The 57,671-nt window shown below is 68.2% G+C and carries 50 protein-coding genes, 1 tRNA gene and 2 pseudogenes (2 of these 53 running past the window's edge); 20 read left to right on the forward strand and 33 right to left on the reverse strand.

The genetic code is table 11. The features are described 5' to 3' along the window. From AB0269_RS07470 to AB0269_RS07485, 4 genes are all read right to left on the reverse strand, one after another. Positions 1–636, reverse strand: partial view of an alcohol dehydrogenase catalytic domain-containing protein gene (locus AB0269_RS07470; protein WP_366210620.1) — the 5' portion only. 453 nt of this gene lie to the left of the window's left edge; 636 of the gene's 1,089 nt are visible here — the first part of the coding sequence; its start codon is at positions 634–636; the stop codon falls past the left edge of the window. Position 637: 1 nt separating this feature from the next. Next, on the reverse strand, positions 638–1,345 hold the full coding sequence (locus AB0269_RS07475) for an HAD family hydrolase (RefSeq protein ID WP_366210621.1): 708 nt from the start codon (positions 1,343–1,345) through the stop codon (positions 638–640). Then, on the reverse strand, positions 1,342–2,496 hold the full coding sequence (locus AB0269_RS07480; protein WP_366210622.1) for a TIGR03364 family FAD-dependent oxidoreductase: 1,155 nt from the start codon (positions 2,494–2,496) through the stop codon (positions 1,342–1,344). The genes AB0269_RS07475 and AB0269_RS07480 overlap by 4 nt, the downstream gene beginning before the upstream one ends. 346 nt (positions 2,497–2,842) lie before the next feature. Further along, positions 2,843–3,982 carry a histidine kinase gene (locus tag AB0269_RS07485; protein WP_366210623.1) on the reverse strand — a complete coding sequence of 380 codons (1,140 nt, stop codon included), beginning with the start codon at positions 3,980–3,982 and terminating at the stop codon, positions 2,843–2,845. 231 nt (positions 3,983–4,213) lie between these two features. Here AB0269_RS07485 and AB0269_RS07490 point away from each other — a divergent pair, with 231 nt between their 5' ends. Beyond that, positions 4,214–4,870, forward strand: coding sequence for a response regulator transcription factor (locus AB0269_RS07490; RefSeq protein ID WP_175985076.1), 657 nt, complete (start codon positions 4,214–4,216; stop codon positions 4,868–4,870). A gap of 18 nt (positions 4,871–4,888) precedes the next feature. Here the strand turns inward: AB0269_RS07490 and AB0269_RS07495 are convergent, their stop codons facing one another. After that, positions 4,889–5,755 carry an EamA family transporter gene (locus AB0269_RS07495; protein WP_366210624.1) on the reverse strand — a complete coding sequence of 289 codons (867 nt, stop codon included), beginning with the start codon at positions 5,753–5,755 and terminating at the stop codon, positions 4,889–4,891. 207 nt (positions 5,756–5,962) lie between these two features. Between AB0269_RS07495 and AB0269_RS07500 the strand changes: the two genes are divergently transcribed. From AB0269_RS07500 to AB0269_RS07510, 3 genes are all read left to right on the forward strand, one after another. Then, entirely contained in the window at positions 5,963–7,255 is a 1,293-nt protein-coding gene (locus AB0269_RS07500) for a M18 family aminopeptidase (protein ID WP_366210625.1), read from the forward strand. A 67-nt stretch (positions 7,256–7,322) separates the two neighbouring features. Next, positions 7,323–8,771, forward strand: coding sequence for a cytosine permease (locus tag AB0269_RS07505; RefSeq protein ID WP_366210626.1), 1,449 nt, complete (start codon positions 7,323–7,325; stop codon positions 8,769–8,771). Next, on the forward strand, positions 8,768–9,337 hold the full coding sequence (locus AB0269_RS07510; RefSeq protein ID WP_366210627.1) for a cysteine hydrolase: 570 nt from the start codon (positions 8,768–8,770) through the stop codon (positions 9,335–9,337). Before AB0269_RS07505 ends, AB0269_RS07510 begins: the two co-directional genes overlap by 4 nt. 94 nt (positions 9,338–9,431) lie before the next feature. Here the strand turns inward: AB0269_RS07510 and AB0269_RS07515 are convergent, their stop codons facing one another. Then, complete coding sequence (locus AB0269_RS07515; protein WP_366210628.1) at positions 9,432–10,154, reverse strand: MBL fold metallo-hydrolase; 723 nt, start codon at positions 10,152–10,154, stop codon at positions 9,432–9,434. A gap of 77 nt (positions 10,155–10,231) precedes the next feature. Between AB0269_RS07515 and AB0269_RS07520 the strand changes: the two genes are divergently transcribed. Genes AB0269_RS07520 through AB0269_RS07535 form a run of 4 tightly spaced genes read left to right on the forward strand, consistent with a single transcriptional unit; the run spans position 10,232 to position 13,718 of the window. Beyond that, positions 10,232–10,768 (forward strand): TetR/AcrR family transcriptional regulator, encoded by a 537-nt coding sequence (locus tag AB0269_RS07520; RefSeq protein WP_366210629.1) that lies wholly within the window; start codon positions 10,232–10,234, stop codon positions 10,766–10,768. 28 nt (positions 10,769–10,796) lie between these two features. Next, positions 10,797–11,666 carry a tryptophan 2,3-dioxygenase family protein gene (locus AB0269_RS07525; RefSeq protein WP_366210630.1) on the forward strand — a complete coding sequence of 290 codons (870 nt, stop codon included), beginning with the start codon at positions 10,797–10,799 and terminating at the stop codon, positions 11,664–11,666. Continuing rightward, positions 11,666–12,502, forward strand: coding sequence for a hydrolase (locus AB0269_RS07530; RefSeq protein ID WP_366210631.1), 837 nt, complete (start codon positions 11,666–11,668; stop codon positions 12,500–12,502). The genes AB0269_RS07525 and AB0269_RS07530 overlap by 1 nt, the downstream gene beginning before the upstream one ends. 1 nt (position 12,503) lies before the next feature. Next, entirely contained in the window at positions 12,504–13,718 is a 1,215-nt protein-coding gene (locus AB0269_RS07535) for an aminotransferase class V-fold PLP-dependent enzyme (RefSeq protein WP_366210632.1), read from the forward strand. Between the two features lie 5 nt (positions 13,719–13,723). On the opposite strand, the gene AB0269_RS07540 is transcribed toward AB0269_RS07535, so the two are convergent. Beyond that, positions 13,724–14,209, reverse strand: a complete 486-nt coding sequence (locus tag AB0269_RS07540; RefSeq protein WP_366210633.1) for an FBP domain-containing protein — start codon at positions 14,207–14,209, stop codon at positions 13,724–13,726. A gap of 206 nt (positions 14,210–14,415) precedes the next feature. Next, positions 14,416–17,901, reverse strand: coding sequence for a bifunctional proline dehydrogenase/L-glutamate gamma-semialdehyde dehydrogenase (locus AB0269_RS07545; protein WP_366210634.1), 3,486 nt, complete (start codon positions 17,899–17,901; stop codon positions 14,416–14,418). Positions 17,902–18,034: 133 nt separating this feature from the next. On the opposite strand from AB0269_RS07545, the gene AB0269_RS07550 reads away from it, so the two are divergent. After that, positions 18,035–18,925, forward strand: coding sequence for a LysR family transcriptional regulator (locus AB0269_RS07550; protein ID WP_366210635.1), 891 nt, complete (start codon positions 18,035–18,037; stop codon positions 18,923–18,925). Between the two features lie 114 nt (positions 18,926–19,039). Next, the gene (locus tag AB0269_RS07555; protein WP_366210636.1) at positions 19,040–19,384 is read left to right on the forward strand and encodes a hypothetical protein; all 345 of its coding nucleotides are present in this window, start codon (positions 19,040–19,042) and stop codon (positions 19,382–19,384) included. A gap of 24 nt (positions 19,385–19,408) precedes the next feature. Here AB0269_RS07555 and AB0269_RS07560 read toward each other — a convergent pair whose 3' ends face one another. Next, the gene (locus AB0269_RS07560) at positions 19,409–19,804 is read right to left on the reverse strand and encodes a hypothetical protein (RefSeq protein WP_366210637.1); all 396 of its coding nucleotides are present in this window, start codon (positions 19,802–19,804) and stop codon (positions 19,409–19,411) included. Positions 19,805–19,926: 122 nt separating this feature from the next. Here AB0269_RS07560 and AB0269_RS07565 point away from each other — a divergent pair, with 122 nt between their 5' ends. Then, the gene (locus tag AB0269_RS07565) at positions 19,927–21,300 is read left to right on the forward strand and encodes an MFS transporter (RefSeq protein ID WP_366210638.1); all 1,374 of its coding nucleotides are present in this window, start codon (positions 19,927–19,929) and stop codon (positions 21,298–21,300) included. Between the two features lie 32 nt (positions 21,301–21,332). Here AB0269_RS07565 and AB0269_RS07570 read toward each other — a convergent pair whose 3' ends face one another. The 3 genes from AB0269_RS07570 to AB0269_RS07580 all read right to left on the reverse strand — a co-directional run bounded on the left by AB0269_RS07570 (position 21,333) and on the right by AB0269_RS07580 (position 24,040). Continuing rightward, entirely contained in the window at positions 21,333–21,806 is a 474-nt protein-coding gene (locus tag AB0269_RS07570; RefSeq protein WP_366210639.1) for a MarR family transcriptional regulator, read from the reverse strand. A 64-nt stretch (positions 21,807–21,870) separates the two neighbouring features. Then, entirely contained in the window at positions 21,871–22,326 is a 456-nt protein-coding gene (locus AB0269_RS07575; protein ID WP_366210640.1) for a MarR family transcriptional regulator, read from the reverse strand. Between the two features lies 1 nt (position 22,327). Then, a complete protein-coding gene (locus tag AB0269_RS07580; RefSeq protein WP_366210641.1) occupies positions 22,328–24,040 on the reverse strand; it encodes an MDR family MFS transporter in 1,713 nt (570 codons plus the stop codon). A gap of 145 nt (positions 24,041–24,185) precedes the next feature. Here AB0269_RS07580 and AB0269_RS07585 point away from each other — a divergent pair, with 145 nt between their 5' ends. After that, on the forward strand, positions 24,186–24,788 hold the full coding sequence (locus AB0269_RS07585; protein ID WP_366210642.1) for a dihydrofolate reductase family protein: 603 nt from the start codon (positions 24,186–24,188) through the stop codon (positions 24,786–24,788). Here AB0269_RS07585 and AB0269_RS07590 read toward each other — a convergent pair. The 13 genes from AB0269_RS07590 to AB0269_RS07650 all read right to left on the reverse strand — a co-directional run bounded on the left by AB0269_RS07590 (position 24,770) and on the right by AB0269_RS07650 (position 40,858). Further along, the gene (locus AB0269_RS07590; protein WP_366210643.1) at positions 24,770–25,558 is read right to left on the reverse strand and encodes an IclR family transcriptional regulator; all 789 of its coding nucleotides are present in this window, start codon (positions 25,556–25,558) and stop codon (positions 24,770–24,772) included. The two genes, AB0269_RS07585 and AB0269_RS07590, sit on opposite strands and share 19 nt — an antisense overlap. Then, entirely contained in the window at positions 25,555–26,454 is a 900-nt protein-coding gene (locus AB0269_RS07595) for an amidohydrolase family protein (RefSeq protein WP_366210644.1), read from the reverse strand. Before AB0269_RS07595 ends, AB0269_RS07590 begins: the two co-directional genes overlap by 4 nt. After that, positions 26,451–28,421 carry an acetoacetate--CoA ligase gene (locus AB0269_RS07600; RefSeq protein ID WP_366210645.1) on the reverse strand — a complete coding sequence of 657 codons (1,971 nt, stop codon included), beginning with the start codon at positions 28,419–28,421 and terminating at the stop codon, positions 26,451–26,453. The genes AB0269_RS07595 and AB0269_RS07600 overlap by 4 nt, the downstream gene beginning before the upstream one ends. Beyond that, complete coding sequence (locus AB0269_RS07605; RefSeq protein ID WP_366210646.1) at positions 28,414–29,508, reverse strand: PEP/pyruvate-binding domain-containing protein; 1,095 nt, start codon at positions 29,506–29,508, stop codon at positions 28,414–28,416. Before AB0269_RS07605 ends, AB0269_RS07600 begins: the two co-directional genes overlap by 8 nt. Continuing rightward, complete coding sequence (locus tag AB0269_RS07610; protein ID WP_366210647.1) at positions 29,505–31,334, reverse strand: PEP-utilizing enzyme; 1,830 nt, start codon at positions 31,332–31,334, stop codon at positions 29,505–29,507. Before AB0269_RS07610 ends, AB0269_RS07605 begins: the two co-directional genes overlap by 4 nt. Then, on the reverse strand, positions 31,331–32,182 hold the full coding sequence (locus AB0269_RS07615; RefSeq protein WP_366210648.1) for an HAD hydrolase-like protein: 852 nt from the start codon (positions 32,180–32,182) through the stop codon (positions 31,331–31,333). The genes AB0269_RS07610 and AB0269_RS07615 overlap by 4 nt, the downstream gene beginning before the upstream one ends. After that, positions 32,179–33,639 (reverse strand): pyruvate/oxaloacetate carboxyltransferase, encoded by a 1,461-nt coding sequence (locus AB0269_RS07620; protein WP_366210649.1) that lies wholly within the window; start codon positions 33,637–33,639, stop codon positions 32,179–32,181. The genes AB0269_RS07615 and AB0269_RS07620 overlap by 4 nt, the downstream gene beginning before the upstream one ends. After that, positions 33,636–34,988, reverse strand: coding sequence for a biotin carboxylase N-terminal domain-containing protein (locus AB0269_RS07625; protein WP_366210650.1), 1,353 nt, complete (start codon positions 34,986–34,988; stop codon positions 33,636–33,638). Before AB0269_RS07625 ends, AB0269_RS07620 begins: the two co-directional genes overlap by 4 nt. Next, on the reverse strand, positions 34,985–35,488 hold the full coding sequence (gene accB / locus AB0269_RS07630; RefSeq protein WP_366210651.1) for an acetyl-CoA carboxylase biotin carboxyl carrier protein: 504 nt from the start codon (positions 35,486–35,488) through the stop codon (positions 34,985–34,987). Before accB ends, AB0269_RS07625 begins: the two co-directional genes overlap by 4 nt. Positions 35,489–35,634: 146 nt before the next feature. Next, positions 35,635–37,320, reverse strand: a complete 1,686-nt coding sequence (locus tag AB0269_RS07635) for an ABC transporter ATP-binding protein (RefSeq protein WP_366210652.1) — start codon at positions 37,318–37,320, stop codon at positions 35,635–35,637. A gap of 1 nt (position 37,321) precedes the next feature. Then, on the reverse strand, positions 37,322–38,173 hold the full coding sequence (locus AB0269_RS07640; protein ID WP_366210653.1) for an ABC transporter permease: 852 nt from the start codon (positions 38,171–38,173) through the stop codon (positions 37,322–37,324). Next, positions 38,170–39,219 (reverse strand): ABC transporter permease, encoded by a 1,050-nt coding sequence (locus AB0269_RS07645; RefSeq protein ID WP_366210654.1) that lies wholly within the window; start codon positions 39,217–39,219, stop codon positions 38,170–38,172. The genes AB0269_RS07640 and AB0269_RS07645 overlap by 4 nt, the downstream gene beginning before the upstream one ends. Further along, positions 39,197–40,858: an ABC transporter substrate-binding protein gene (locus tag AB0269_RS07650; RefSeq protein WP_366210655.1), complete on the reverse strand. Its 1,662-nt coding sequence runs from the start codon at positions 40,856–40,858 to the stop codon at positions 39,197–39,199. The genes AB0269_RS07645 and AB0269_RS07650 overlap by 23 nt, the downstream gene beginning before the upstream one ends. A 214-nt stretch (positions 40,859–41,072) precedes the next feature. On the opposite strand from AB0269_RS07650, the gene AB0269_RS07655 reads away from it, so the two are divergent. The 4 genes from AB0269_RS07655 to AB0269_RS07670 all read left to right on the forward strand — a co-directional run bounded on the left by AB0269_RS07655 (position 41,073) and on the right by AB0269_RS07670 (position 45,685). After that, entirely contained in the window at positions 41,073–42,488 is a 1,416-nt protein-coding gene (locus AB0269_RS07655; protein ID WP_366210656.1) for an LLM class flavin-dependent oxidoreductase, read from the forward strand. Positions 42,489–42,577: 89 nt separating this feature from the next. Beyond that, a complete protein-coding gene (locus tag AB0269_RS07660) occupies positions 42,578–43,897 on the forward strand; it encodes a VCBS repeat domain-containing M23 family metallopeptidase (protein WP_366210657.1) in 1,320 nt (439 codons plus the stop codon). 58 nt (positions 43,898–43,955) lie between these two features. Then, positions 43,956–44,429, forward strand: a complete 474-nt coding sequence (locus AB0269_RS07665; protein ID WP_366210658.1) for a hypothetical protein — start codon at positions 43,956–43,958, stop codon at positions 44,427–44,429. 287 nt (positions 44,430–44,716) lie between these two features. Then, positions 44,717–45,685, forward strand: coding sequence for an IS481 family transposase (locus AB0269_RS07670; RefSeq protein WP_101852925.1), 969 nt, complete (start codon positions 44,717–44,719; stop codon positions 45,683–45,685). Between the two features lie 10 nt (positions 45,686–45,695). Here the strand turns inward: AB0269_RS07670 and AB0269_RS07675 are convergent. Further along, positions 45,696–46,395, reverse strand: a pseudogene (locus tag AB0269_RS07675) (IS5 family transposase); the annotation flags it as partial. 121 nt (positions 46,396–46,516) lie between these two features. Here AB0269_RS07675 and AB0269_RS07680 point away from each other — a divergent pair. Both AB0269_RS07680 and AB0269_RS07685 read left to right on the forward strand, forming a co-directional pair. Beyond that, positions 46,517–47,764 (forward strand): IS256 family transposase, encoded by a 1,248-nt coding sequence (locus AB0269_RS07680; RefSeq protein WP_366210659.1) that lies wholly within the window; start codon positions 46,517–46,519, stop codon positions 47,762–47,764. A gap of 278 nt (positions 47,765–48,042) precedes the next feature. Next, positions 48,043–48,441: a hypothetical protein gene (locus tag AB0269_RS07685; protein ID WP_366210660.1), complete on the forward strand. Its 399-nt coding sequence runs from the start codon at positions 48,043–48,045 to the stop codon at positions 48,439–48,441. A gap of 761 nt (positions 48,442–49,202) precedes the next feature. Here AB0269_RS07685 and AB0269_RS07690 read toward each other — a convergent pair. From AB0269_RS07690 to AB0269_RS07705, 4 genes are read right to left on the reverse strand one after another with little or no spacing between them, the layout of a single operon-like run. Continuing rightward, a complete protein-coding gene (locus AB0269_RS07690; RefSeq protein WP_102209975.1) occupies positions 49,203–49,493 on the reverse strand; it encodes a muconolactone Delta-isomerase in 291 nt (96 codons plus the stop codon). 8 nt (positions 49,494–49,501) lie between these two features. Beyond that, positions 49,502–50,905, reverse strand: a complete 1,404-nt coding sequence (locus AB0269_RS07695) for an amidase (RefSeq protein WP_180964653.1) — start codon at positions 50,903–50,905, stop codon at positions 49,502–49,504. Continuing rightward, positions 50,902–52,026, reverse strand: a complete 1,125-nt coding sequence (locus tag AB0269_RS07700) for an alcohol dehydrogenase catalytic domain-containing protein (RefSeq protein ID WP_366211443.1) — start codon at positions 52,024–52,026, stop codon at positions 50,902–50,904. Before AB0269_RS07700 ends, AB0269_RS07695 begins: the two co-directional genes overlap by 4 nt. 37 nt (positions 52,027–52,063) lie before the next feature. Then, positions 52,064–53,506 carry an MFS transporter gene (locus AB0269_RS07705; protein ID WP_308409693.1) on the reverse strand — a complete coding sequence of 481 codons (1,443 nt, stop codon included), beginning with the start codon at positions 53,504–53,506 and terminating at the stop codon, positions 52,064–52,066. Between the two features lie 74 nt (positions 53,507–53,580). On the opposite strand from AB0269_RS07705, the gene AB0269_RS07710 reads away from it, so the two are divergent. After that, a complete protein-coding gene (locus AB0269_RS07710) occupies positions 53,581–55,386 on the forward strand; it encodes a GAF domain-containing protein (protein WP_366210661.1) in 1,806 nt (601 codons plus the stop codon). 145 nt (positions 55,387–55,531) lie between these two features. Here AB0269_RS07710 and istB read toward each other — a convergent pair whose 3' ends face one another. Further along, on the reverse strand, positions 55,532–56,323 hold the full coding sequence (istB, locus tag AB0269_RS07715) for an IS21-like element helper ATPase IstB (RefSeq protein ID WP_366210662.1): 792 nt from the start codon (positions 56,321–56,323) through the stop codon (positions 55,532–55,534). Positions 56,324–56,373: 50 nt separating this feature from the next. Between istB and AB0269_RS07720 the strand changes: the two are divergent. Further along, positions 56,374–56,544, forward strand: a pseudogene (locus AB0269_RS07720) (tyrosine-type recombinase/integrase); the annotation flags it as partial. A 362-nt stretch (positions 56,545–56,906) separates the two neighbouring features. Here AB0269_RS07720 and AB0269_RS07725 read toward each other — a convergent pair. Then, positions 56,907–56,997, reverse strand: a tRNA-Ser gene (locus AB0269_RS07725). A gap of 57 nt (positions 56,998–57,054) precedes the next feature. Continuing rightward, positions 57,055–57,671, reverse strand: partial view of a hypothetical protein gene (locus AB0269_RS07730; RefSeq protein ID WP_366210663.1) — the 3' portion only. Its footprint extends 430 nt past the window's final position; only the last 617 of its 1,047 coding nucleotides appear in the window; its start codon lies beyond the right edge, outside the window; it ends in the stop codon at positions 57,055–57,057.

The raw sequence follows: 57,671 nt of genomic DNA on the forward strand, positions 1-57,671 counted from the left end.
CGCCGACAATCCGACCAGGCCCGCGCCGTACACGAGCACGCGCCGCCCCTCCAGATCACGACCGGCCGCGCCACGGCCGACAGCCGCCCACGCCGTCGCCGTTGCGCACGATGCCGGCGCGAGGACCGCGGACGGCAGAGCCTCGGGCACCCGGACGATGGCTGTGCCCGCTCGCAGGTGCACGTGCGTGGCGAACGCCCCGGTCAGCTCCCAGCGAGGGCCGATCCGCTCGTGCCCGTACTTGTGCAGTGAGCGGCACTTCTGCGGATGCCCCGCGCTGCACCGATCGCACGCGCCGCACGACACCGTCACCGACCACACCACGCGGTCGCCCACGCGCAGATCGGATCCGTCGACGGTCTTCACGCCGTCGTCGCCGACCGCGATGATGCGACCGACGCTCTCGTGCCCGAGCACCAGGGGCGTCGGAGCGGGGCGATGCCCGGCGACGGTGTGCACATCCGAACCGCATATCGTCGACATCTCGACGGCGACGAGAGCGTCGGCGTTCCCCAGCGCGACCCCTGGAACGGCGACCGTCTCGTGCGCCTGCCCGGCGCCGAGCCAGACCCTCGCGATCGCAGCCGGCCTCAGAGTGACGTCGTGTCGCTCCTCATGCGGAGCCAGAACACGCATGTCACGGCGTCCGTGCTGCGAGGACCGGACGCATCAGCCCGCGCTCCGCGAGCGCTGTCGGCAGGTCCACGACGCTGTCGAGCACGGCATCCGCGCTGTCGAGCGCGGCACGGTCGTGCGCCCCCGAGAGGACGCCGGCGACGAAGCCGGCGCCCGCCCTGCGGCCGGTCTCGACGTCGCTGGCGGTGTCTCCTGCCACGGCGACGGCCTGGACCGACGACGCGCCCATGCGCAGCAGCGCCGTGAGAACGAGGTCGGGGGCGGGCCGGCCGCGACCGGCATCGATCGGCGACAGCGCCAGGTCGACCAGGTCGCCCCAGCCCAGCGCGTCGATCAGCGCGTCGCGCGTGACCGGGGCGAAGCCGGTCGTGAGGACGACCGAGAGTCCGGCGTCGCGCAGGGCGCGGATCGCATCGGCTGCGCCGGGAATCTCCTCGGCGCCCTGCTCGGCGATGATCTCGGCGTAGGCGCCCTCGAAGGCCGCGGTCGCTGCGGTGGCTGCGGCGACATCGCCTGCGGCGACGTGTGTGAACACATCGATCTTCGACATGCCCATCGTGTCGCGCACGTACTGCAGCGCCTCGGGCCACGGCATCCGATCGGCGACGCCGGTGCGCTCAGCGGCGCGCTGGAATGCCTGCTCCACGACGCCGTCATCTCGGACAGTCGTCCCTGCCATGTCGAGGACGACGAGTTCGATGGCGGTCATGATGCTCCTTCTTCTGCGAGCTGCGGTGCTCGTTCGTATGCTGCGGCGATCGTGCGTTCGGCGAGTCCGAATCCGGTGGTCATGCCGATTCCCGTCGTCGCACCGATGACGTGCAGGCCGGGCTCGGGTTCTTCCATGAGGAACTCGTCGGGTCCGGATGCGTAGACGCCCTGCCAGCGCTCCACGACGCGGAGGTCGCCGAGGTCGAGCAGCGCTCGCGCCTCGTCCAGGAACGCCTCGAATGCCGACTCGGGCTGGAACGGCGAGGGATGGATGCCACGGGCATGCGAGTCGCCGAGGATGAGCGTGCCGTCGGGCAGCTGCGTGTACATCTGGTTCAGGTCGAGCGCGGCGAGGTCGGGGCGCTCCGCATGCATGCGCTCGCGCAGACGCGCAGTCTCGGGGTATGCGGTGAAGCGTCCGTAGCGCAGCAGCGACCACCCGGTCAGCAGCGGCGCCTCCAGCGGACGCGACAGGGTCGCGCTGACGCGCATCATGTCGAGAGCGCAGCGGACGACGCCGACGCGCTCGGCGACCTCCGGGAGCAGCTGGTCGACGTCGTGGTTCACGGCGACGACGACCCGTCCGGCGCTGATCGATCCGCGTGTGGTCTCGACGCGCGTGCCGGATGCCGCGGTGACGGCGGTGCGGAAGCGGAATTCGACACCGAGCTCGGCGAGATGCCGGATGATCGCGCCGGCGGCCTCGCGCGGGTTCGTCTGCAGGTCGGTGGCGATGCGGGCACCGCCGATCACGGCGTCTTCGCGGATCGGAGCGCTGCTGCGGAGCTCGTCGGCGGTGAGCAGGCTCACTCCGCCGTCTGCGGCGGCGCGCTCGAGGAGGGCGAGTTCGTCGTGGTCCCTCGCTGCGATCAGCGTCCCGGATTCGCGGAGCCAGAAGCCGGCGGCCTCGGCGAGGTGCAGCCAGATGGGGCGTGCGATGTCGGCGAGCTCGCGCGCCAGGCCAGCCTGCGCGCCGATGCAGAGATGCCCGAAGTTGCGGACGGTCGCTCCGACCGGCTTCTCGGTGCGATCGACGACGATGACGCTGAGTCCGCGACGGACGGCCGCGAACGCCGCCCCGAGCCCGACGATGCCGGCCCCGACGACCACGAGGTCAGCGGAGTCCGCAGGCGCGGATGGACGCGTCATGATGGGCCTTTCGGAGCGAGGGGAAGTGAGATCCACTGTGGCATCCGAATCTCGGCGCCCTGCGCCGAACCGGGAAGAGTTTCCCTGGCGTTTACCCGACTGTCGTCCTGGTCCTCGCGGCATGAACACGGGCTGAACCGTGCGGCTGTCGGGCGTCGGCGGCGCTCGGGACGGAGCCGTCAGGGCAGAGAAAAACCGCGAGCGCGATGCTTCAGATCGTTCGCGCCCGCGGTCAGCGCTGGGGACGCTATTTCTGGGGTACTCCGAACGTAGAACTCACCCGAGCGACTCATAAGACACGAACGTCGATTCCGCATTGGACGTTCGTCCAGAACTGAGGCGCAGCTCAGGTGACGGGGAGCCGGGCGGCGACGCGCCACTGCCCGTCGACCGCCTGCGCGCTGAACTGGCCGCTGGCTCCGATGACGCGCTCGGCCATGCGGTTCAGGCCGGTCCCGCTCGACGGCAGATCGCGTCGCGGCGTATGTGGAAGCGGACTGCTGATCGTCAGGGCTGCGGCCTCGTCATCCACGACAAGGCGGATGCCGACCTCACCGGCACCGGCGTGCTTGAGGATGTTCGTCGCCGACTCGCGTACGATGCGCCCGAGGACGATCTCGGCGATACGCGGCAGGCGCCCGTCGCGGGGGTCTCCTTCGGTGACGACCGGGTGCCCGGCGGCCTCGATCTCGGTGCGGGCCTCATCGATGGCCTCGGCGAGGTCGCCGGTCTGGACGACCGAAGCGCGAGGGCCGTCGTCGGCGAGTTCGATGACGAAGCGCAGATCGGCCATCGCCTTGCGCGCGGCGGCGCTGATCGCCTCCTGCGAGTCACGACTGATCTTGGGGTCGTCGAGCATCTGGACGTGCAGAGCCACCACCGTGAGGTGGTGCGCGATGCTGTCGTGGAGCTCGCCGGCGATCCAGCGCCGCTCGGCGAGGACGGCCTGGCGTTCCTGCTCGGCCTGGACGGCGAGCTTCTCCTCGAGGCGATGTCCGCGTGCGGAGGCGACGCGCAGCGCGAAGCCGATCGCACCCGCCACGGTCGCGATGATCAGGTAGATGCCGACGTTGACCGGGGTGCCCAGATCGCCGTAGGCCACGATCGCCGTAGCAACCAGGAAGGAACCGAGGTACGTGAATATCAGTGCGGTACTGCCCAGCCTCATCACGAGACCAGCCGCCACCGCTGCAGCGAGGATCACGGTGAACTCGGTTCCCGTCAGAAACGACAACCCGAACACGATCCCCAGTGTGGCCGTGGCAATCCACGGCGACCACAGAAAGAGGGCGAATGCAGAGGTGGTTGCGACGCTGAGAAGCAGCGCCGGTACATCCACGCCGGGCGTGAAGATGATGCCGATGACATCGCCTATGACCAGGACCCCGATGACCGCGAGCATCGTCACGCGCTCGGGGAGGCTCAGCGATTCTTCGCGTGTCAGCCGAAGGAGGCCCGGATTGTCCTTGGCTGATGTGAGGCGCATAGGTTCACTATCTCCTATTCGCCAGGTAATCTAGCGGATGATGCCAAGTGCGCGAGCAAGCTGTTCCCAAAACGACATAGTGTTCACCACCTAAATTACGTCTTTCGTCGAATGTCTGTATTCATCCTCTCGGTGGGAATCCGAGAGCACATCTGACTCTCGTTCACTCTTTGATAGCCAAACGTCTATATGGGCGCCATGGGCACAAGTACCCACCGTTAGGCTTCCTTCATGCCGCAGATCCGTGTCCTCATCGTCGACGACGATCCCCTCGTGCGCACCGCGCTTTCGCACTTCGTGTCACGCGATCCTGAGATCGACGTCATCGGCGAGGCGGAGACCGGGCTCGAGGCGATCGCGTTCGTCGAGAAGGACCGCCCCGACGTCGTGATGATGGACGTGCAGATGCCCGAGATGAACGGCATCGAGGCCACGGGCAGGATCGCCGAGCGCTGGCCCGACGTGCGCATCCTCGCCGTCACGACTCTCGACGGCAGTGACACCGTGCTGCCGATGCTGAGCGCCGGAGCATCCGGCTACATGCTCAAGGACTCCAGCGCCGACAGCATCCTCGCCGCCGTCCGCGAGGTGCACAGCGGGGCCAGCTCGCTGTCCCCGTCGATCGCGTCGCTCCTCATCAAGCACGTCCGCGATGAGGCGCCGACCGGCGCCCGCGCGGATGAGCTCGAAGCGCTCACCGAGCGCGAGACCGAGGTTCTCGAGTGCCTGTCCCAGGGCATGTCCAACGCCGAGATCGCGCGTGCGCTCATCGTCTCCGAGGGCACGGTCAAGGCGCACCTCGGGCGCATCATGTCGAAGTGGCATGTCCGCGACCGGGTGCAGATCCTCGTCACGGCCGCTCAGGCCGGGCTCGTCAGCTTCCACTGAGCGCACGGGGTCACGCAGTCAGAGCGCGAGCAGGACGATCCCGGCCACCACGATCCCGGACGCTCCCAGCCTCGCCACCGGCCTGCTCTCCTTCAGGGCGAGGACGCCGAACAGGCTCACCAGCACGACGCTGACCTCGCGCAGCGGTGCGACGAGCGCGACGGGCGCGAGCGTCACCGCGATGAGGATGAGGATGTACGACAGCGGGGACAGGAATCCGAACACGACGATCCGCCGCCACTGGAATCGGGCGAACGCCGCCGTCTCACGCCACCGCCCGCGCAGCATCACGGAGTAGATGAGGATCTCCATGACGCATGTCCCGACCATGTACGGGATGGGCGCCAGGTGCCATTCGCGGACGGCGTGGGTATCCCAGATCGTGTACGTCGCGATCGCGACGCCGGTGAGCAGACCGAACACCAGCGAGGGATCGACGCGCCGACGGGTGTCGCCGCGCGACGGGCGATCGACCAGGCCGAGCGCGACCACTCCGGCGATGATGGCCGCGACACCGACCAGGGCCCACCCCGACGGCTTCTCCCCCAGCATGACGATGGCCGCGATCACCGCCAGGAACGGACCGCTCCCCCGCGCCGTCGCGTACACCGTGGAGAGGTTGCCCACGCGGTAGCCGTGCTGGAGCACGAGCATGTAGACGACGTGCAGCACTCCCGAGACACCGACGCCGATGAGGAACCCGGTCAGATCGCTCTGCTGCATCCCGCCTGTGAACGGGATGGCGACGCCCCAGATGACGGCACCGGCGACGGCTCCGCACCACAGGAACGGGATGCCGGCACGGCTGATGCCGTGGGCGATGACGTTCCACACGGCGTGCGCGACGGCGGCGGAGAAGACGAGGACGAGAGCGAGTGCAGACATGGGAGCCTTCTGTCCGTCAGCGGGCGCGACGAACGGGCTCCTCCGGGCTTTTTTCCTGTCAGATGACGGTCGACCTGCGAAGGGCGACCGTGGTGCCGCTCGGACCAGTCGGGCGTGAGCCCCGGAACCCTAGGCACTGTCGCGCGACACCATAACACCCCGCTGTGAACAGCAGGTGGCGCGTGCGACGCGGATACGATCGAACCCATGGTCGTCACTCCCGCCGCCCTCGCTCACGCCGAGGACCTCGCCGATTTCGTCTCCGCATCGCCCTCGAGCTATCACGCCGCCGCCGAGGTGGCGCGCCGCCTGGAGGAGGTCGGATTCACCCGGCTGGACGAGTTGGAGGACTGGCCGGCTCAGCCGGGCGGGCGGTTCGTCGTCGTCCGCGACGGCGCCGTGATCGCCTGGATCGTGCCGGCGGATGCCGCACCCACGGTACCCGCGCAGATCCTCGGCGCTCACACCGACTCCCCCGGCTTCAAGCTCAAGCCGCAGCCGACGACGGGTTCGCGCGGGTGGCTGCAGGCGGGCGTCGAGGTGTACGGCGGGCCGCTGCTGAACTCATGGCTCGACCGTGAGCTGCGCCTGGCCGGGCGCCTCGCGCTCGCCGACGGCAGCGTCGTTCTCGCCGACACCGGAGCGCTGCTGCGCCTGCCGCAGCTCGCCATCCACCTCGACCGCGAGGCGAACAAGGCGCTGACCCTCGACAAGCAGATGCAGACGCAGCCGGTCTGGGGGCTCGGCGATCCGCTCGAGGAGGACCTCCTCGGCGAGCTCGCGGCATCCGCCGGCGTGAACGCCGGAGACGTCCGCGGATTCGACGCGGTCGTCGCCGACTCGGCACGCGGAGCCGTGTTCGGCAAGGACAGCGCGTTCTTCGCCAGCGGCCGCCTCGACGACCTGGCATCCGTCCACGCCGGGACCGTCGCGCTGGCCGGCGCTTCGACGGGCTCAGCGACCGGAAGCGGTTCGATCGCGGTCCTCGCTGCTTTCGACCACGAGGAGCTCGGGTCGGCGTCGCGCTCGGGCGCCGCGGGCCCCTTCCTCGAAGACGTGCTCTCGCGGGTGTACGCCGGCCTCGGAGCGGATGCGACCGAGCAGCGCCGCGCGTACGCGGCATCCTGGCACCTGTCCAGCGACGTCGGACACTCGGTGCACCCCAACTACGTGTTCAAGCACGACCCGGTCGTCCAGCCGCTGCTGGGGTCGGGTCCGATCCTGAAGATCAACGCGAACCAGCGCTATGCGACGGATGCCGTCGGCGCAGCCGCGTGGGCGTCTTGGTGCGAGAGCGCCGGGGTCGCATCGCAGGAGTTCGTGTCGAACAACAGCGTGCCGTGCGGGTCGACGATCGGCCCGATCACTGCGACGCGCCTGGGCATCCGCACGGTCGACGTCGGCATCCCGATCCTGTCGATGCACTCGGCCCGTGAGCTCGCCGGCGTCAGCGACCTGCACGACCTCACCCGCGTCGCGGAGGCGTTCTTCTCCGCCTGACGGTCGATCCCTGAGCCTGTCGAAGGGTCGCGCCCCGCGGTCACCGCCGCAGTGCCAATATGGGGGCATGTCAGAGAAGATCGCAGCAGCGCCGGCACTGATCGAGCGCGCGGGCATCGAGATCATCCCCGAGTCCGAGCGCACGGCGAAGCCGCGCGACCTGTTCTGGCCGTGGTTCGCGGCCAACGTGTCGGTGTTCGGCATGTCGTACGGGTCGTTCGTGCTCGGCTTCGGCATCTCGTTCTGGCAGGCGACGATCGTGTCGATCATCGGCATCGTCATCTCGTTCGCGCTGTGCGGACTGATCGCGATCGCCGGCAAGCGCGGCTCGGCTCCGACCATGGTGCTCTCCCGCGCCGCTTTCGGAGTGCACGGTCAGAAGGTGCCCGGCATCGTGTCGTGGCTCACCTCGATCGGGTGGGAGACGTTCCTGGCCATCATGGCGGTACTCGCCACTGCGACCGTCATCACGCAGCTCGGCGGCGACGGCGACAGCGTCGCCCTGAAGATCATCGCGACCGTCGTGGTCGCAGCGCTCATCGTCGCGGCATCCGTTCTCGGCTATCACACGATCATGAAGATGCAGTCGGTGCTCACCTGGATCACCGGTGCCGTCACGATCCTCTACGTCATCCTCACGATCCCGCACATCGACTTCGCCGCGGTCATGGCCCTGCCCGCCGGCGGCATCGGCGCCGTGATCGGCGCGCTCGTCATGGTCATGACCGGCTTCGGCCTCGGCTGGATCAACATCGCCGCCGACTGGTCGCGGTATCAGAAGCGCACGGCATCGGACGGCGCGATCGTGTTCTGGAACACGTTCGGCGGCGCGATCGCGCCCGTGCTGCTCGTCGTGTTCGGTCTGCTGCTCGCCGGGTCCGATGACGACCTGATGGCCGCCGTCGGCGCCGACCCGATCGGAGCGCTCGCGACCCTGCTGCCGATCTGGGTGCTCGTGCCGTTCCTGCTCACCGCCGTGCTCGCGCTGGTCTCGGGCGCGGTTCTCGGCATCTACTCCTCGGGGCTGACGCTGATCAGCCTCGGCATCCGCATCCCGCGACCGTCGGCCGCCGCGATCGACGGCGTCATCCTCACGCTCGGCACGATTTGGGTGGTGTTCTTCGCGACCGACTTCCTCGGGCCCTTCCAGTCGTTCCTCATCACGCTCGGCGTGCCGCTCGCGTCGTGGGCCGGCATCCTCATCGCCGACATCCTTCGACGCCGGAAGGACTACGACGAGGACGCCCTGTTCGACGCGCGCGGCCGCTACGGCGCGTGGGACTGGACCTCGATCGTCACGATGGTCGTCGCGTCGGTCATCGGCTGGGGGCTCGTCGTCAACAACTTCGCGGATGCCGCGCCGTGGAACAACTGGCAGGGCTACCTGCTGTTCGCCATCGGCGGGCGTGACGGCGAATGGGCGTACGCGAACCTCGGCGTGTTCTTCGCGCTGGTGCTGTCGTTCCTCGTGACGTGGTTCGCCCGGGCTGCGAAGATCCGGCGGCAGGAGTCATGAGCTCCTCGAGCCCTGAGCCCACCGAGGAGTGGCTGGTCGTCATCGACCCGCAGAACATCTTCGCGTCGCCCGACTCGGAATGGGGATCGCCGTTCTTCGCCGAGGCGATGCCGCGCATCCGAGCACTCGCGGACGCGTTCGGCGAGCGCGTGATCGTGACGCGATGGATGCCGACCGCCGACCGCTCGACCTCGTGGGGCGAGTACTTCGCCGCGTGGCCGTTCGCGGACCAGCCGCCGAGCGATCCACTGTTCGATCTGGTTCCGGACGCCGCCGCGCTGTCCACCCGACCGACGCTCGATCTGCCGACGTTCGGGAAGTGGGGCCCGGAGTTGGAGGCTCTGGTGGGGCACGGAGGCCGCTTCGTGCTGGCGGGCGTCTCGACGGACTGCTGCGTGCTCTCGACCGCCCTGGCTGCCGCGGATGCGGGGGCGCGCGTCACGATCGCCACCGACGCCTGCGCCGGCTCCACCGCCGAGAACCACGCCGCAGCGTTGCACGTCATGGGCCTTTATCCGCCGCAATTGACGCTCACGACGACGGCCGAGGTGCTCGCCGGCCGCTGAGCGCATCCCCGGTGGACACCTGTCGGTCCCGATCACGGATGCACGGCAGAATCCGGCAAATATCACTGACATGTGTAATTCCGACTGACAAGTGTCACCGACGGGTGTCTCCAGCCGCCCGAACCGCGGCCGCGATGTCGGCCGGGCTCCCCCGCCACGGCGCGCCGTGGCCGGGCAGCACCCAGGACGCCGGAACGGCGGCGAGCCGATCGAGGGATGCGAGCGCCTCAGCGGGCTCGTCCGTGAACGGCGCCGGCTGCGCTCCCTCGTGCCCGGTCAGCACATGCCTGGTCGTCAGAGCATCGCCGACGAACACGGCATCCGCCGCCGGGACGTGCACGGCGATGCTGCCAGGCGAGTGACCCGGCATCCCGATCACGACCGGGGATCCCGGCAGGTCCAGCACGTCGCCGTCCTGCACCTCGGTCGCCTCGTGCACGTGCCGCGTGCGCATGGCGTTCTTGCGGATGCCGTAGGCCGCGAAGCGCACCAGCGGCCCGATGCGCATGGGCCCCATCGGCGTCTTCGGCTTCTCACCTGTTCGCACGCGGTGCGCGTCGCCGGCGTGGATGAAGACCGGCACACCCGTCTCGGCGCGCAGCCGCTCGGCGAAGCCGATGTGGTCGCTGTCGCCGTGGGTGAGGACGAGACCGCGGACGTCGCTGAGCGGGCGCCCGATCGACGCGAGCTCGTGCTGCAGGTCGTTCCAGTGCCCGGGGAGGCCCGCGTCGACGAGCGTGATGCCGCCCGGCAGATCGATGAGATACGAGGCGACGACGTCGTTGCCCAGCCGGTGCAGGTGCGGTGCGAGCTTCATGGCGATTCCCTTCGCGAGGTTTGCGATGGCTACGATACGTAGCTATCATAGCTAATGTCAATAGCCATGGGGGTCGGATGCCTGCTCGAGAACGCACATCGACGAACGAGATCATCGCCGCGGGGCGCGAGCTGCTCGAGGACGGCGGTCCGGCCGGTCTCACGATGCAGGCCGTCGCCACGCGCGTCGGCGTCCGCGCCCCGTCCCTCTACAAGCGGTTCCGTGATCGCGATGCGCTGGTGAGCGCCGTCGCGGCGTCGGCCGTCGACGACCTGGGCACGCGGCTGGAATCCGCCGGCAGCGACCTCCCCCGCCTCGCCGACGCGTATCGGGCCTTCGCGCACGAGCATCCCGAGGCGTTCCGGCTGATCTTCACGGCATCCGCTCCCCTCGAGGCATTGGATCGCGCCGCGGCGCCCGTCCTCCGAGCGGCGCGCGAGCTGGTCGGCGACGATCGCGCGCTCGACGCGGCGCGCCTGTTCACGGCATGGGCGACGGGCTTCCTGCAGATGGAGCTGGCCGGCGCGTTCCGCCTCGGCGGCGACGTGGAGCGAGCCTTCGACTACGGACTCGATGCACTGGCGCGCGGGTTGGCGCCCGGGCCTGACGCCTGACCGATCGGTCAGGATATCCTCGAGGATCATGGGCACCGAAGCGGACGAGACGGCCGGAAACGAACGACGGCTCGAGGAGACGATCGTCACCGATCTGTCCGGACGCATGACCTACGGGTCCTATCTCGGCCTCGACCAGTTGCTCTCGGCGCAGCATCCGGTGAGCGCCCCCGAGCACCACGACGAGATGCTGTTCATCATCCAGCACCAGACCACCGAGCTGTGGCTGAAGCAGATGCTGCACGAGCTGTCCTCCGCCCGCACCCTGCTCGCCAGCGACGACCTGCGCGAAGCGCTCAAGCGCGTCGCGCGCGTCAAGCGCATTCAGGACGTCATGACCCAGCAGTGGTCCGTGCTCGCGACCCTCACCCCGACCGAGTACGCGCAGTTCCGCGGCGCGCTGGGCAACTCGTCCGGCTTCCAGTCGGTGCAGTACCGCGCCGTGGAGTTCGCCCTGGGCAACAAGAACGAGCGGATGCTGTCGGTCTTCCGCGACCACCCGGCCAACCTCGCCCTGCTGACGGCCGAGTTCGAGCGGCCCACGCTGTACGACGAGTTCCTGCGGTATGCGTCGCGCCGCGGCATCCCGATCCCGGCAGAGATCCTCGAGCGCGATGTGCGCGAGCCGTACCGCCCGCACCCCTCGCTCGTGCCGGCGATCCGCGAGATCTACGAGAATCCGCGCACCCACTGGGATCTGTACGAGGCGTGCGAGGACCTCGTCGACCTCGAGGACAACTTCCAGTTCTGGCGGTTCCGGCACCTGAAGACCGTGACCCGCACGATCGGGATGAAGCCGGGCACGGGAGGGTCGAGCGGGGTCGGGTTCCTGCAGAAGGCGCTCGAACTGACGTTCTTCCCCGAGCTGTACACGGTGCGCACCGAGATCGGGGCCTGATGCGCAGGGTCGCCCGCGGCTTCGTGGTCGGCGGATTCACCGATCACCACGTGCACCTGCAGCTGGTCGACGCATCGCAGCTCGCGGGCTCTGTGCTGGGGCGGGTCGTGGATCTCGGCGGGAACCCGGAGGTGATCGCTCGCCTCGAGGGCGGCCGCGGTGTCGAGATCGCATTCGCCGGGGCGTTCCTGACGCCGCCCGGCGGCTACCCGTCGGACCGGGCCTGGGCGCCGGCGGGTTCCGTGCGCGAGATCGGAGATGCGGATGCCGCGGCCGCAGCCGTCGCCGAGATGGCGGATGCCGGCGCGAGCTGCATCAAGGCCGCGAGCAACAGCACGGCGGGCCCGGTGTTCTCCGACGACCTGTTCACGGCGATCATCGAACTCGCGGCATCCCACGGGCTGCTTGTCGTCGCGCACGCCGAGGGACCCGGCGAAGCGCAGCGAGCGGCACGGCTCGGCGCCGATCTGCTCGCGCATGCCCCGTTCACCGAACGACTCTCCGATGACGAGATCGCTGAGCAGGCGGCATCCGTGCAGTGGATCTCGACCCTCGCGATCCACGCCGGCAGGGCGTACGCGACGGCCATCGACAACGCCCGCCGGTTCCATGCCGCCGGAGGCACGGTGCTGTACGGGACCGACATGGGCAACGGCGATACGCCCGCAGGTCTCAACGCGCGCGAGATCGCAGCGCTGCGCGACGTCGGCATCGACGGCGACGATCTGATCCGCTCCCTCGCACCGGTCGACGGAGGGCGGGAGCTGTTCATCCCCGGCGACCGCCCCGACCCGCTGCTCGCCCGACCGCTCACACCCGCCGACCTGGAGCCCTGACATGACCGATCTCCTCGCCGAAGGCCGCGAACTCGACGCCCGTGATCCGCTCGCCGCGTACGGCGACGCATTCGTCGACGCGCCAGGCGTCAGCGCCTACCTCGACGGGAACTCGCTCGGCAGGCCCCTGCGCGACCTGCCCTCGCGTCTGGAGCAGTTCGTGCAGCACGACTGGGGCACGCGCCTGATCCGCTCGTGGGACGAGCAGTGGATGGACCTGCCGACCCGGCTCGGCGATCGCATCGGCGCGCTCTGCCTCGGCGCTGCCGCGGGGCAGACCGTCGTCGCAGACTCGACCACGGTGCTGCTGTACAAGCTCATGCGCGCGGCGGTGGACGCCGCCGGCCCGGACCGGACCGAGATCGTGATCGAAGAGGGCAACTTCCCCACCGATCGGTTCGTCGCGGAGGGCATCGCCGCGGAACGCGGGCTGACGCTGCGCTGGATCGCGCCCGATCCGGTCACCGGGGTTCAGGTCGCCGACGTCTCAGGCGCGGTCTCGGAGCGCACAGCGCTCGTCGTGCTCAGCCACGTCGACTACCGTTCGGGCGCGCTGGCCGAGATGAGCGCGATCACGGATGCCGTGCACGCATCCGGTGCTCTGATGCTCTGGGACCTCTGCCACTCGGTCGGCGTGATCCCGACCGAACTCGACGCGTGCGGAGTCGACCTCGCGGTCGGGTGCACGTACAAGTATCTGAACGGCGGGCCGGGCTCCCCCGCCTTCGCGTATGTCAACGCCCGTCATCACGGTGTGCTGCGCCAGCCCGTTCAGGGATGGATGGGCGCCGGCGACGTGTTCGCGATGAGTTCGGCGTATGCGCCGGCGGACGGCATCCGTCAGTTCATCAGCGGCACGCCGCCGGTGCTCGGGATGCTGGCGATGCAGGGCATGCTCGACCTCATCGAGGCGGCGACCATCGAAGCCGTGCGCGAGAAGTCGAAGGCGCTGACGGATCTGGTCGTGCGAGCCTTCGACGAGGAGCTCGCACCACTCGGGGTACGGCTCCTCAGCCCGCGGGACGCCGCACTGCGCGGCGGTCACGTCACGATCGGCCACCCGGACTTCGCCGAGGTGACGAAGACGCTGTGGCAGGACGGGGTGATTCCGGACTTCCGGTTCCCCGACGGCATCCGGCTCGGGCTGTCGCCGCTGAGCACCTCGCACGAGGAGGCGCTCAGCGGCGTGCTGGCCGTCCGGGATGCGCTGGGCTGACGGTCTCAGCCGGCGACGGCTCCGACGAAGGCCCGAACGTTCTCGCCGAGCCGTTCGATGCGGGCGAGCCTTGCAGCCTCGCGGTCGAATCCCTCGTACGCGAGCGGAGGCAGCAGGCGCACGGTGTGCGAGCAGCCGAACTCCGAGCATGCGAGGGTGCCGACGGTGTCGCCGTTTCGACCGGCCGGCCCCGCCTTGCGCGCCGCGAAGAACTGCACGTCGTTGCGGAGAGTGACGTCGTCGCACCACGAGCATTGCGCGCGGGATGCGACCCGCTGCTCGGCGCGCTGCAGGAGCACTCCGGTGTGGACACCGTCGATCTCGACCACAAGGTACGCCCGGCGGGCGAACTTCGGGTCGTTCCAGCCGAGGTAGTCGAGCTTGTCGAAGTCGATCTCGGCGAAGCCGGGGGGAAGGGTGAGCGATGAGGCCTCCTTGCGGGAGGCGTTGATGAAGGATGCGCGGATGGCGCGCTCGTCGATGGGACGCATGGTGAGGCTTTCTGTTCAGGCGTGAGATGAGAGCCGGCATCGCTCAGATGGATGCCGGGTACGACGATCTGCCGGCGACGGGTTTCCGCCTCCGGCCGATGGTCAGCCTCTGCCGCCGGCGCGATGTGCGCCTGCGACCGCCTTCCGCGCCCGCCGGGCGCTCTCCGTGAACAGCACCCGGCGATTATACAACTGTCCGACCGGCGTCAGCTCGACGTCAGCGTCGCGATCTCGTAGCGCCGCGGCGTGCCGAACCGGTGCGACGAGATCGACACGGCCTGCTCGCGCAGGTAGGGCAGCAGCTCGATCCGGCCCGCGCTCACGACGGCCCCGGCGTACACGGCGACCGCGGGCGATCCCCCGGTCGCAGCCGCGACAGCGGCGAGGTCTCCGCCGACGAGACGGATCCGCCCGCCCGTCTCCGCGATCCTCCCGGCGCGGGCGGCCCACGCATCCGCGGACTCGACGACCGCCACGACACCCGCTGCCGCCAACCACGACCGCACCGCCGCAGGCAGCTCGGTCGCCGTGCTCACGCTGAGGCGCGACCCCGTGCGCAGACCGGCGGCGAGCACGCGGATCGCACGGGCTGTGTCGGCATCCTCGATCCGGATCGTCACGGGCACGGCCTGGTAGCGCAGCGCGTTCTGCTCGGTCTTCAGGCTCGTGACGTCGCGCACGACGCCGAACTCGTCGCGCCACGCCGCGACATCCGTCGCCAGAGCGCCGGCCAGCCAGCCCGTCGCGGCGGCGTCCAGATCGGATGCCGCCGCGAGCGCTGCGGCCGAGAGGGCATCGGTGGGCGCATCCGCCGCGACCGGAGCGTCGTCCCAGTCGGAGAGACCTGCGAGGTAGTTCGGGCCGCCGGCCTTGGTGCCCGCGCCGACCGCCGCCTTCTTCCAGCCGCCGAACGGCTGGCGCTGCACGATGGCGCCGGTGGTGCCGCGGTTGACGTAGACGTTTCCCGCCTGGACGGCGGCGAGCCACTGCGCGACCTCGTCCTCGTCGAGGGAGTGCAGTCCGCTCGTCAGGCCGTAGTCGATCGCGTTCACGAGATCGACGGCCTCGTCGAGGGTCTTCGCCGTCATGATGCCGAGCACCGGCCCGAAGTACTCGGTGAGGTGGAACGGGCTGCCGGCGGCGACGCCTTCGCGGATGCCGGGCTTCCACAGTTGCCCGGCATCATCGAGGCGCTCGGGCTCGATGACCCACTTCTCGCCGGGCTCGAGCGTGGTCAGGGCGTGCAGCAGCTTGCCCTCGGCCGGACCGATGAGCGGCCCGATGCGGCTCGTGCCGTCGCTGGGGTCGCCGACCTTGTAGGAGCCGACGGCGTCGATGAGCTGGCGGCGGAAGCGCTCGCTGGTCGCCACGGTGCCGACGAGGATCACGAGGGATGCCGCGGAGCACTTCTGCCCCGCATGCCCGAACGCCGAGTAGGCGACGTCCTTGGCGGCGAGGTCGAGATCGGCACTGGGGGTGACGATGATCGCGTTCTTGCCGCTCGTCTCTGCGAGCAGCGGAAGGTCGGGGCGGAAGCTGCGGAACAGCTCGGCGGTCTCGTAGCCGCCGGTGAGGATGACACGCTCGACCGCGGGGCTCGACACCAGCTGCTGCCCGAGCTCGCGGCCGTCCAACTGCACGTACTGGAGGACGTCGCGCGGGACTCCCGCCTCCCACAGCGCCTCGATCATGACAGCGCCGGATCGCCGCGCCTGGCGCGCGGGCTTGATGATGACCGGAGACCCGGCGGCGAGCGCGGCGAGCGTGGAGCCTGCGGGGATCGCGACGGGGAAGTTCCACGGCGGGGTGACGACGGTCAGGCCCACCGGCTTGTGCACGGCCCCCTCGATCGCCTCGGCGCGCTTGGCGCTCTCGGCGTAGTAGTGCGCGAAGTCGATGGCCTCGGACACCTCCGGGTCGCCCTGCTCGAGGACTTTGCCGGCTTCGGAGCCCATGACCTCGAGCAGGTCGGCACGGCGCGCCTCGAGCACGTCGCCGGCGCGGTGGAGGATCGCCGCCCGCCCCTCGGCTCCGAGTTCCCGCCAGGATGCGCCGGCGGCAACCGCTCGGGCGATGACGGCATCCAGCGCCGCAGCATCCGACAGCGTGTTCTCGCTCACGGTGGCGTCGCCGAGCGTCGAGGATTCCATACGGGCGCGGATGCCGTCGCCCCATGCGCGGTTCGCGGCCAGGCTCGGGTCGGTGTCGGGAGTGTTCGTGAAGGAGTCGGACGGCGCTTGATCGGCGGCGCGCCCGCGGTCCTGCCTGCGGTTCGGCGCAGGAACGCCCTTCGGCATCGAGGCGATCGATGCGAGGAAACGGTCGCGCTCGCGGGCGAACAGGGCGGGTTCGGCGTCGAGTTCGAAGACGGCCGACATGAAGTTGTCCGTGGATGCCCCCTCCTCGAGGCGACGGATCAGGTAGGCGATCGCGACGTCGAACTCGGCCGGGTGGACGACCGGCGTGTAGAGCAGGAGGGACCCGACCGTCCGGCGGACGACGGTCGCCTGCGCCGAGGCCATGCCGAGGAGCATCTCGAACTCGATCGGCAGGTCGTTCCTCGCGCCCGCCGATCCTGCGGCCGGCGAGGAGCCGACGATCCCCCGCCGGTTCGCGAGCAACCAGGCCAGGGCGATGTCGAAGAGGTTGTGACCGGCGACGCCGATGCGGACGTTGCGGACGTGCTCGGGGCGCAGCGCGTAGTCGAGCACGGCCTTGTACGAGGCATCCGACGCCTCCTTGCTGTGCCACGTGGCGAGGGGCCAGCCGTGAGTCTCGGCGTCGACCTGCTCCATGGGGAGGTTCGCGCCCTTCACGACGCGCACCTTGATCGGCGCTCCGCCGCCGTCGACGCGTGCGGCCGCCCACTCCTGCAGACGGATCATGGCCGACAGAGCATCGGGCAGGTAGGCCTGCAGCACGATGCCGGCCTCGAGCGCGCGGAACTCTTCGCGGTCGAGGATGCTGGTGAAGACCGCGATGGTGAGGTCGAGGTCCTTGTACTCCTCCATGTCGAGGTTGATGAACTTGTCTCTTGCGACGGCGATGCGGTAGAGCGGCAGGAGCGCGTCTGCGGCGTGCGCGACGGCGTCGTCGAACGCCCACGGACTGTGCGGCGCGACCGTGGACGACACCTTGATCGAGACGTAGTCGACATCGTCGCGTTCGAGCAGGCGGCGCGTGCCCTCCAGGCGCCGGGCTGCCTCGTCCTGACCGAGGATGGCCTCGCCGAGCAGGTTGACGTTCAGATGCACGCCTTCGTCCGAGCGGATGCGGCGGATCGCTTTGCCGAGCTTGGAGTCGGTGGCGTCCACGATGAGGTGGCGCACCATGCTCCGCAGCACGCGACGGCTGATCGGCACGACGATGCCCGGGAACGCGGGGGCGAGCGCGCCGCCGAGTCGGATGAGACCGCGCAGGGCAGCGGGAAGGAAGGCCGGAGTCAGCGGCACGAGCTCGCGGAGGTTCCGCGCGGCGACCGAGAGGTCCTCCGGGCGCACGACTCCGTCGACGAAGCCGACGGTGAAGTCAAGCCCGTGCGGGTCGCTGAGGACCCCCGCGAGGCGCGCCGCTGCCGTGTCGGCGGGGATCTCTCGGCTCTCCACGAGCCAGGTCCTGACGAGCTCGATCGCGTCGTCCGCGAGCTCTGCGATATCGGCGTTGCCGGTGCGGACATCCGTCGTCCTGGTCATGGTGCTTCCTCACTCACGGGCGCGGCGGAGCCACGCGACCTGCTCTCAGTGTGAACCCGCGGTATCATGCGTGAAAAGCGCACGTTTGCAATCAATACCATTCGGTTCTGTCGATGCTTTGAAGGGAGGGTCCGTGTTCGAGCTACGACGGCTGCGCCTGCTGCACGAACTGGCGCTGCGCGGGACGATCTCCGACGTCGCCCGCGCACTGTCGTACAGCCCGTCGACGGTGTCGCAGCAGCTCGCGCTGCTCGAGCGCGAGGCCGGCGTCGCGCTGCTCGAACCCGACGGCAGGCGACTGCGGCTCACTGCCCAGGGCCGGCTGCTCGCAGTGCACGCGGCCCGCGCGATCGAGCTCGATGAGGCTGCGCGAGCCGAGCTGTCGGCCTCGCAGCATGCGCCGGCGCGCGTGCGCATCGCCGTGATGTCGACGGCCGCGGAAGCGCTCGTCCCGGCAGCGCTGGGGCTGCTGGCCGAACGCATGCCCGGCCTGCGACTCGAGATGGTCGAGATGGCACCCGAGGAGGGATTGTTCGAGCTGCAGGCGCATGCGTTCGACCTCGTGGTCGCCGAACAGTATCCCGGGCATACCCGGGAGCTGCGGCCGGGCATCGAGCGCACGCTCCTCGGTCACGACCCCGTGCGGCTCGTCGTCCCACAGGACTCGCCCGCCGCAGGACTCGCCGACCTGCACGACGCCGCATGGGCGATGGAGCCCGAGGGCGCCGCCGTTCGCCGATGGGCCGTGCAGCAGTGCCGGGCCGCGGGGTTCGAACCGGATGTGCGGTACGAAGCGACCGATCTCACCGCGCACGCGCGACTCGCGGCGGCCGGGCACGCCGCGGCGATGCTGCCCGATCTCATCTGGACAGGCGGCCGGGATGCCGTGCGGTTGCTGGAGTTGCCGGGGAGCCCCGTGCGCGAGATCTTCGCGGCGACCCGATCGTCCTCGCGCGGCGGCGAGGCGATCGAAGCCGTCCTCACGGCGCTGCGCGATGCCCTGGCGGCGCACCGGCCGCGGTGAGCGCGGCCGCAATGTTTCCCCCGGTGACGCCGCCGTTCCGCGATGCACCGGCAGGCTCGTACTCTTGCGGGAACATCAACCGACGTGCATCGTCCCAGACCCAGGAGTCCCATCGTGTCCACCGCGCACCGCACAGCATCCGCCGTCGAGGTGAGCAGGCGTGCGGCGTGCATGTGCGACCACGGCGACGTCTGCTCCTCGTTCGCACCGGGGCACGCTCTGCATCTGATTCAGGCCCGCCTCGCGGCCGCGACGCCCAGCGAGTGGGTCGACGCGATCGCCGAGAGCACGGATGCCGCGACGGGCGTCATCGCCGTGCGCACGCTGGACGGCACGGAGTGGGCGCTGTGGAGCGCCCAGGGCGCGGCGCTGGAGGTCGAGCCGGGCACGCCGGTGGCGCTGCACACCCGGTATCACGTGCTCGCCGTCGGGCGCGTGCGCTTCAACGTCGCCGTCTGAGGCGGGGTTGCGCCTGCCGAAGCGTCAGGCGGTCTTCATCATCATGTTCTTCATGTCCATGCAGGCGTCCATGCACGCCTTGCACGACTGAGCGCACATCCTGCACACCTCGCTGTGCTCGGCGTGCTCCATGCAGGCATCCATGCAGAGCTGACACATCGCGATGCAGGCATCCAGCATCGCCATCATGACCGCCGGGGTCATGCCCTGCATCCGCATCATCGAGCGCATCATCGTATTGCACATGTCGGCGCAGTTCATGCACGCCGGGGCGCAGTCCATCAGCTGCATCGAGCAGACCGTGCAGGCCTGCTCGCAGGCCGTGCACGCATCCATGCACGCCTGCATGACGGCCATGTCCATCATCTCCATGCCGCCGCTCATCGACTTCATGTCCTGGGACATCGCACCCATCATCATCGAGTCCATCTCACACCGCTTCCTTCGTCGAGGTCCGCGGGCAGTCAGACCCGCCTGACGCCAGAGTAATCCGCGTCGGGCTTCGCGTCGACGGGTATCCGGCAGGGCGTAGTGTCATCCTCGTGCCAGCCTTCTCAGCCATGCAGCGGCTCGTGATCACGATCGCGGTGCTCGCCTCGTTCGTGACATTCCTCGACGGCACCGTCGTCACGGTCGCCCTGCCGGCGATCCGCGAAGAGCTCGGCGGCGGCATCGCGACGCAGCAGTGGGTCGTGGACGCGTATCTCATCACGTTGAGCGCGCTGATCCTGCTGGCCGGATCCCTGTCGGATGCCTACGGGCGGGTGCGGATCATGCGGATCGGACTCATCGCCTTCGGCGTGGCATCCGCCGCGGTGGCGGCCGCTCCCGAACCGCTCACCCTCATCATCGCGCGCGCCCTGCAGGGGGCTGCGGGAGCGCTGCTCGTGCCCAGCTCGCTCGCCCTGATCATGGCGACCATGCGCGGCGAGCTGCAGTCACGCGCGATCGGCGTCTGGACGGCATTCACGACCGGCGCCCAGATCGCAGGTCCCCTGCTGGGCGGGCTGTTCGTCGACCTGCTTTCGTGGCGCTGGGTGTTCGTGATCAACGTCGTCCCGATCGGCATCACGCTGTTCCTGCTCGCGCGGCTGCAGCTGCCCGACCATGCTCGCGGCGTGCGTGTGGACTGGTGGAGCGGGATTCTCTGCGCCGTAGGACTCGGCGCCGTGGTGTTCGCCCTCATCGAGCAGCCGAATCTCGGCTGGGGATCGCCGGCGATCTGGGTCCCGGGCATCGCGGGCGTCGCGATGTTCGTCGGGTTCCTCGTCCGCCAGAGGCAGTCCCCGGATCCGCTCATGCCGCTGTCACTGTTCGGCGCCCGCAACTTCGCCTGGGGCAATCTCGCGACGCTCTTCATCTATGCAGCGCTGTCGCTCAACGGCTTCGTTATCGGGGTGTACCTGCAGGAGGGCGCGGGGCTTCCGGCGACAGCGGCGGGCCTGGCGAGCCTGCCGATCACGATCCTCATGATCCTGCTGAGCTCGCAGGCGGGAACCTGGGCTGGCCGGCTCGGTCCGCGGCTGTTCATGACCGTCGGCCCTCTGCTCATGGCCGCAGGAGCCCTGCTGCTGCTCACGGTCGCACCGGAGTTCAGCTACTGGTGGCAGGTCCTGCCGTCGATGATCGTGCTGGGACTCGGCCTCTCGTTGACCGTCGCTCCGCTGACCTCGGCCGTGCTCGGCGCCATCGACGAGAACCGCTCCGGGATCGCCTCGGCGGTCAACAACGCGATCTCGCGCGTGGCCGGGCTCATCGTCGTGGCGATGCTGTCGACGATCGTCGGCGGAACCCTCGACCTCGACGGCTTCCACAGCGCGGCATGGGTGACCGCGGCGCTCATGGCCGCAGGCGGGATCGTCTCGTGGATCGGCATCCGCAAGACGGCGTTCGCCGAGCCCGCCCCGACCGAATAGTCGCCGCCGGCGGGATCAGCCTGCGATCGCGATCAGCCGCCCAACGAGTCGAGCAGCTCGACGAACCGATCGACGTCGTCGGCCGACCACGCGTGCAGCCGCTCTTTGATGCGTCCCTCGTAACCGGCCCGCGCGATGGCGATGCGCTCCTGCGCCAGATCGGTGGCGACGAGCACGCGCGCCCTGCGGTCCTCCGGGTCGGGAAGGCTCTCGACGAGACCGAGCTCCTCGAGCTGGCGCACATGGCGGCTCACCGCCGACTTGTCGGTCTGCAGGCGCTCGATGATGGCGCCCGCCGAGGTCGCCTTGCCCGTCGCGATCGATACGAGCACCTGATAGCCCAGCGGCTGCAGGTCGGGATGCACGATCGCGGCGGCATCCCGCCAGCTGACGCGGATCCGGGCGAACAGTCGGCCGAGCCCCTGTTCGACCCTGGTGACCGCCTGGTCGAGACGATCGTCCTCACCCACGGGTTCCGTGGCGGGGTCGGCGGTCACATCGGTCACACCCGCCAGTTTACGGGCGTCGCCCCGCCGTTCCGGGGACGGCGGGTCGACGCGCGTGCGGGGTTCAGAGTTCGGCGAGATGGCGGAACACCTTGGATGCGGCGCGGATCTCGTCCGCGGTGAGGCCGGCGAGCGACTCGTGCAGCCGGTCCGCATGCTCGCGGCGGATGCCGGCGAGCGTGGCGCACGCCTCGGGAGTCGCGGTGAGCACACGCTGGCGGCCGTCATTGTCGTCGGGGCGGGAATCGAGAAGACCGAGGTCCTCCAGCATCCGCACCTGACGACTGACGACCGACTTGTCCATCTCGAACCGTTCGGCGAGCAGATGGGCGCTGGTGCTGCCCTCGCGCGCGATGAATGTGAGCAGCTTGTAGCCGGAGGGCTGCAGTTCGGGGTGGATCCTGGCCGCGGACTCCTTCCACAGCGACCGCGCCCTGGCGAAGATCAGGTTCAGATGACCCTGGAACTCCGCCAGAGCGTTGTCGACGTCGGCGGGAACCGCGGTTCCGGCAGCGCTCATGTCAGCGCCCTCGCTCCTCGTCCTCGCGTTCCAGCACGGTCACGGGCCCGGTGGCCGGCGTCGCGCCCGCGGATCCGGCGATGCGGATCGCGCCGGTCGACATCGTCGCGCCCACCTCGGCCTCGCCGACCTCGAGCACCGATTCCTCGGCCTGGTCGCGCAGCTGCTCGGCAGCGTTCTTCGTCGAGAGCGGCTTGTTCTTGATGAACGCGATGGCGATGACCGAGATCACCGCGAGCGGGATGGCGAGGATGAAGGCGTCGGCGATGCCGTGGCCGTACGCGCCCTCGACGATCACGCGGATCGCGTCGGGGAGCTCGCCCACCTTCGGGACGTTGCCGGATGCCAGGTGCTGGAGCGCGTCGATCTCGTCGGGCGAGCTCGGCGTGAAGCCGGACAGGCCGTCCTTCACGTAGGTCGCGACGCTCGTCGAGAGCAGCGAGCCCATGATCGTGACGCCTATGGTTCCGGCGATCGTGCGGAAGAAGTTCACGTTCGAGGATGCCGCGCCCAGCTGCGTCGGCGACGTGTCGTTCTGGACGATCAGCGTGAGGTTCTGCATCACCATGCCGAGCCCTGCGCCGAGCACGAACATGTACGTGGCGACGAGCGGGAACGGGGTGTCATAGCGGAGCGTGGCCATGAGGCTGACGCCGATGGTCGCGAGGATCGAGCCGGTGATCATCCAGCCCTTCCACTTGCCGAAGCGGCTCACGAGCTGACCGATGATGATCGAGGCGCCCATCTGGCCGATGATCATCGGGATCGTCATGAGGCCGGACTCGGTCGGTGTGGCGCCGCGCGCGAGCTGGAAGTACTGCGCGAGGAACACCGAGGTGGCGAACATCGAGACGCCGATCGCGATCGAGGCGATGACCGACAGCGTGAAGGTGCGGTTGCGGAACAGCGACATCGGCACGATCGGTTCCTTGACGAAGAACTCGACGGTGATGAAGGCCGCGATCGCGACGCCGGCGACGACGGCGAGGACGATGCTCGTCATCGAGTCCCACTCGAACTGGCTGCCGCCCATCGAGACCCAGATGAGCAGGGTCGAGACGCCGACGGCGAGCAGCACGATGCCGAGGTAGTCGATCGACACCTTCGCGCGCTGGGGCTTGGGCAGGTGCAGCGTGAACTGCAGCAGCACGAGCGCGATGATCGCGAACGGCACGCCGACGAAGAAGTTGGAGCGCCAGCCCCACGTGTCGGTGAGGAATCCGCCGAGCAGCGGCCCGCCGATCGTGCCGAGGGCCATGATGCCGCCGACGACGCCCATGTACTTGCCGCGCTCGCGTGGCGAGATGATGAGGGCCACGGCGATCATCACGAGCGACATGAGGCCGCCGACGCCGATGCCCTGGATCACGCGGACGACGATCAGCATGTTCGTGTCGGTCGAGAAGCCGGCGATCACCGTTCCGACGGTGAAGAGGATGAGGGCGAGCTGCACGAGGATCTTGCGGTCGACGAGGTCGGCGAGCTTGCCCCAGATGGGGGTCGAGACCGCGGTCGCGAGCAGGCTCGCGGTGATGACCCAGGTGTACTGGGACTGGGTGCCGCCGAGGTCGGCGATGATGACCGGCAACGACGTCGAGACGACCGTGCCCGAGAGGACGGCCACGAACATGCCGACGATGAGGCCGGAGATCGCGGTGAACACTTCACGCGCCGAGCGCGTGGCCTCCGGTGCGGGGGAAGGTGTGGATGTCAAAAGCGGAGTTCTCCTGCGATAGAAAGTTGAACTCGGTCAACCATACTCCGTTAGTTGTGTTTGCGCAACTGTCGAGCAAGGTCAACCATTACTGCGCGGGATGCCGCTAGATTGTGTCCGACCCGCGTCGATGGAGGAATGACGGATGCCCGACACCACCTGCCACATGTCGATCTCTCTCGACGGCTTCGTCGCCGGCCCCGATCAGAGCCGGGACGACCCGCTGGGCAGGCGCGGCATCGAGCTGCACCGCTGGCACATCGGCGACGAACGCGCGAACGACGCCGATGACATCGCGGCCGGCTGGCTCATGCGACCGCGCGGTGCCTACGTGATGGGACGCAATATGTTCGGCCCCGTGCGCGGCGACTGGGACGAGGACTGGCGTGGATGGTGGGGTGAGGAGCCTCCGTACCACGCCCCCGTTTTCGTTCTGACGAACCATGCGCACGACCCGATCGAGATGGCCGGCGGCACGACCTTCCACTTCGTGACGGACGGGTTCGACGCAGCGTATGCGCAGGCTCGCGCGGTGGCCGGCGATGCGGGCGTCGACATCGCCGGCGGCGCGTCCACGGTGCGTCAGGGGCTGGATGCCGGCGTCATCGACGAGCTCACGCTCGACATCGCTCCGGTGCTGCTGGGCTCCGGCGAGCGCATCTTCAACGGAACGAAGTTCGACTTCGAACCGGTCGAGGTGCTGCACTCGCCGCTGGCGACGCACATCCGCTACCGCCGGATCGGCTGAGCCTGCGATGCGCCGTCCTCGGACTCGAGCGCGGCACGGAACTCGTCTGCCGCGTGAGAAAGCGCATCGCGCATTCCGGTGATGTGGTCGCGCGCGAAGCGCGATGCCGGCACGGCGACCGTGAACGCCGCCACCGGACGATCCAGGCGATCGCGCACGGCGACGCCCACCCCGCTCACGCCCTGCTCGGTCTCCTCGAGGTTCGCGCCGTATCCGCGCTGGCGCACCCGCGCCAGGTGCCGCTTCAGCGCAGGAAGATCGCGGTATCGAGCCGTCGGCCACTCCGGCAGACCCTGCGAATAGAGGCGCTCCAGGTCGGCCATCGGCATCGCCGCGAGGATCGCTTTTCCTCCCGCCGAGCAGTGCGCGGGCATCTCATCGCCGACGCGCACCCCGACGCGCAGCGGGAGCTCGCACTCGATGCCGTCGAGGAAGCGGATGTTCCGGCCGTGGCGGACCATGATCTGCACGGTCTCCCCCAGTTCCTCGTGCAGCCGCTCGAGCGGGGCGTGGGCGAGCGCACGGACGCCGCTGAGCGTCAGGGGCTCCGCACGTGCCGGCACCAGCGCCGGGCCCAGCCGGTATCGGCGGTCGCGGTCCTGAGCGGCATACTCCCGGTACACCAGGGATGAGAGCAGACGATGCGCCGTCGACGGCGCCACGCCGAGAAAGCCCGCGGCATCCGAGACGCTGAGCACCTCGCCCTCGCGCAGGGCCGTCAGGAGCACGAGCGCGCGGTCCACCGACTCCACCGGAGCCTCCCCGTTCATGTGCGGCCCGTCTGCAGGCCCAGCAGCTGCGCCGCGTTGCCCTTCACGATGAGCTCCCTGGCATCGTCGGGGATATCGAGCCCGGCGAAGTCGCGCATCCACCGGGTCGGATCGATGAGCGGGAAGTCCGAGCCGAACAGCACCTTGTGCTTCAGGATCGTCCCCGCCTGCCGCACGAGCTGGGCGGGGAAGTACTTCGGCGACCAGCCGGACAGGTCGATGAACACGTTCTGCTTGTGCGTCGCCATCGCGATCGACTGATCGACCCAGGGGACCGACGGGTGCGCGAGGATGATCTTCAGATCAGGGAACGCGGCCGCGACGTCGTCCACGAGCATCGGCTCGGACAGGCGCAGGCGGATGCCGCGTCCGCCCGGGAGCCCCGCTCCGATGCCGGTCTGCCCGGTGTGGAAGAGCGCGATCATGCCGCGTGACGCGAGCATCTCGTACAGCGGCCAGTGCGCCCGATCGGACGGGTCGAATCCCTGCAGGCTCGGGTGGAACTTGAAGCCGCGCACGCCGAACTCGTCGATGAGCACGCGGGCCTGGTCGATCGCGGCTCCGCCGAGATTCGGGTCGACGGATCCGAACGGTATGAGAACGTCGGCGTTCTCGGCGCACGCCTGCGCGATCTCCTCGCTGCTGAGCGCCCGCTGGTGCAGGGCGGTGCTCGCGTCGACGGTGAACACGACGGCGGCCATGTTCAGCTCCCGGTACCGCTTCGCGATCTGATCGATCGTCGGGGTGCGGTCGGTTCCGCTGCGGAAGTACGCCGCAGAGGCGTCGAGGAGCTCCTGGTCCAGGGCGAGGTGACCATGGGCGTCGGCCTCGATGTGCACGTGCGTGTCGATCGCGACCACCTCGTCGAGCCGGATCGCCGGACGGTAGCCGCTCATCGCGCTGCCGCCAGGTCCACGAACTGCTGCAAGGCGGATGCGTCGTCCACCGCATCCGGGTCGACCGCCTCGGCGAGCGGGCGGCCCAGCAGGATCCGCTTGACCGGCACCTCGAGCTTCTTGCCCGTCCTCGTGTGCGGCAAGCCCGCGACGGCGAGGACCCGGTCAGGGGTGTGCCGGGGCGACAGCTGGTCGCGGATCGCGGATCGCAGGCGCGCCACGAGGGAATCGTCGACCACGTGCCCCTCGACGGGGACCACGAACAGGAGCAGTTCGCCGTTGCCGCCGTCCGGATCGTCGAGGTGCACGACGAGGCTGTCGGCCACCTCGGCGAAGGCATCCACGACGCCGTAGAAGTCGGCCGTGCCCAGGCGCACACCCCCGCGGTTGAGGGTTGCGTCGCTGCGACCGGTGATGATGCAGCTGCCGGCCGCGCTGAAACGGATCCAGTCGCCGTGCCGCCACACCCCCGGGTACGTATCGAAGTACGCCGCGCGATAGCGGCTGCCGTCCTCATCGCCCCAGAAACCGACCGGCATCGACGGCATGGGGGCGCGGACGACGAGTTCACCGAGCTCGCCGACGACCTCGTCCCCTCTGTCATCGAACGCGCACACGTCGACGCCGAGGCTCGCGCCGGCCATCTCTCCGCGCCACACCGGCTGCCACGGTCCGCCCTGCACGAGGCCCGTGCACACGTCGGTTCCGCCGCTGCCCACGTTCAGCAGCACGTCGTCGCCGAACTGCGCATGCACCCAGTCGAACGCTGCCGTCGGCAGCGGTGAGCCGACCACACCGAGCTGACGGATGCTGCCGAGATCGAATTCCGCTGCGGGCTCGCGCTGCTCGCGCATGCCGTGCAGCAGGAACCCGGCGCTCAGCCCGACCACGGTCGGCCGCCACCTCTCGATGAGGCGCCACTGCAGATCGGGGTCGGGGCCCATCGGGTTGCCGTCGATGAGGACGATGCTCGCACGGAGCATCAGCGCCGAGACGACGGCGTTCCACACCATCCATGACGTGGTCGAGAACCACATCAGGCGATCGCCGGGCCCGAGATCCCAGTGCAGCGCGTGATTTTTGAAGTGCTCGAGGATGATCCCGCCGTGGCCGTGGACGATCGGCTTGGGCAGCCCCGTGGTGCCCGAGGTGAACAGCACCGACAGCGGGTGATCGAACGGCACGGCCTCGAACTCGAGCGCACGCCCGGTCCGCGCGCCGATGGCGACGAGTTCTGTCCACGGCAGCGCGTCGTCGACGTCCGCCGCGAGATAGCGGACGCCGATCACATGCTCGACGCCGGCGAGCCCTTCGCGGATCGCCTGCACGTCCGCGCGGCGGTCCACATCCTTCGAGCCGTAGCGGTAGCCGTCTACGGCGAACAGCACCTTCGGCTCGATCTGCCCGAGCCGGTCCAGCACGCCCTTGACTCCGAACTCCGGTGCGCATGACGCCCAGATCGCGCCCAGGCTCGCCGTGGCGAGGTAGGCGATGACCGCCTCCGGAATGTTCGGCAGATAGGCGGCCACGCGGTCGCCGCGCCCCACGCCCAGTTCCACGAGCCCAGCCGCGACATGGGCGACGCGCTCGCGAAGCTCCCCGAACGTCACGGTCTCGTCCTCGCGGGATTGCGAGAACGCGTGGATCGCGACGTCGTCGCCGATCTCTTCCGCCGCCCGCAGCGCGTGCTCGGCGAAGTTGAGCGTCGTCCCCTCGAACCAGCGCGCTCCGGGCATCACGCGCTCGGCGAGCACGGACGCCGCCGGCGCGTGCGAGATCACCTCGAAGAAGTCCCAGATGCTCTGCCAGAAATCCTCGAGATGCTCCACCGACCAGCGCTGGAGCTCTGCGAAGTCCGCGAAGCGCAGACCGCGCTCTGCCGCAAGCCACGTCAGATAGCGCGCGGTCTCCGACTCGTCGCGGGGGCGCTCGGGGGCGGGGATCAGCTGCTCGGGGCCCTCACTCATGACGGTGTCCGCCGCCGCTCTGCACCTTCGTGGGGACCGTGATGCTGGAGGTGATCCACGACATCATCTTCTCCTTCGGGTCGAAGGCGGGAGCCCGCTCGACACCGCTCCACACAGTCTCGGGGCGGCACTGCAGCAGCAGCAGGTTCTCCCCCGCCGGGAGCTCCTCGTCGACGGCGAACTCGATGTCCTGCGGGGCGCCGTGCCTCTTCTCGAGGCGCTTGCCGAGCTCGGCGATCGCCACGACCTCGGCGTCCTCGAGGCACAGCCGATCGCGGCGATCCTCTGGAACCTCCACCGAGGCGTCGCCGCGGCGGTACTCGACCCGCTTGTCGCCGAGCACCCGCGACTGCACCGACAGGCCGACCTTGCCCACCGTGAACCGGTCGGGGGTGACCTCTCCCCCGACGACGGAGAGGCCCAGCCCCCAGCTCGCCTCGAGCACGACGCGCGAGCGATCGCCGCTGATCGGGTCGAGGGTGAACATGACGCCGGCGGTGCGGGCCCGCACGGTCTTCTGGATGACGACCGCCATCTCGATGCGCGACAGGTCGATGCCGCGCTCGAGAGCGTAGCGGAGCACGCGCGGCGCGTAGACGCTCGTGTAGCACCGGTGCACGTGCGCGAGCACGTCGTCGATGCCCTGGATGTCGACCCAGGTCTCGAACTCGCCGGCGAAGCTGTCCGCGCTGGAGTCCTCGGCGGTGCCGCTCGAGCGGACGGCGACGGAGACGTCGTCCGCACCGACGAGCTCGCCGAGCGCCGCATACTCCTCGCGGATCTTGTCCGCCACGTCGGCGGGCAGACGGGATGTCGCCATGAGGGTGTCGATCCGCTCCGACGCCTGCTCGATCGCGGGGTAGTCCTCGGGGTCGAGCCCGTCGAGCTGCTGGGCGATGTCGCGGCGCAGGTTGTCCTGGTCGAGGAACCGCCGGTAGGCGCGGGCGCTGACCGCGAACCCGGGCGGCACCGGGTAGCCGGCCGCGGTCATCTCGCCGAGCCCCTTGCCCTTGCCTCCGACGAGGCGCGCGTCGGAGCATCCCTCGTCCGCGAAGCGGTACGTGTAGCTGTGCGGATCGACGATCATGACGCTTCCTCCAGGATCGTGACGACGCCGGTGTCGCCGTCGACGCGGACGCGCTGGCCGGTCTTCAGGCGGGCGGTCGCGAAGCCGGTGCCGACGACGGCGGGGATGCCGTATTCGCGGCACACGATCGAGGCGTGGCTCATCATGCCTCCGATGTCGGTGACGACGGCTGCGGCGACCGAGAAGGCGGCCGCCCAGCTCGGTGCCGTGATGGCGGCGACAAGCACTTCGCCGGGCTGGATCGTGGCGACGTCCTTCTCGGTCTTCAGCACCCGCACGGGCCCCTCGTACACGCCGGGCCCGCCGGGGATGCCGGACAGCGCGCTGCCGTCGGACTCGGCAGAGCCCAGCCAGTCCTCCACGCGCTCGGTGGTGACGCCGTAGTTCATCACGGCGAACGGGTCGGTGACCTCCACGGGCGGGACGCCGTAGGCGGGCGGGGCGCCCTGAGCCAGGAGGGCTGCGACCATGCCCTTGCGCTCCTCGATGAGGGCGGCCCAGCGCTGCTTGCCGCGAGCGGGGACGCCGATCGCCCAGGACTGCACGACGTCGGCGAGCACCTCGTCGAGCTCGAAGCGGTTCATGTAGAACATGTCGTCGCGCGCGTCGGTGAAGCCGGCGGCGACGAGGAAGTCGCCGAGCTCCTTGGCCTTCTCCCAGAACACCGAGTGCGCCCAGTGCTCGACGTAGATGTTGTGCTCCTCGATGAAGGGGAACACGGTGCGCGAGAGTCCGAGCAGCTCGTCGAACTGGGCCTGCTCCGCGGGGCTCAGCAGGTCGCGGTACTCGGAGACGAGCTGGTCGCGCTCGCTGCGCAGCCGCTCGATCGGGCGGCTGACGTCCTCGCCGTTCGCGATGCGCTGGGCGTAGCGCGAGATGCCCTGCATGGGGATGTTCGGGTCAGAGATCCAGGTCTCCTGGTCGTTCGTGAAGCCGTACTCGGCGAAGTAGTCGAACCAGGGGTTCTTCGACGTCTCGTACTCGGCCAGCCAGCGCCGCCCGGTGTCCGTCCCCTCGAGCACGGCGAACGTCTCGCCGGCATCCCGGGCATCCGACACCTCGCCGACCAGGTCGAGCTCGACGGCGAGCGCCGCGAGGCGGCGCAGCTCCTCGTCGGGCCGGAACGCGACCACGTCGACGCCGGCGACCATCCGGGCGATCTCCTGATCGCTGATCTGCGGGAACGCCTGCTTGCAGAACTGGAAGAAGACGATGTACCCGCCGTAGCCGAGGTTGAGGAACTCGAAGTGGTGCTGCCAGATGACGAAGAAGTCGTCGATGAGCCGGTGATAGTTCGCGATGATGTCCCAAGAGGTCGAGACGCCGCGCGCCTCGGTGACGACCTCGATCGGGTCGAGCTCGCCCAGCGGCGGGAATGCGATCGTGCGCATGCGCTCGACGGCGTCGGTGACCTTGGTCTTCCACTTCGCGTACAGCTCGTCCCAGTTCGCGTAGTAGTACCCGGCGCGTTCCTGGAAGAGCTCGGCACGGCGGCCGATCTCCTCGGGGTCGGTGACGGCGATCGGGCGGATGTAGACGTAGCCGTTCATGACGCGCACGTCGAGGCCGAGCGAGGTGGGGAGCACGAAGATGCGGGTGCTGTTCTGCCCGGCGCCGAGGTAGACGGCCTCGGCGCCGATGCTGTCGAAGGGGTGCACGCCGCGAGACCAGTGCATCGTGTCGGCGAACCAGAATCCGGAGTCCTCCTCCTCACGGCGCTCGGCGCCGGGCACGAGGTAGTACGGGTACATCGACTTCCAGTTCTCGGCGCCTTCGGGGGCGGGAACCTCGTGGAAGAACGGGAAGCGGCGCTCGTTCTCGGTCATTGTGATGCTCCTTGTCGGGTTTCTTGCGGTGCGAGGCGGCTGTGCAGCACCGCGACGTCGTCGACGACGATGTCGGGACGGGTGGATGGGGTGAGGGATTCGAGGTCTTCGAGCGAGGTCGCGCCCGAGAGCAGGAGGATGCCGGCGCCTCCCATGCTGCGGGCGAGCTGGATCTCGGCGAGCGCGTCGCCGACGACGGCGGTCTCGGATGCCGCCACGCCAAGCCGGCGCAGCAGGCTCTCGGCGAGCACCGCCGACGGCTTGCCGCCGACGACGGGCTCGCGGCCGGTCGCGTAGGTGATGCTGGCGGCGATCGCTGCGGACACGGCGAGCGAGCGCCCGGAGCCGCCGTGGAACCACGGCGAGTTCACGGTCGTGTAGAACGCAGCGCCGTCGGCGACCGCGAGCGCGGCGGCGTTGAGATCGGCCGTCTCGTAGCGCGGTGCGGCGCCGACGACCACGACGTCGGCGAGGGGACCGCCGGGTTCGGCGAGCTCCAATCCTCGCTCGCGCATGGGCACGGAGACACCGTCGGCGCCGACGACCAGCACGCGGGCGCCGGGGTGGTGGGCGACCACATGGTCGGCGGCCGCACTGCCCGCGGTGACGAAGGCCTCGTCGCGCACGGGCAGCCCCATCTCGCGCAGGTGCTCGGCGTAGACGGCAGGCGGCAGTTCGGAGGCGTTCGTGCAGACGATGACCTCGTGTCCGGAATCCTGCAGCTGAGTGAGGATCTCGACGGCGCCGGGGAACGGCATCCCGCCGCGTCCGCCGGCGCGCTCGGTGCGGACGAGGCATCCGTCGACGTCGAAGACCCAGCCGCGGATGCGCGCGAGGTCGACGCTCATGACGCACCCCCGGACCGCGTCAGCTCGAAGTTCACGTCGCCGTTCGAGAACGCGACGCTCAGCTTCGGCCGGCCCTCGACCGACTTCAGCAGTGACGACAGTGCGGATGCCGCGGAGGCGCCCTTCGCCGCCTTCATGGCGTCCACGTGCTCGGCGGGCATGACGGCGCGCAGCATGAGCTCCTCGTCATCGACGCCGCCGAACCGGCGCCGCATCTGCTCCAGCGTCTCGTCACTGGAGCCGTCCGACGGCGGCAGCTGGCCGCGCGCCGTGCTCATGGCACGGTCGAGCAGGTTCTGATCCACCTCGCCCGGCAGCGGCCCGAAGTCGCCGCGGAGCAGATCGACGACCTCGTCGCTGAGTTGCTTGTACCGCTCACCGGTGATGATGTTGAGCGTCGCCTGCGTCACGATGTACTGTGCGAACGGCGTCATCACGATCGGCCAGCCGAGGTCACGGCGCACAGCCACGGATTCCTCGATGACGGCGTCGAACAGGTCGGCGCGTCCGATCTCGCGCAGCTGCCGGGCGAGCGTCGACTGCACACCGCCGGGGATCGTGTGCCGGTAGTACGCCTCGTCGTACTCGCGCGGGGCGCCCACAGGCAGGCGCTTGATCTTCGCCTGGCGCTGCCAGTACGCGGACGCTCGGCCCATGGCTTCGAGGTCGACGTCGATGTGGTGACCTCGGGCCCGCAGGTTGTTGACCATCGTGGGGGCGGAGGGGTGGGACGAGCCGTTGGCGAGCGGTGGCAGCGCCGTGTGCAGCTTCGTCATGCCGAGGTCGGCCGCCTCGAGCAGGGTCAGCGGCGAGACGCCCGTCGTGGCGTGGCTGTGGATCTCGTCCAGGCGCAGCCGCTTCAGCCTCCCCTGCAGCATCGGCACCATGCCCCGCAGCCGCTCGGGCGTCATGAGCCCTGCGGGGTCCTTCAGGTAGATGCTGTCGATGGCGTCGCAGTCGTCGAGCTCGGCGATGCGGTCGGCGTAGTAGGCGTCGGTGTGCACAGGGCTGGTGGTGTAGCAGATGCCGCCGACCACGTCGGTGAATCCGGCATCCTTCGCCATCTGCGCGATCCGTCGCGTACCGGCCATGTCGTGCATCGGGTCGATCACCCAGAGCCTCGTGACGCCGTTGCGGGCGAGCAGGCGGAAGGCGAGTTCGAAGAGCACGTCCGGGGTCCGGTAGAAGGTGATGAAGCGCTTGCCCGTGGTGAGGAACCCGAGCGGCGTGTTCGGCATGAGCCGTTTCGCCGTGCGCAGCAGCTCCCACGGATCCTCTTTGTGGGTGCGTACCGCCATGGCGAGGATCGTGCTGCTGGCGAGCTCGACGGCGCGGTAGCCGACCCGGTCGAGGTCGGGGGCGGCGCCGGCGATCATGCGCGTGGTCATGCCGACGGCGCCCCACAGGCTCTGGTTGCCGTCGCGGATCGACACGTCGATGAGCTGGACGTCTGTCACGACGCTCCTCCTGTCAGGATGCTGTCGCCGAGCCAGTGCGTCGTGACGGTGTTGTCGGCGAACGCGGGGTCGGTGACGATGCGGCGCAGCAACGGCTTCGAGGTGGTGACGCCGCCGATGGCGAATCGATCGAGCGCGTGGGTCATGCGGGCGATCGCGGCGTCGCGGTCGGCACCCCAGGTGACGAGCTTGCCCATCAGGGCGTCGTAGAACGGCGGGAAGTCGTACCCCTGGTAGATGTGCGAATCGAGGCGGATGCCGCCGCCGACCGGGGGGCGCCATTCGGCGACGCGGCCGGGGGTTGGGGCGAGACCGCGCTCGGGGTCCTGCGCGGTGATGCGCACCTCGATGGCGTGGCCGTCGGGTACGGCGTCAGCCTGCGTGATCTCGATCGGCTCGCCGAGTGCCGCCAGCAGCTGCTGACGCACGAGGTCGACGCCGGTGACCTGCTCGGTGACGGGATGCTCGACCTGCAGCCGCGGGTTCACCTCGAGGAAGGCGACCTCGCCGTTGTGCACGTCGTAGAGGAACTCGACGGTGCCGAGGCCGACGTAATCGAGCTCGGCGGCGATCTTCAGGGCGCTCGTGGTCATGACCTCGCGCGTCGCGGCGTCGATCGAGGTCGACGGGGACTCCTCGACGACCTTCTGATAGCGGTACTGCACCGAGCACTCCCGCTCGCCGAGGTGGATGCGGTTGCCGTGCCGGTCGCCGAGGATCTGCACCTCGATGTGCTTGGCCGAGGTCACGTAGCGCTCGAGGAAGACGGTGCCGTCGCCGAACGCGGCCGCCGCCTCGCTGGATGCCACGCTCCACGCCTCGGCGAGGTCGGCGGCGGTGTGCACGAGCTTCATGCCTCGGCCGCCGCCTCCGTAGGCCGCCTTGACGAGAACCGGATAGCCGATCTGCTCGGCGAGGGCCGAGACGTCGTCCCAGCTCTCGGCCGTGCCGCCTGCCGAGACCGGGACGTCGAGCTTCTCGGCCAGAGCCCTGGCGCTGAGCTTGTCGCCGAGGGCGTCGAGGGCCTCCGGCGAGGGACCGACGAAGACGATGTCGTTGTCGGCACAGCCGCGGGCGAGGTCGCTCCGCTCGGACAGGAACCCGTATCCGGGGTGCAGCGCCGTGCAGCCGGTCTCGACGGCGGCGTGAAGCACGGCGTCCACCGAGAGGTAGCTGTCGCGCGACTGGGGTCCGCCGAGGACGACGACGCGTCCGGCGCGACGCGCGGCGAGCGACGCCTTGTCGGCGAGGGAGACGCCGAGCACGGTCTCGTATCCGAGACGGTCGCACGCCTCGATGATGCGGACCGCGATCTCGCCGCGGTTGGCGACGAAGACGCGCTGGGTCATGATGCGCGTCCGAGGACGAACAGCGGCTGGTCGTACTCGACGAGGTCGCCGTCACGGACGAGCACGCGGCGGACGACGCCGGTCTCGCCCGCCGGCACGGAGTTCATCAGCTTCATGACCTCGATGATGCAGAGCACGGCGTCGGAGGCTACCGTCTGCCCCTCCTGCACGAACGACGGCTCCCCCGGCTTCGGTGCGCTGTAGAAGGTGCCCAGCATGGGCGAGCGGACCACGAATTCGTCGGCGGCGAGATCGTCGGCCGCGGGCGCTTGCGCCGCCGGCGGCACCGGGGCGACGGCCGTGGTCGGAGCCGTTGCCGCAGGAGCGGGCGCCGCAGGCGTGGGCGCCGCAGGATTCGGAGCGGACGCCGACTCTCCCGCGAGGGGCTCTCCGCGGCTGACGGCGATGCGGAGCTCGCCCTTCTCGAAACGGAACTGCGTGAACTCCGTCTTGTCGAGCAGCTCGATGATCGCGGCCAGTTCTTCGAGGTCGACGTCCACGCGACAGCTCCTCACATCCTCGTGATGGTTCCGACGCACCCGAATGGTGGGCCGGTGTGATCACGATAGGAACGGATTCCGCTCCACGCAACGAATCGGCCCCACATTCCTTCAGGCGGAACGCGGGGCCGATTCATTCGAGCCGATCAGCGCGCGGCATCCAATCGCGCGAGCGAGGCGACGAGCTGCTGCGTGTACGGATGCTCGGGCGTGTGGAAGATCCGGTCCGACTCGCCCTCCTCGACGACGACTCCGTCCTTCATCACGAGCACGCGGTCGCTCATGTGATGGACGACGCCCAGGTCGTGCGAGATGAAGAGATAGCTGAGACCGTACTCGTCCTGCAGGTCGACGAGCAGATCGAGGATCTGCGCCTGCACCGACACGTCGAGCGCCGAGACGGCCTCGTCGAGGACGAGGATCTCGGGTGACGACGCCAGAGCCCTGGCGATCGCGACACGCTGCCTCTGACCGCCCGACAGCCGAAGCGGGAATCGCGCGGCCGTGGCCTCGGGCAGGGCCACCTGTGCCAGAAGGTCCCGCACGCGCTGGGTGCGCTGGGCGGCGTTCAATCCGGCATCCGCAGGGATCGCGTCGAGCAGGATGCGCTCGACGTTCCACCGCGGATCGAAGGAGCTGAGCGGATCCTGGTACACGACACCGATGCGCGGGCGCAGTGCACGCCGCCGCGGCTCCGAGACCGCCGACCACGGCTGACCGAGCAGCCGCACCTCGCCGGCATCCGCCTTCTCCAGGGCGAGCGCGATGCGCGCCGAGGTGCTCTTGCCCGAACCCGACTCCCCCACGATCCCCAGCGTCTCGCCACGATGCAGCGTGAACGACACCCGGTCGACGGCGCGGGTGAGCCGGCCGTCGGGGGTGACGAAGTTCTTCACGAGCTCGCGCGCCTCGAGCACCGGCTCTCCCCGCTCGCCGCCGGCGTCCCGAGCGAGATGCAGGTTCGGGACGGCACTCGACTGCGGAGCGAGACGCTCACCGCGGGTGTGCCCGCCGGGCACGGCATCCACGAGGCTCTGCGTGTACGGATGCTGCGGCTGCCCCAGCACCGCCGCGGCATCCCCTTGCTCGACCACTTCGCCGCCGCGCATCACGATGATCTCGTCGGCGAGGCTCGCCACGACGGACAGGTCGTGGCTGATGAGGATGATCGAGGTGCCGCGCGCCTTGGCATCGTTCAGCAGCGACAGCACCTGGGCCTGGACCGTGACGTCGAGAGCCGTGGTCGGCTCGTCGGCGATGATGACCTCGGGGTCCAGGGCGAGCGCCGACGCGATGAGCGCCCGCTGCCGCAGCCCGCCCGAGAGCTGGCCGGGCCGCTGGCTCGCGCGCAGCTCGGGGCGCGGCACGTCGACGCTGGCGAGCAGCTCGATCACCTTGCGCCGTCGGGCCGCGCGGTCGCGCCAGCCGTGCAGGCGCAGGGCTTCGCCGATCTCGGCGCCGACCGGGCGCAGCGGGTCGAGCGAGACGAGCGCGTCCTGCTGGACGAACCCGATCCGTCGTCCTCGGATGCCACGCCAGGTGCGATCCGTCTGCGCCGTCAGGTCGGCGTCGCCGAGTCGGATCTCTGTCGCCTCGACGACGGCATCCGCCCCGGTCAGTCCCACCAGCGTGCGGGCCGTCACGCTCTTGCCCGATCCGGACTCGCCGACGATCGCGACGCAACGGCCCGCATCGAGAGCGAACGAGACGCCGTGGACGACCCGTCGAGTGTCCCTCCCCTTCGCGAACCCGACCTGGAGATCGCGCACGGTCAGGCGCGGGGCGGCGTCCTGCACAGGAGTCCGCTGCGGTGCCTCTTCGACGATGGTCATCTCATTCGCCCTTCTCGAGGCTGTTCTGGATGTGCTTGCCGAGGGACGTCGCCGTCAGCGCGAGCACGAGGATCACGAGACCCGGCACGAACGTCAACCACGGCGCCTGCAGGATGTAGGCGCGGCCGGCGTCGAGCAGGGCTCCCCACTCCGACGACGGCGGAGCGACACCGAGGCCGAGGAACGCCAGCCCCGATGCCCACACGATCGACTGCCCGATGGCCATGGTGAACACCGCGACCAGCGGCCGGACGGCGTTCGGCAGCACATGACGGGTGAGGATGCGTCCACGGCCATGCCCGAGAGCCCGCGCCGCTTCGACGTACCCGGCGTTCTTCGCCGCGAGGATCTGACCGCGGACCATGCGGGCATAGCCGGGCGCGGTGCTCACGCCGACGGCGATGACCTGCGTCCACGCCGATGCGCCGAGGATCGACACGAGCAACAGCGCCAGCAGCAGGATCGGGAAAGCGAACACGACCTCGATGCCCCGGTTCACGATGGCCGACGTGAAGCGGTCGCCCAGGGCCGCGAGCGAGCCGAGCACGAGGGCAGCGACCAGGGCGATCCCGGCGGCGCCGATTCCGATCAGCAACGACTCGCGCGTGCCGTGGACGACCCGGCTGTACAGGTCGCGCCCGGACTCGTCCGTGCCGAACCAGTGCTCGAACGACGGCGGACGCAGAGCTGCCGTGAAGTCCTGCGCCGTGGGAGCCGTCGTCGCGAGGATCTGCGGCACGACAGCGGCGATCGCGAACAGCGCGGCGAACACGACGGCGACGACGAGGCCGGGCGCGATGCGGATGCGAGTGCGCCGCGGAGCCGGGGTCTTCGTTGATGCGACGGTGGTCATGACTGCTCCAGCCTCGGGTCGATGAGCGTGTACACGATGTCGACGAGCAGATTCGCCACCACGTACGCGAGCGCGACGAGGATGACGATGCCCGTGACGACGGGGAGGTCCTGCGCCCCCACCGAGGCGACCAGCGTCTTGCCGATGCCGGGGCGGGAGTAGATCTGCTCGACGATCACGGCGCCCGACACCGTCGCGCCGATCGCCCATCCGGTGAGCGTGATCGCGGGCAGCGACGCGTGTCGCAGCACGTGACGCAACCGGATCTGCAGGTCGCCCATGCCGCGCATGCGCGCACTGAGCACGAATGGCTGCTCCAGCGCCCGCTCGTACTCCGCCCGCACGGACTGCCCCATGAAGCCCGCGAGCGGGATCGCCAGGGTGAGGGCGGGCAGGACGATCCCGGAGATGCCCGTGCCGCCCATCACCGGGAACCAGCGCAGGTTCAGGGCGAACACGAGCAGCAGCAGGATGCCGAGCCAGTACGGCGGGAGCGCAGCCGCGACGGTGTCGACGGTCGACCCGAACGCGCTGACCCGGCGGCTGCGACCGGCGGTGAGCGTGACCCACGCGATCATGATCACCCAGGCGAGGGCGATCGCGACCAGGCTGAGCACGAACGTCGCCCCCAGCTGCTCGCCGATGAGGTCCCACACCGGCCGGAACTGCTGATACGAGGTCCCGAGGTCGCCCCGCACGAGACCCGCGAGGTAGTGCAGGTACTGCACGAGCACCGGGTCGTGCAGGCCGTACGCCTCAATGATCGGGGCGAGCTCGTCCGGGGTGCGCTCCTGCGCCTGACCGGTGCGGATGTTCAGGATGGCTGTCGCCCGATCACCGGGCAGGGCCACCTGGGCGAGGAAGGCTGCGGTCGCCGCTCCCCAGAGCACCACCACCGCGCCCAGCAGCCGCGAGACGATGCGCCGCGCGCGTCCGGCCCGCCGGCGGGCGGTGGTGCCGGCATCCCGTGCTTCCCCACCGGATGCCGGGGCCTGAGCTGCGGCATCCGGATTCTGGATCACGTCACTCGACGAAGTACGCGTCATAGAACGTCGGTCCTCCCTGTGCGTTCTCCTGCCAGACGTCCCGCAGCTGCGGGCTGACACCGAGAGTGCTGAGCCGGTCGTAGAGGCCGAACGAGGTCGCGTGCTCGGCGATGTACTCCTGCGCCTTCTCGTAGAGCGCGTTCTGCTCGTCCAGGTCTGCCGCCGAGTTCGCATCGAGGATGATCTGCTCGAGCTCCGGGTCGTCGTAGAAGGCGCTGTTGGAGAAGTTGGGGTTCTCCTCGGTGCTCGGACGCCAGTTGATGTAAAGGATGCCGGCGTTGACCGACGTCCAGTACCCGGCTGAGATGTCGTAGCTCTCCGGGCCCGCGTACTTGCCCGCCCAGGTCTCGGACGGCGGTACGGGGATGAGCTGCACCTTGAATCCGGTGGCCTTCGCCTGCTCCTGCACGGCCTGGAAGATCGCGGCGCCGTCGGCGTTGATGATCGTCCCGGCGTTGTACGGGAAGACGACGTCGAGAGTCTCGCCGTCCTTGACGCGGTAGCCGTCGGCGTCGCGGTCGGTCCAGCCGGCCTCGTCGAGCAGTCGGTTCGCCTCGTCGACGTCGTAGTCGTAGTAGTCGGCAGCCGTCTGGCTGTAGCCGGGCGTCGTCTGGCTCACCCCGCCGTTGCCCTCGTAGGGGATCACGCCGTGACCGATCGTCTCGACGATCGTCTTGCGATCCAGGCTGTAGATGAAGGCCTTGCGCAGGTTCTCGTCATCGAACGGCGCACGCGTCGTGTTGAACGAGATCTGCTGCGGGCGACCAGGGGTGACGTACTTGAGCAGCTCCCACTGCTGCTCGCCCTCGAGCCCCGCCCACTCGAGGGCCGGGATGTCGTAGATCGCGTCGGCTTCGCCCGCGCGCAGGGCCGAGACGCGGGTGACGCCGTCGGCGACGAAGCGCCAGTCGATCGCGTCGACGTAGGCGGGCCCGGTGTGCTTGGCGTTCGCGGGCGGCGAGGTGTAGTCCTCGTTGCGGGTGAGGATGACGTTCTCGCCGCGGTTCCACTCCTGGACCTTGAAGGCCCCCGAGCCGATCGGCTGTTCGCAGTTCTCCTCGTCGGTGCGGGTCTCGAGCGCGTGCTGGGACTGGATGCCGAAGTACGACTGCGACAGGTTCTCGACGAACCGCGTGTACGGGCGGGAGAGGTGGACGGCGACCGTCAGGTCGTCGAGGGCCTCGGCCGATTCGTAGTACCCGCCGAGCCAGACGGCGGCGGTGCTGTTGCCGCCCGCGACCCAGTAGTCGAAGTTGTAGGCGACGGCTTCGGCGTCGAGCGGGGTGCCGTCGGTGAACTCGACACCGTCCTTGAGCGTCAGCGTGTAGGTGAGGCCGTCGTCGGACGCCTCCCAGCTCTCGGCGAGCCACGGTACGACTTCGCCGTTCTCGTCGAGCGAGACGAGGTTGTCGATGAACTGGTACGAGATGTAGGCCTGCTCGATCCAGCCGCCGAAGAGGCACTGCGGCTCCTGCTGGTGGGCGTAGACGATCGTGCCGCCCTCGACGCGCTGCGCGTCGGCTGCGGGCAGAGCCGCCGACGAGGCGCCGCATGCGGTCAGCGCCATCATCGATACCGCTGCCGTGGCTGCGATCGTCGCGGTTCGCCGGAGGCGATGAGTGCTGCTGATGGTGGTCATCGTGCGATGCCTTTCGTGGATGCTGTGGAGCAGAACGCCACCGAGCATGGCGGCCCGCGGCATCCGGGGGAAGAGGCCGTGTCATGCGGCGCCGCGGAGCGTCACACTTCGTCACGGGGCGGTGCATTTCGTCACGCAGGAGCGCCGCCGGAGGCGATCGCGGAAGGATCGGGAGCGGTTCGCACGGGGCGGGCCCGGAAGGAGCATCCTGGCCATGTCGGATCCGAAGCGCCTCATCCTCAACCTGTTCGAGATGAACTGCGTGAGCCACATCACGCACGGGCTGTGGCGACTCCCGGGCAACCGGCGGACGCGCTTCAACGACATCGAATACTGGACCGAGCTCGCGCAGCAGCTCGAGGCCGGCGGGTTCGACGCCGTGTTCCTCGCGGACGTGATCGGCGCCTACGACGTCTTCCGCGGCGGGCCCGAGACGGCGATACGCGAAGGCCTGCAGATCCCCAGCAACGATCCGATGCTCGTGGTGCCGGCCATGGCGGCCGTGACGAAGCATCTGGGCTTCGGGATCACGTTCTCCACCACCTACGAGCCGCCGTTCGCGTTCGCGCGGCGCATGTCGACGCTCGATCACCTGACCAAGGGGCGGGTCGGGTGGAACATCGTCACGTCGTATCTGCCGAACGCGGCGCGCAACTTCGGGCTGGACGGCGAGGTCGACCACGACACCCGGTACGAGATCGCCGACGAGTACCTCGACGTCCTCTACAAGCTGTGGGAGGGGTCGTGGGACGACGACGCGATCGTGGAGGATCGGGAGCGCGGCATCTACGCCGACCCGGAGAAGATCCGCTACATCGACCACGAGGGCCCGCGCTTCTCGGTCGCGGGCCCCCACCTGTCCTCCCCGTCGCGGCAGCGCACGCCGTTCCTCATCCAGGCGACGCAGTCCTCGCGCGGGATCGAGTTCGCCGGGCGTCACGCCGAGCTGATCTTCACGGGTGGGCGCTCGTTCGAGCAGGTCAGCGCGACGATCGGACGCATCCGCGATGAACTCGAGCGGCAGGAACGGCCCAGGGACGCCATCAAGTTCGTCGTCGGGGCGACGGTGATCGTCGGGGCGACCACGGAGGATGCCGAGGCGAAGCTGCGCGAATACGACGAGCACGCCAGCATCGACGGGGTGCTCGCGCACGCGAGCCTGCCGTTCGATCCCACGGCGCACGACGGCGACATCACCCTCGGCGAGGCTCTGCGCCGCGAAGGCAGAGCCGATGACCTGCAGGCGGCGTTCCTGCCGCAGGAGCTGACGATCGCCGAGTTCCTGAAGACGATGACGGGGTTCCACCGCAAGCCGTTCATGGCGGTGGGGTCGCCGACCGAGGTGGCCGACGAGATCGAGAGCTGGCTCGACGAGCACGACATCGACGGCATCAACCTCGTGCAGTACCACAGCCCCGACACGGCCAAGGACTTCATCGAGTTCGCGGTGCCCGAGCTGCGCCGCCGGGGCCGGCTGCGCGACGCGTACGTGCCGGGCGAGACGCTGCGCGAGCGCGTGCACGGCGACGGTCCGCGGGTGGCGGACACGCACCCGGCGGCACGGTTCCGCGGCGGGCGCGGCCTGCGTGAGGACGAGGAGCTCGTCGCTGCCGCAGCATCTGCCGGGTGAGGCCTGACGACGCGGAAGCTGCCGCGCTGATACCGTGACCTCGATGGATGCTGCACTCACGCAGCCGCGCGAGTCGGGGAGAACTCGGGATGAGACGAAGGTCACGCTGGCGTCTGGCGCGCCTCGCCATGGTCGCAGCAGTGGCCGTGCTCATCGGACTCGTGGCGCCGCAGGTGACCGCCGCAGTCGCTGCTTCGGCGGCGACGGACGGGCAGATGATCATCCCGGCATCCGGCACCATCCGCTCGAAGGTCGCAGACGGCTGCGGTACCGGCAGGCCGACGCACCAGGGCATCGACATCTCGGGTCAGGGCGGCACGCCGATCCTCGCCGCGTACGACGGCGTGGTCAAGACGCGCGCCTACAGCGGCGGCTACGGGTACTTCGTCGACATCGAGCACGTCGGCGGCTACGTCACGCGCTACGCGCACATGGTCTCTCAGGGGACGGTCGCGCCCGGCGTGCAGGTGCAGCGCGGCCAGCAGATCGGCGTCGTCGGGAGCACCGGCAACTCGACGGGCGCGCACCTGCACTTCGAAGTGTGGCGGAACGGTTCGGTCTACACCGCGATCAACCAGGGCTTCACGTGCCTGTCGACGGTGACGCGCGGCGCCGCGCTGCCGCTCGTGTTCCCCGGTCTGCGGACGGCCTCGCCCGCACCGAAGGGCACCTCCGACTTCACCGGCGACGGCAGGGCCGATCTGCTGGGCGTCGCCGCCGGCAGCGACCTCGAACTCATGGCCGGCGACGGCCGGGGGAAGTTCGCCGCCCCGTCGACCGTCACCAGCGGATGGGGCCTGTACCGCCACCTGACGTACACGGATCTGAACTCCGACGGCCGGGCGGACCTCCTCGCCGTCCGCAGCGATGGACTGCTCGAGTTCTACGGCGGGGCACCCGGCGGCGGGTTCGGCGAGTACAGCCGACTCGGGAGCGGCTGGTACGACATGCTGCACGTCGTCTCGGGCGCCGACTACACCGGAGACGGGCTGCACGACGTGCTCGGGGTGTCGGCATCCGGCGTCCTCACGATCTACCGCGGCAGTGGCGCCGGTACGCTCGCCGCGCCCAACGTCACGGTCGGCAGCGGCTGGAACGGCATGCGGATGCTCGTCGGCGGCGACTTCACCGGTGACCGGCTCGGCGACATCATGGCCGTCTCGAAGGACGGCAACCTGTACTTCTACAAGGGCAAGGCCGGCGGCTTCAACGCCCGCGTGACGGTCAGCGGTTGGGGATCGATCACCGCGATCACCGGTGGGGTCGACTACAACGGCGACGGCAAGGCCGACATCATCGCCCGCACGAGCTCCGGCGAACTCTACCTCTACCCCGGTGACGGCACCGGCAAGCTCAAGGCCCGCACGCTCATCAGCGCCGGCTGGGGAGGCTACAAGCAGATCGAGTGAGGTGGTGAGACACGTGCGAACGGGAGTGAAGGCGAGACCGAGGACCAATGAGGAGCCGATGGGCTTCTCCCGCGCCGAGTTCATTCGCGGTGCGATCGCGGCGTGGGTGTGGTTCCTCGTCATTCACCAGCTCGCCCTGCTCGTGCCGATGGGCGGCATCGGTTTCGTGACGCTGTCGCTCACGCTGCCGTGGTCGTTCGGAGCTCTCCTCGTCGGCTCTCCGCCGGCATTCCTGCTCGGACGAGCGCTGCGCGCAGAGAGCCGCCGCTGGGTGCACCAAGTGGTGTTCGCGATCTTCGGGCTCGCCGTCGGCGTGCTCACCACGGCTCTCGCGCTGTGGCTGACGGGTGACGGTCTGGGCGGACCCGAGGGCTGGTTGCCGATCGCGGCGATCGTCGCAGCGTCGGCATGCCCGGCCGTCGTGCTCGGCTGGCGATTCGGTGCGTGCGAGACGAATCAGCCGCAATCGGTCAGCGGCGCACGTCGGCGCACGGATCCGGATGCCGACTACGAGGACTCCCTCACCGCGTAGCGCGTCAGGTGTTGTGGCCTGGGCTCGTCATCTCGGTCCGGATCCGCCGGTCGAGGTCGTCGAGCCCCGCAGAAGCTCAGCGGCGACCCAGACCCGGTGTCGCGTGCCGCCGGTGATCTCCTGGATGGACCCGGCTTCTGCGAGCTGAGCGATCGCGCAGCGTACTCGTGGTTAGGGGTCCTAGGTGTACCCGGCCATGAGGTTGGTGGCGTTTCCGGTCTTGTGAAAGGGGAGAACCTCCGGGCTTAGTGGAGATGTCTGACGTCTTCACGAACTCGGAGGTTCTCGTGTCCCACCGTAATGCCCGCTTGACCGTGCACGGCAGGCTGCTCATCGTCCATCGTGCCGGTGCCGGGTGGAAGCAGGCGCATATCGCCGCGGCAATGGGCGTGTCCCGACGCTGCGTGAAGCGGTGGCTGGACCGCTACCGCGCCGAGGGTGAAGCCGGTCTCTACGATCGCTCCTCGCGGCCTCACCACGTCGCCAACCGCACCCCCGATGCCAGGGCCGCGGCGGTGGTCGCGATCCGGAAGAAGGAACGAGTCGGCCGTGACGAGGTCGCGGCCCGCACCGGGGTGCCGGCGCGGACGGTGTCGCGCATCATCGCCCGGTCCGGGCTGCCTCGTCTGGTCGATCTGGACCCGATGACCGGGGAGCGGATCCGCGCGTCGAAGACCACAGCGGTCCGCTATGAACGCGAGCAGCCCGGCGAGCTGGTGCACATGGACGTGAAGAAGCTCGGTCGCATCCCCGACGGCGGCGGGTGGAAGGCGCACGGCAGAGCGATGGGCTCCACAGCCGCCCGGAAACAGACCGTCGTCGGCTACGACTACGTGCACTCCGTCGTCGACGACCACTCCCGGCTCGCATACTCCGAGGTCCTCCCCGACGAGAAGGGCCCGACCTGCGCCGCGTTCCTCGAACGCGCCATCGGCTACTTCGCCGCGCACGGCATCCCCCGCATCGAGCGGCTGATCACCGACAACGCCTGGGCCTACCGATGGTCGCTGCGCGGCGTCTGCGGCGCGCACGGCATCCGGCAGAAGTTCATCAAACCGCACTGCCCGTGGCAGAACGGCAAGGTGGAGAGGTTCAACCGGACCCTGCAAACCGAATGGGCCTACCGGCAACCGTTCACCTCGAACGACGACCGCACCGCAGCACTTGACCCCTGGCTCGAGCACTACAACACTGGACGACGCCACTCAGCCCTCGGAGGCAACCCCCCGATCAGCCGACTGCAACCAACGTCCTGACCCCGTACACCTAGGGCGTGTCTGACAAAGCCTTGGCCCATGCGATGACGGCGTTGAGGACGACGGCGGCGCGGTAGATTACGGCGTGTTTGTCGTAGCGGGTGGCGAGGCCTCGCCATTGCTTGATTTGGCAGTATCCGCGTTCGATGACGTTCCGGTTGCGGTAGTCGGCGGCGTCGAGACCGACGGGTCTGCCACCGCGTGAGCCGCGGCGTTTGCGGTGCCCCTTCTGGTCATCGGGCTCGGGAATCACGGCTTTGATGCCCCGGCCTCGGAGATGCGAACGGATCGCGCGGGACGAGTACGCCTTGTCGCCCCGGACGGCGTCCGGACGGGTGCGTGGCCGTCCGGTGTCCCGCTCGACTCGCAGATGTTCCATTAGCGGCAAGAACATCGGAGAGTCCCCGGCTTGTCCGGGCGTGACCAGGGTGACCAGAGGAAGCCCGTTGCCGTCGACGAGCTGATGGATCTTCGTCGACAGGCCCCCTCTGGAGCGGCCGATACCGTGGTCAGGCGGCTCTTCCTGCAGATTCTTGTAACTCGATCCAGCCCCCTGTGAGGCGGGTGATGTTCGTCGCGTGCTGATGCGCGCGAGCGATTGTGGAGTCCACCGACAGGGACCAATCGATCATGCCCGCCGCATCCGCTGCCGCCGTGATCGTCGACGACACCCGGTCCCATGTCCCGTCGAACGCCATCCGCCGATGCCAGTGAAGTCCCGCATAGTGGTGTAGCGCGCGGTGGTCTGGCTCGTCGTTCCTGACGTAGACGCGGTCACCGTGTGATCCTTCGAGAAAGCTCTCTACTTCTCACTCGAATGGAGTCATCACGATGACCGCTCCTCATATTGTCGACCCTGCCGGCGTACTCAACGAAGCGCTGTTGGACGCGTCCCCGGATCTGATGCGCAGCTTGCTGCAGACCATGATCAACGCGTTGCTGTCCGCGGACGCAGACGCCGTCGTTGGTGCGGAGTGGGGCAAGCCCTCACCCGGCCGGCTCGTGCAGCGCAATGGTTACCGGCACCGCGATCTGGACACCCGCGTTGGCACCATCGACGTCGCGATCCCGAAGCTGCGGGCGGGGTCCTACTTCCCGGAGTGGTTGCTCGAGCGCCGCAAACGGGCAGAGAGCGCGCTGATCACCGTCGTTGCGGACTGCTACCTCGCCGGCGTCAGCACCCGCCGGATGGACAAGCTGGTGAAGACCCTCGGGATCCATTCCCTCTCGAAGTCCCAGGTCTCGCGGATGGCGGCCGACCTCGATGAGCACGTCGACCAGTTCCGCCACCGGCCGCTCGGCGACGCCGGGCCGTTCACATTCGTCGCCGCCGACGCTCTCACGATGAAGGTCCGTGAGGGCGGCCGGGTGATCAATGCGGTCGTGTTGATCGCGACCGGCGTGAACGCGGACGGGCGCCGCGAAGTCCTCGGGCTCCGCGTCGCGACGAGCGAGACCGGGGCGGCCTGGAACTCGTTCTTCGCCGATCTTGTCGCCCGCGGCCTGGGCGGGGTCCGTCTGGTCACCAGTGACGCGCACGCCGGGCTGGTGGAAGCCATCGCGGCGAATCTGCCCGGGGCGGTCTGGCAAAGATGCAGAACTCACTACGCCGCGAACCTGATGTCTGTGACGCCGAAGACCATGTGGCCGGCCGTCAAAGCGATGCTGCATTCCGTCTATGACCAGCCCGACGCCGACAGCGTCCACGCGCAGTTCGACCGACTCCTCGACTACGTCGACGACAAGCTCCCGGACGCGCACGAGCACCTCGACACCGCACGGGCGGACATCCTCGCGTTTACCGGGTTCCCCGAAGGGCTCTGGCAGCAGATCTGGTCCAACAACCCGAACGAGAGACTGAACCGAGAAATCCGCCGCCGCACCGACTCCGTCGGCATCTTCCCGAACCGCGACGCGATCATCCGCCTCGTCGGCGCCGTCCTGGCCGAGCAGACCGACGAATGGGCCGAACGACGCCGCTACCTCGGCCTCGACATCCTCGCCAAGAGCAGACTCACCCTCATCGCCGACAACAGCCCCGAGGGGGTGACCGACAGCATCCTCGAACTCAGCGCCTAACCCTCAAACCGAAGGACCGAGCGCTACACCACTACCGGGGACTTGACCCACACGCGACCCGAATGCTCGCATACCTGAATCAGGTCGAATCGACCGGAGGCAGCTTCGGTGGCGTACGCCTTCGACCCCGACCCCGTTCTCCATAGGGCGATGCGCAGTTCCAGGGTGCACCGCGACTCGTGTGCTGACGGCACGACTGGTGAGAAACGAGCGGCATATCCGTCAGCGGCTCGTCGGGCGTAGAGACCGAGTCGTGCGGCAGAACGGTATGGGAAGTCATGAGCGCGGTCGATGCCGTGGGGATCATCGCGGAGGTGCTGTCGTGGGTCGGGGGGATTCTCGGGATGCCCCTCCTCATCGCTGCCCTGATCCTACGTGCCCGTGACAACGCGCGTCAGGCCGTCAGTGTGACCATCGTCGAGGATCTCGACGCACAGCCCGTCGTCCTCTGGTCGGTCGGTGATCACACTTACTCGCGTCCCCTGACGGCCCCGGAAGCCAACGAAGGAAACGAGTTGTTGGCGACGACGGGTTACGTGTTTTCCCGCTATCCGGATCGCCTCGCGCTCCAGCGGCGTTCACCACCCGCGCAACGCGCATGCATGGCCGTCGCGCTCGCCGGCATCATCGTCGCGGTGGTCGGCTTCCTCGTTTCCCTCATCCCGATCGTGTGGTGACGGTAGTCAGTCGTACACGCGGTGCACGTGCCAGTGTCCGCCCGCGTCAGCGAATACATCGAACACGAAACTCTGCCCAGCCCGGCTAGCCTGAAACCGCCACCCGTCGCACTGTTCCGCCACATTCAACACGACCGCACCGGAGCGCCCAGACGTGTAGGGGGTGTCAGTCACGATCCATCGCCGACCATCGAGCACCATCCGCGTCGGCACCCCGTGGGTCAACCAAACGGTGACGAAGTGATCGATAACTGGCGCTCGCATGACAGTTGCGTCTAGAACAAATATTCGGGACACGCTAGCGTGTATCCGGGAGGACGCAGTGGGCGCGAATCGGCGTTACGCGGCACGCTGAGCGCTTGGCGAGGACCGGGACTTCGCAGACGCTCACGGATGCGGAGTTGGACCTTGCCCACCAGCCGACGACGCGTGATCCTCGACCGAAGAAGGTGCGCGCATGGGTGCGGTTCAGGAACTCCCCCGCCGAGGTCGACGCGCTTGTTCATGCGTGGACCGAGCGTGCGGCGGCGATCAGCTTCGAGTTGGCCGGGAAGACGTACCGCACCTGGGTGTGGGCATCCGCGGTCCGCTCGCCGCCACGATAGCCAGCCCATGTCCATCATCTCACCCGGCGCATGGCGGGTGACGGTCGGGGCTGCCCGGGTCAGTCGGACTCGACCGCGACGCTCACCTGAAACTCGCACGACCCGGCGGCCGATCGCCGGGCTGAGCCAGCCGGGCACGCCTGCAGCAACCACCGCTCAAGCGGGCACTTCGGAGAGCGCTACCGGGTGTGTTGCAAGCGGGATCACCGACATCTTCGAGTACGGAGCTATCGGAAGACTATCGAGGATGGCATGGAGCTCGTCGTTGCTAGCGACGTCGAAGATCGAGTAGTTCGCGAACGCACCGACGACCCGCCATAGGTGTCGCCAATGACCTGACTCTTGCAGTTCCTGCGACGCCACCCGTTCACGCCCAAGGAGTTCTGTTCGCTCACCATCCGGCATGGAAAGAGGAATCGCCACATCCATCCTTACGAGAAAGAGCATGGCCCCCCTCAATCCTCTCGCGGGTCGCTCATGTTCGCGGCCTTACCTAGAGCGCTCTGAATCGCAGATGCAATCGGCAGGAGGTCGATATCCCGGCCGGGGCGACCGATCACCTGGAGACCCGCCGGCAACTCCTCGCCTGGCCCCCACATCGGAATCGTCACAACGGGAAAGTCGAGGAAGCTCCAGGGCACTGTGAAGAGCTTTAGGGTCGCTCGTTGGTACGCCCGCTCTTCCGCGGGCACGCCGCCGTCGAAATCCGCGTGCGGAGTCTTGATCGGCACGGTCGGCATCAGCAGGACATCCCTGTCACCGAGACGCTCAGCGACGACGGCTTGAAGCCGTGGACGCCCTTGCAGTGCGTCCACGTACCGCCACCCCGGGATTTCCGAAGCTGCACGGAGTCGATCAAGAACCTCAGGATCGTACAAGTGAGGTTGGCGCTCCATCATGTCGTGGTGTATGGCGACCGACTCTGCCGACAGCATCGACAGGTGTGCGTGAGTCGTCTCGTCAACCTCGGGGAGCGATACGGTATCGACAAAAACTCCGAGCTCGCGAATAGCCGCCAGCGCGGCCTCGAATGCATGGCTGACGAATGCGTCCATTTCAGACATGAGGTCGCAGGCTACGACACCTGCCGACCACGGACCGGGTGCGACAGAGACGTCCGTCTGCCGGATCACAGACGAGCCGGAGAGTGCCTCAAGTACCGTGTACGTATCAGCCACCGAAGCAGCGATTGGTCCGACGGTGTCGAAGGATGGGCCGAACGGGAAGACACCGTCCGTGCTGATGATGTGAGAAGAAGGCTTCAAGCCGACTGTTCCGCACATCGCTGAAGGGATGCGTACCGAGCCAGCTGTATCCGTACCTATCGCGAACGGCACGAGTCCTGCGGCGACCGCGGCGGCCGAACCGCTGCTGGATCCGCCGGTCATCAACCTGTGGTCATAGGGATTCAGAGCTGCGCCTGTGTGCGCTCTGTCCCCCGTCGGCCCATATGCGAACTGATGCGTGTGCGCTTTTCCGATGATGACCGCCCCGGCGTTTCGGAGGGCGACCACTACCGCAGCATCCTGCTCTGGGACGTGGTGCTCAAAGTGCCGGGAGCCCATCGTGGTCACGACCCCAGCAGTATCGATCAGGTCCTTGACCGCCGTCGGGATTCCGTGAAGGGGTCCACGATCCTTCTCATCCGCAAGCTCTGCATCGAGCATTGCCGCGTGCGCCAGGGCACCCTCTCGATCGAGTGTCACGAAGCAATTGATCACCGCGCCGATAGTCTCGGCGGCTTCGAGAGCGCGCGTCACCAGTTCGACCGACGTCACCTTGCCGGCGCGAAGCGCACCGCCCAGCGTCGCTATCGATTCACCCGCGAACGGGCCACTGCCCACTGATCGATCGGTCACGATGCCTCCTCCTGGCCTGGAAAGGTGATGATCTGACGAAGCGCGAGGCCATCAGCCAACGCGTCCATCGCCTCGTTGATCTCCTCGAGTTCGATACGGCCAGAGATGAGCGCCTCCACCGGCAGCCTTCCCGCACGCCACAGTTCGACGAACTTCGGAATGTCGCGCTGCGGCACCGCCGACCCCAGGTAGCTACCAACCACCGTACGGGCTTCAGCAGTCAATGTGAGCGGAGACAGCGTGCTGAGGTCGCTGGGACCGGGAAGCCCAACGGTAGCAGTGATGCCGCCTGGCGCGGTTAACTCAAATGCGACGTCGAACGCGGCAGCTCGGCCAGCGGCTTCCAGCACGTGGGTCCCGCGGATACCGGCAGCGCGAGCCTCCCCCGTCGTGTAGGTGGCAGATGCACCGAGTTGTCTTGCGAATTCAAGCTTGTCGGGGCTCGTGTCTACACCCACAACTGTGACCCCCTCAAGCGCCAGGGCCGTTATCAGCGCGGCCATGCCGACGCCACCAAGGCCGACCACGATGACCGTGTCCCCCGTTGTCGGTTGCAACGAGTTGAGCACGGCTCCACCACCCGTCAGCACGGCGCACCCGAGCAGCGCCGCCACGTCGGCGGGCACATCCTGATCGATGCGAACGATCGAGTTCTGATTCACGACCGCATGGCTCGCGAAAGCCGAGACTCCCAGGTGATGGAACACCTGTTCACCATCCCGCGTTAATCGAATATGGTCGCCCAGAAGGACGCCACGTCCGTTCGCAGCCGAGCCGACTTCGCAAGGGATGCGACCATTAGTCGCACAAGCTTCACAACTTCCGCATCGCGGCAGGAACGTCAGCACAACCCGGTCCCCGATCGCCAAACCCGAGACATCTTCGCCGAGCATCGTGATGATGCCCGCCGCTTCATGGCCCAGCAGGAGAGGTGTCTGTCGCCGGCGCGTGCCGTCGACGACAGAAAGATCGGAATGGCAGATGCTCGCGGCTTCAAGGCGCACCATGACCTCGCCCGCACCCGGCTGTTCCAACTGAATCGTGGAGACCCGCAAGGGCCGCGACTGAGCATAAGGCCGAGGCGCTTCCATCTGTTCCAGCACCGCACCAAGGACCGAAATCGTCCTCTGCCCCGTTGATACGACCTCGGGTCGGGCGTCAGGTCGCGTCTGCGTCATCATCAATCCTCAGCTTGGCTCCGAAGTAGCCGGCGATCGCGGTGATCGCCGCCAGGATGATCAGGATCGTGGAGACTGGCCAGGAGGCTCCGCCCGAGAGACTGAGGCTCCAGGTTGCGATGAACGGAAGGAATCCGGCGAGTGCACCGGCGACGTTGTACCCGAGCGCCACTCCGGTATAGCGGACGCGCGCAGGGAATAGTTCCGTGAGCAATGTGCCGGTGACGGCGTAGGAGATCGAAACAATCGCAACGCCGGCTGACACGGCGACGATCACGGCCGCCGGGTGGCCCGTGTCGATCAGCATGTAGAGAGGGAACGCACTCAATGCACTGAGCCCTGCGCCAATCATGGTCATGCGCCCCGCTCCGATTCGTTCGGACAGGCGGCCAACAACAAGAACGAGGACACCCTGGACGACGGCCGCGATCGTGGTCGCATTGACGAGTAGTTGACGGTCAAGCCCGAGCGTGCTCGTTCCGTAACTGACCGCGAATGTCGTCATGACATAGAAGCCCCCCACACCGAGCAGCGCCGCACCCACAGCGACGAGCAGTCGACCCCACGCGGTCTTGAATACCTCTGCGGCCGGGATCTTGGCGACCTGCTCCTGCTTCACGAATTCCTCAAAGACAGGCGACTCTTCCACACGAATGCGAATGACCACAGCGATGATGAGCAGCGGGAACGCGGCCAAGAAGGGCAGGCGCCAACCCCAGGCGTCGAATACATCGTTCGGGAACAGAAGGACAAGCGCAAACGCTCCCGAAGACAGCAGGGTGCCCACTGGGGAGCCAAGCTGGACAAGCGCAGAGTAGCGACCGCGCTTCTCGACCGGCGAGTGCTCGACGGCAAGCGTCATGGCCCCACCCCATTCGCCGCCGACTGCGAGACCCTGGAGAAGGCGGAGGACGGCAAGAAGGATCGGAGCTGCGAGTCCGATGCTTCCGAAGTCCGGGAGAAGACCGATCAAGCCGGTGGCGAGACCGATGAGGATGATGGTGAGGATCAGGGTCGGTTTGCGACCCATCCGGTCTCCCATGAACCCGAAGATGACCGATCCCAGCGGGCGTGCTGCGAACCCAACCCCGAAAGTCGCAAGCGCCGCGAGCGTCCCAGCCGTCGGATGCAAGTCAGTGAAGAAGAGTCTGTTGAAGACGAGTGCGGCCGCGGTGCCGAAGAGGAAATAGTCGTACCACTCCAGCGCGGTCCCAACAAAGGCTGCCCTTGCAACTCGACCCGCTTCGTTGCTGTCTATGTGCGTCACTTCTTGCCGTCCCTTTACAGCAGATGTCATGTTTGATCTCATTCCTTGAGTCCAGGAACGCGGTACAGCTTCGCGCCGCGTGTTCGGGATATTCGCAAACCGATCGCTGAACGAGTCAGAAGGCTGCAATGCCGCGTCGTTCGTCAGCTTCTTCAATCTTGCGAGCGGTGTCAGAGAATTGCTATCTCATCTCATTCCATATACATGCTCAAGCTATGTAGATTTATGACATGCCTGTGCACGATGCCGCCCGCCGCATGTTCGCCTTTATCCAGGATGAAGGCACCGAGGACGCCCCACTGCGCCTGATGGAAAATCTTGCCGCAGATCCCGACTTGAGCGATCTTGTGCAGATTGCCCGTCGAATCCGTGAAACCCTCAATCGCGGAGCGGCACGCGAGAGCCTCCTGCGGGTACTTTTCGACACCGCAACCGATCTGGCCGCCATCACCGACTACGAGAAGGTTCTGCGCACGATCGTTCGTCGCACGCGCGTTCTGTTGGGGACGGATATGGCATACATCAGCTTGAATGACTACGAATCCGGTGAGACGTACATGCGCACCACCGATGGCGTGATCACCGACGCGTACCGAGGCATTCGGATGCCTCTCGGTACCGGTGTGCTGGGGCGGGTCGCGGCTGGCAATGCGTCCGCACAGACGGCTGATTACCTCACGGATCCGGCCATCGTTCGGCACCACGGGATCGACGACATAGTCGACCAAGAAGGCGTCAAGTCACTCCTCGGAGCACCCTTGCGAAGCGGCGGCAACCTGATGGGTGCACTCCTCGTGGGCAATCGATACCGACACCGTTTCTCTGCGGAAGAGGTCTCCACCGTCGAGTCCATCGCGTCGCTCGCTTCGGTCGCTCTCAACAATGCTCGGCACCTCCAAGAAATGCACAACCTGCTCTCCCAGCACGATGCCACCCGCCAGATGCTCGATGACCAGGTCCAGCAGCTCGAACACATCAGCACCCACGAACGACTCCTCACGGAGTGTGTCGTCGCGCCGAATCCACTTGATGAGCTCGTGAGTGTGCTGCAAACCGAACTTGGCCTGGCGATAGCGGTCCTCGACGCTTCCGAGACCAAGATCGCCGGAGATCTCATCCCGTCCACGCCCCCGGTCCCGCATACGGAGGCGTTTGTTGCAACCGTAGCGAACCGATCCCTCGGTCGCATCGTCACCGCAGGGCAGCTCTCAGAGGCACAACGTCGACTCGTGTCTCGCTCGGCACTCGTCCTCAGCGTGATACTCCTGATGGAAGAATCTCGTTTTCATGCGGATCAGCGACAGCAATCAGAGCTTCTCGAGCTTCTCGTGAGTCCGACCCGCAGTGATTCTGCTGGCGCCTTGCGACGCTCTGCGAAGTTCGGTATTCGTGCAGGCTCGCAAGCGCACGTCAGCGTCCTCGAAGTCGGCGATGCAGAGTTGGATCAGGTACTCCCTCTCGTCAGGCACTTGCTCGGCGAGTCCAGCGGGATCGCCTCGCTGAAAGATCAGCTTGTCGTCGTCGTGAGCGGCGCTTTCGATGGCAGTCAGATTCATAAGGCGCTCCACCAGCGCGGGGTGCGAGCGACGGTCGGTTTCGCATCTCGCGCTCTCGACGAAGAGCTTTTGGCCAGCGCCTACGACGCAGCAAGGGCGACGTTGGATGTCCTCCTTGCACTCGACCTCACGAACAGCGCAGTCCACCACGACCAGCTGGGGATCGCCGGAATGCTCTTCCGCTATAGCCCTGCGGGATTCGGATCAGAACTCGTAGATGCAATACTCGGACCCTTGCGTCAATACGACGCGACTCGCGGCACCTCACTCACGGAGACCGCGTGGCGGTACCTGAGTAACGATCGACATCACGATGCAACCGCCCAAGACCTGCACATCCACCCGAGCACCGTCCGTCAACGAGTGAGCAGGATCAGCCAATTGCTCGGAAGCGGATGGGACGCGGGGTATCGAAAGCTCGATATCCAGATCGCGCTGCAGATGTGGAAACTGCGCCAACACATACAACGCAACCCATAGACGACCCCTCAGTGTACGACCTGAGCAAGCTTCGTCGAGCGGATACGGAGAGATGAGTTTCTGGTACGTCGCTCTCTCTGTCGACGACGTTCGAATTTGAGGCCGATGTGACGGTGGAAAGTGAGGCCACTGGTTCGTCGTTTGCTTAGTCTGCCCGATCTTGCGTTTTGATGCTGGGGAGGCTGTCGATTCCTCGTCCTCTGAGTCGGTAGCTGGCGCCCTTGAGGGTGAGGACGTCGGCGTGGTGGACGATGCGGTCGATCATCGCAGCGGCGACGGCTTGGTATCCGAACACGCCGCCCCATCCGGAGAACGGCAGGTTCGAGGTCAGGATCAGCGAGGCGTGTTCGTAACGGGATGAGACGAGCTGGAAGAACAGGTTCGCGGCGTCTTGCTCGAAGGGGAGGTAGCCGACCTCGTCGACGATGATGAGCCCGTAACGCCGCAACCGGGCGAGCTCTTGCGGGAGTCGGCTTTGCCGGTGCGCTTCGGTGAGGCGGGTGACCCATTCCGTTGCGGTCGCGAACAGCACCCGGTGTTTGTGGCGGGCGGCGACGATCCCGAGCGCGGTCGCCATGTGTGTCTTCCCCGTTCCGGGAGGTCCCAGCAGGACGACGTTGCGGGCCTCGGTGAGGAACCCGCCCGATGTCAGGGCGGCGACCTGGGACCGGACGGCGGGTTGCGCGTCCCAATCGAAGTCTTCGATGGTCTTGCGTCCAGGGAATCCGGCGGCGCGGATGCGAAGCTCGGCGCCGGACGCGTTCCGTGCGGAGACCTCCCTCTCGAGAACTGCGGCGAGGTAGTCCTCGAACGACCAGCCCGCATCCCTGGCCTGGTCCGCGAGCCGGGCGGCGGCCTCGGTGATCCGCGGTGCTTTGAGCGCTCCGGCGAGGTAGGTGATCTGCTTGACCGCTTCCGGGGTCTTGGCCCCGGCCATCAGCTCATCTCCCCATCAAGCGAGCGCGCAGATCGGATCCATCGTTCAAGAAGGTCACGCCTCACGATCTTCGTCATACGGCTGCGAGCCTGGCCATCAGCTCCGGAGCGAACGTGAAGGCTGTGCAGCACATGCTCGGTCATGCCAGTGCCGCTATGACGCTCGACACATACAGTGACCTGTTCGAGGACGACCTCGACGCTGTCGCCGACGCACTCGACCGCGCCCGAGCAGAGGCGCGGCCCTCCAGCCGGCGCGGGCCGACGATCAACGCCTTCGCCCGAGCCCGTCGCGCTCAACAGCTCCGAGAAGCGAACAAGCGGTATTACGTCGCCGCACCGGTCACGACGACCGCCGACACGTCCGGTCTGCGCCTCGGCCGTTAGCGCGTTCCACACAGGCGCGAGTCGTGTCACTGCGCCGGCGTGCCCGTCGGCGAACGCTGCACAATCGTGCCGCAACACTCGTGGCAACTCGCGCCACCGGATTCAGATGTGTGAGATTCGTGGGATTTCGACCTGTGTGGACAATGACGAAGGCCCCGACATCCCAGTGTTTTCTAGGAGAGTCGGGGCCTTCGTGGTGGCGGTGACGGTGGGATTTGAACCCACGGTAGGGGGTTACCCTACACAACTTTTCGAGAGTTGCACCTTCGGCCGCTCGGACACGTCACCGTCGTCCAGTTTACGACACGGGAACGATGCGCGCGAATCGGGCTGTCCGTGCGGCCGTCACCGGGTCGCGGCGACCTCGGCGTGGGTCTGCAGGATGCCCTCCGTGCTCCCTTCCGGAGCGCGCCCGATGCCGCATTCGGTTGCGACTCCGAAGGACGAAACGACAGCGGATGCCGCGGCGATCCGCCGCTGCGCACCGTCGACCCCGTCCTCCCGGTGAATGAGGCCCAGGTACAGCTCGGCCACAGGCTCGAGCGAGGCGAGCGGCGCGAAGTATGCTGCGTCGTCGCGCGCGATCGGCACCGGCAGATGCAACCACGACAGCGGACGAGCAGCCGACGCGATCACGGCGTTCGCGAAGCGGACGAGGGTTCCGGCATCCGCCGGTTCGATGAAGTGCTTCTCGCCGGCATCCCCGTAACAGAGGTGCACGCCCGCCTCGACGCCCGCAGGCACCGCATCGATGAGCACGGCGAGACGCGCGACGAGCCCGTCGAACGGATCCCCCTCCCACCAGGCCTCCATCGTCGTCCCGTACCCCGACGCGCGCTCGATGATGCCGAGTTCGCTCGCGACATCCCACTGGATCGCGAGATCCTCGTGCGGGACGGCATCCAGGATCCTCGATAGCTCCGCGAGCAGCGCCGCCGTGTACACCGGCTCGAGCGCCGCGC

This window comes from Microbacterium sp. NPDC077644 (assembly GCF_040702785.1).
Taxonomy (GTDB): domain Bacteria; phylum Actinomycetota; class Actinomycetes; order Actinomycetales; family Microbacteriaceae; genus Microbacterium.

Coding starts and splice junctions, on each gene's coding strand:
- AB0269_RS07475 (WP_366210621.1), bottom strand. CDS start 1,345: ATGACCGCCATCGAACTCGTCGTCCTCGACATGGCAGGGACGACTGTC.
- AB0269_RS07480 (WP_366210622.1), bottom strand. CDS start 2,496: ATGACGCGTCCATCCGCGCCTGCGGACTCCGCTGACCTCGTGGTCGTC.
- AB0269_RS07485 (WP_366210623.1), bottom strand. CDS start 3,982: ATGCGCCTCACATCAGCCAAGGACAATCCGGGCCTCCTTCGGCTGACA.
- AB0269_RS07490 (WP_175985076.1), top strand. CDS start 4,214: ATGCCGCAGATCCGTGTCCTCATCGTCGACGACGATCCCCTCGTGCGC.
- AB0269_RS07495 (WP_366210624.1), bottom strand. CDS start 5,755: ATGTCTGCACTCGCTCTCGTCCTCGTCTTCTCCGCCGCCGTCGCGCAC.
- AB0269_RS07500 (WP_366210625.1), top strand. CDS start 5,963: ATGGTCGTCACTCCCGCCGCCCTCGCTCACGCCGAGGACCTCGCCGAT.
- AB0269_RS07505 (WP_366210626.1), top strand. CDS start 7,323: ATGTCAGAGAAGATCGCAGCAGCGCCGGCACTGATCGAGCGCGCGGGC.
- AB0269_RS07510 (WP_366210627.1), top strand. CDS start 8,768: ATGAGCTCCTCGAGCCCTGAGCCCACCGAGGAGTGGCTGGTCGTCATC.
- AB0269_RS07515 (WP_366210628.1), bottom strand. CDS start 10,154: ATGAAGCTCGCACCGCACCTGCACCGGCTGGGCAACGACGTCGTCGCC.
- AB0269_RS07520 (WP_366210629.1), top strand. CDS start 10,232: ATGCCTGCTCGAGAACGCACATCGACGAACGAGATCATCGCCGCGGGG.
- AB0269_RS07525 (WP_366210630.1), top strand. CDS start 10,797: ATGGGCACCGAAGCGGACGAGACGGCCGGAAACGAACGACGGCTCGAG.
- AB0269_RS07530 (WP_366210631.1), top strand. CDS start 11,666: ATGCGCAGGGTCGCCCGCGGCTTCGTGGTCGGCGGATTCACCGATCAC.
- AB0269_RS07535 (WP_366210632.1), top strand. CDS start 12,504: ATGACCGATCTCCTCGCCGAAGGCCGCGAACTCGACGCCCGTGATCCG.
- AB0269_RS07540 (WP_366210633.1), bottom strand. CDS start 14,209: ATGCGTCCCATCGACGAGCGCGCCATCCGCGCATCCTTCATCAACGCC.
- AB0269_RS07545 (WP_366210634.1), bottom strand. CDS start 17,901: ATGACCAGGACGACGGATGTCCGCACCGGCAACGCCGATATCGCAGAG.
- AB0269_RS07560 (WP_366210637.1), bottom strand. CDS start 19,804: ATGATGATGGGTGCGATGTCCCAGGACATGAAGTCGATGAGCGGCGGC.
- AB0269_RS07575 (WP_366210640.1), bottom strand. CDS start 22,326: ATGAGCGCTGCCGGAACCGCGGTTCCCGCCGACGTCGACAACGCTCTG.
- AB0269_RS07585 (WP_366210642.1), top strand. CDS start 24,186: ATGCCCGACACCACCTGCCACATGTCGATCTCTCTCGACGGCTTCGTC.
- AB0269_RS07590 (WP_366210643.1), bottom strand. CDS start 25,558: ATGAACGGGGAGGCTCCGGTGGAGTCGGTGGACCGCGCGCTCGTGCTC.
- AB0269_RS07595 (WP_366210644.1), bottom strand. CDS start 26,454: ATGAGCGGCTACCGTCCGGCGATCCGGCTCGACGAGGTGGTCGCGATC.
- AB0269_RS07600 (WP_366210645.1), bottom strand. CDS start 28,421: ATGAGTGAGGGCCCCGAGCAGCTGATCCCCGCCCCCGAGCGCCCCCGC.
- AB0269_RS07605 (WP_366210646.1), bottom strand. CDS start 29,508: ATGATCGTCGATCCGCACAGCTACACGTACCGCTTCGCGGACGAGGGA.
- AB0269_RS07610 (WP_366210647.1), bottom strand. CDS start 31,334: ATGACCGAGAACGAGCGCCGCTTCCCGTTCTTCCACGAGGTTCCCGCC.
- AB0269_RS07615 (WP_366210648.1), bottom strand. CDS start 32,182: ATGAGCGTCGACCTCGCGCGCATCCGCGGCTGGGTCTTCGACGTCGAC.
- AB0269_RS07625 (WP_366210650.1), bottom strand. CDS start 34,988: ATGACCCAGCGCGTCTTCGTCGCCAACCGCGGCGAGATCGCGGTCCGC.
- AB0269_RS07635 (WP_366210652.1), bottom strand. CDS start 37,320: ATGACCATCGTCGAAGAGGCACCGCAGCGGACTCCTGTGCAGGACGCC.
- AB0269_RS07640 (WP_366210653.1), bottom strand. CDS start 38,173: ATGACCACCGTCGCATCAACGAAGACCCCGGCTCCGCGGCGCACTCGC.
- AB0269_RS07645 (WP_366210654.1), bottom strand. CDS start 39,219: ATGACGCGTACTTCGTCGAGTGACGTGATCCAGAATCCGGATGCCGCA.
- AB0269_RS07650 (WP_366210655.1), bottom strand. CDS start 40,858: ATGACCACCATCAGCAGCACTCATCGCCTCCGGCGAACCGCGACGATC.
- AB0269_RS07655 (WP_366210656.1), top strand. CDS start 41,073: ATGTCGGATCCGAAGCGCCTCATCCTCAACCTGTTCGAGATGAACTGC.
- AB0269_RS07660 (WP_366210657.1), top strand. CDS start 42,578: ATGAGACGAAGGTCACGCTGGCGTCTGGCGCGCCTCGCCATGGTCGCA.
- AB0269_RS07665 (WP_366210658.1), top strand. CDS start 43,956: ATGGGCTTCTCCCGCGCCGAGTTCATTCGCGGTGCGATCGCGGCGTGG.
- AB0269_RS07680 (WP_366210659.1), top strand. CDS start 46,517: ATGACCGCTCCTCATATTGTCGACCCTGCCGGCGTACTCAACGAAGCG.
- AB0269_RS07685 (WP_366210660.1), top strand. CDS start 48,043: ATGAGCGCGGTCGATGCCGTGGGGATCATCGCGGAGGTGCTGTCGTGG.
- AB0269_RS07690 (WP_102209975.1), bottom strand. CDS start 49,493: ATGCTCTTTCTCGTAAGGATGGATGTGGCGATTCCTCTTTCCATGCCG.
- AB0269_RS07710 (WP_366210661.1), top strand. CDS start 53,581: ATGCCTGTGCACGATGCCGCCCGCCGCATGTTCGCCTTTATCCAGGAT.
- istB (WP_366210662.1), bottom strand. CDS start 56,323: ATGGCCGGGGCCAAGACCCCGGAAGCGGTCAAGCAGATCACCTACCTC.